The sequence below is a fragment of the Faecalicatena orotica genome (assembly GCF_905197545.1).
GTDB classification, from domain to species: Bacteria; Bacillota; Clostridia; order Lachnospirales; family Lachnospiraceae; genus Faecalicatena_A; species Faecalicatena_A orotica.
Map to the genome: position 1 here is coordinate 115343 of NZ_CAJJZH010000009.1, position 57671 is coordinate 173013.

General features: G+C 46.1%; 54 protein-coding genes (2 of these 54 running past the window's edge). 50 read left to right on the forward strand and 4 right to left on the reverse strand.

What is annotated here, in order from left to right; all coding sequences use genetic code 11:
• The 9 genes from ABIN22_RS18190 to ABIN22_RS18230 all read left to right on the forward strand — a co-directional run.
• Window positions 1-4016: the 3' portion of a non-ribosomal peptide synthetase gene (locus ABIN22_RS18190; protein ID WP_346910354.1), read on the forward strand. 3358 nt of this gene lie to the left of the window's left edge; only the last 4016 of its 7374 coding nucleotides appear in the window; the start codon falls outside the window, past its left edge; it ends in the stop codon at window positions 4014-4016.
• Complete coding sequence (locus tag ABIN22_RS18195; protein WP_118618604.1) at window positions 4013-5830, forward strand: ATP-binding protein; 1818 nt, start codon at window positions 4013-4015, stop codon at window positions 5828-5830. The genes ABIN22_RS18190 and ABIN22_RS18195 overlap by 4 nt, the downstream gene beginning before the upstream one ends.
• 5 nt (window positions 5831-5835) lie before the next feature.
• Window positions 5836-7416, forward strand: a complete 1581-nt coding sequence (locus ABIN22_RS18200) for an HD domain-containing phosphohydrolase (RefSeq protein WP_346910356.1) — start codon at window positions 5836-5838, stop codon at window positions 7414-7416.
• Window positions 7394-9025, forward strand: a complete 1632-nt coding sequence (locus ABIN22_RS18205) for an AMP-binding protein (protein WP_346910358.1) — start codon at window positions 7394-7396, stop codon at window positions 9023-9025. The genes ABIN22_RS18200 and ABIN22_RS18205 overlap by 23 nt, the downstream gene beginning before the upstream one ends.
• Window positions 9022-9267 carry an acyl carrier protein gene (locus ABIN22_RS18210; RefSeq protein ID WP_243099235.1) on the forward strand — a complete coding sequence of 82 codons (246 nt, stop codon included), beginning with the start codon at window positions 9022-9024 and terminating at the stop codon, window positions 9265-9267. Before ABIN22_RS18205 ends, ABIN22_RS18210 begins: the two co-directional genes overlap by 4 nt.
• Before the next feature lie 108 nt (window positions 9268-9375).
• Window positions 9376-9876, forward strand: coding sequence for an acetolactate synthase small subunit (gene ilvN, locus ABIN22_RS18215; protein ID WP_109729232.1), 501 nt, complete (start codon window positions 9376-9378; stop codon window positions 9874-9876).
• A gap of 157 nt (window positions 9877-10033) precedes the next feature.
• Window positions 10034-11053 (forward strand): ketol-acid reductoisomerase, encoded by a 1020-nt coding sequence (gene ilvC, locus ABIN22_RS18220; RefSeq protein WP_109729233.1) that lies wholly within the window; start codon window positions 10034-10036, stop codon window positions 11051-11053.
• A gap of 94 nt (window positions 11054-11147) precedes the next feature.
• On the forward strand, window positions 11148-12521 hold the full coding sequence (locus ABIN22_RS18225) for an MATE family efflux transporter (RefSeq protein ID WP_346910361.1): 1374 nt from the start codon (window positions 11148-11150) through the stop codon (window positions 12519-12521).
• 87 nt (window positions 12522-12608) lie between these two features.
• Entirely contained in the window at window positions 12609-13250 is a 642-nt protein-coding gene (locus tag ABIN22_RS18230) for a type I phosphoribosyltransferase (RefSeq protein ID WP_109729234.1), read from the forward strand.
• Window positions 13251-13313: 63 nt separating this feature from the next.
• Here ABIN22_RS18230 and rpsT read toward each other — a convergent pair whose 3' ends face one another.
• A complete protein-coding gene (rpsT, locus tag ABIN22_RS18235; protein WP_148481948.1) occupies window positions 13314-13577 on the reverse strand; it encodes a 30S ribosomal protein S20 in 264 nt (87 codons plus the stop codon).
• Window positions 13578-13774: 197 nt separating this feature from the next.
• Here rpsT and gpr point away from each other — a divergent pair, with 197 nt between their 5' ends.
• The 5 genes from gpr to ABIN22_RS18260 all read left to right on the forward strand — a co-directional run bounded on the left by gpr (window position 13775) and on the right by ABIN22_RS18260 (window position 21041).
• The gene (gpr, locus tag ABIN22_RS18240) at window positions 13775-14755 is read left to right on the forward strand and encodes a GPR endopeptidase (protein ID WP_109729818.1); all 981 of its coding nucleotides are present in this window, start codon (window positions 13775-13777) and stop codon (window positions 14753-14755) included.
• 93 nt (window positions 14756-14848) lie between these two features.
• Entirely contained in the window at window positions 14849-16030 is a 1182-nt protein-coding gene (locus ABIN22_RS18245) for a stage II sporulation protein P (protein WP_118618610.1), read from the forward strand.
• Window positions 16031-16125: 95 nt separating this feature from the next.
• The gene (locus ABIN22_RS18250) at window positions 16126-18048 is read left to right on the forward strand and encodes a DNA gyrase/topoisomerase IV subunit B (RefSeq protein WP_346910364.1); all 1923 of its coding nucleotides are present in this window, start codon (window positions 16126-16128) and stop codon (window positions 18046-18048) included.
• 36 nt (window positions 18049-18084) lie between these two features.
• Window positions 18085-20328 (forward strand): DNA gyrase/topoisomerase IV subunit A, encoded by a 2244-nt coding sequence (locus tag ABIN22_RS18255; RefSeq protein WP_109729238.1) that lies wholly within the window; start codon window positions 18085-18087, stop codon window positions 20326-20328.
• A 329-nt stretch (window positions 20329-20657) separates the two neighbouring features.
• Window positions 20658-21041 (forward strand): hypothetical protein, encoded by a 384-nt coding sequence (locus ABIN22_RS18260; RefSeq protein WP_346910366.1) that lies wholly within the window; start codon window positions 20658-20660, stop codon window positions 21039-21041.
• 84 nt (window positions 21042-21125) lie between these two features.
• Here ABIN22_RS18260 and ABIN22_RS18265 read toward each other — a convergent pair whose 3' ends face one another.
• Window positions 21126-21659 carry a PadR family transcriptional regulator gene (locus ABIN22_RS18265; RefSeq protein ID WP_118618612.1) on the reverse strand — a complete coding sequence of 178 codons (534 nt, stop codon included), beginning with the start codon at window positions 21657-21659 and terminating at the stop codon, window positions 21126-21128.
• A gap of 119 nt (window positions 21660-21778) precedes the next feature.
• Between ABIN22_RS18265 and ABIN22_RS18270 the strand changes: the two genes are divergently transcribed.
• The 13 genes from ABIN22_RS18270 to ABIN22_RS18330 all read left to right on the forward strand — a co-directional run bounded on the left by ABIN22_RS18270 (window position 21779) and on the right by ABIN22_RS18330 (window position 36136).
• Window positions 21779-23149: an MATE family efflux transporter gene (locus ABIN22_RS18270; RefSeq protein WP_346910368.1), complete on the forward strand. Its 1371-nt coding sequence runs from the start codon at window positions 21779-21781 to the stop codon at window positions 23147-23149.
• A 214-nt stretch (window positions 23150-23363) separates the two neighbouring features.
• Window positions 23364-23831, forward strand: coding sequence for a ribosome maturation factor RimP (rimP, locus tag ABIN22_RS18275; protein ID WP_109729241.1), 468 nt, complete (start codon window positions 23364-23366; stop codon window positions 23829-23831).
• Between the two features lie 17 nt (window positions 23832-23848).
• Complete coding sequence (gene nusA / locus ABIN22_RS18280; protein WP_109729242.1) at window positions 23849-25060, forward strand: transcription termination factor NusA; 1212 nt, start codon at window positions 23849-23851, stop codon at window positions 25058-25060.
• Window positions 25061-25104: 44 nt separating this feature from the next.
• The gene (rnpM, locus tag ABIN22_RS18285) at window positions 25105-25359 is read left to right on the forward strand and encodes an RNase P modulator RnpM (protein ID WP_109729819.1); all 255 of its coding nucleotides are present in this window, start codon (window positions 25105-25107) and stop codon (window positions 25357-25359) included.
• On the forward strand, window positions 25340-25669 hold the full coding sequence (locus tag ABIN22_RS18290) for a L7Ae/L30e/S12e/Gadd45 family ribosomal protein (protein WP_347559293.1): 330 nt from the start codon (window positions 25340-25342) through the stop codon (window positions 25667-25669). The genes rnpM and ABIN22_RS18290 overlap by 20 nt, the downstream gene beginning before the upstream one ends.
• Window positions 25670-25683: 14 nt before the next feature.
• Window positions 25684-28494 (forward strand): translation initiation factor IF-2, encoded by a 2811-nt coding sequence (gene infB, locus ABIN22_RS18295; protein ID WP_346910371.1) that lies wholly within the window; start codon window positions 25684-25686, stop codon window positions 28492-28494.
• Between the two features lie 38 nt (window positions 28495-28532).
• The gene (gene rbfA, locus ABIN22_RS18300) at window positions 28533-28904 is read left to right on the forward strand and encodes a 30S ribosome-binding factor RbfA (RefSeq protein WP_109729244.1); all 372 of its coding nucleotides are present in this window, start codon (window positions 28533-28535) and stop codon (window positions 28902-28904) included.
• A gap of 1 nt (window position 28905) precedes the next feature.
• Window positions 28906-29868, forward strand: a complete 963-nt coding sequence (locus tag ABIN22_RS18305; protein WP_109729245.1) for a DHH family phosphoesterase — start codon at window positions 28906-28908, stop codon at window positions 29866-29868.
• 14 nt (window positions 29869-29882) lie between these two features.
• Entirely contained in the window at window positions 29883-30827 is a 945-nt protein-coding gene (gene truB / locus ABIN22_RS18310; RefSeq protein ID WP_346910374.1) for a tRNA pseudouridine(55) synthase TruB, read from the forward strand.
• A 2-nt stretch (window positions 30828-30829) separates the two neighbouring features.
• A complete protein-coding gene (locus tag ABIN22_RS18315) occupies window positions 30830-31738 on the forward strand; it encodes a bifunctional riboflavin kinase/FAD synthetase (protein WP_346910439.1) in 909 nt (302 codons plus the stop codon).
• Between the two features lie 23 nt (window positions 31739-31761).
• Entirely contained in the window at window positions 31762-33420 is a 1659-nt protein-coding gene (locus tag ABIN22_RS18320) for a Na/Pi cotransporter family protein (protein ID WP_109729248.1), read from the forward strand.
• A gap of 148 nt (window positions 33421-33568) precedes the next feature.
• The gene (gene rpsO, locus ABIN22_RS18325) at window positions 33569-33835 is read left to right on the forward strand and encodes a 30S ribosomal protein S15 (protein WP_047774844.1); all 267 of its coding nucleotides are present in this window, start codon (window positions 33569-33571) and stop codon (window positions 33833-33835) included.
• A gap of 213 nt (window positions 33836-34048) precedes the next feature.
• Complete coding sequence (locus ABIN22_RS18330) at window positions 34049-36136, forward strand: polyribonucleotide nucleotidyltransferase (RefSeq protein ID WP_118618622.1); 2088 nt, start codon at window positions 34049-34051, stop codon at window positions 36134-36136.
• 71 nt (window positions 36137-36207) lie between these two features.
• Here the strand turns inward: ABIN22_RS18330 and ABIN22_RS18335 are convergent, their stop codons facing one another.
• Window positions 36208-36546, reverse strand: coding sequence for a helix-turn-helix domain-containing protein (locus tag ABIN22_RS18335; protein WP_109729250.1), 339 nt, complete (start codon window positions 36544-36546; stop codon window positions 36208-36210).
• A 140-nt stretch (window positions 36547-36686) separates the two neighbouring features.
• Here ABIN22_RS18335 and ABIN22_RS18340 point away from each other — a divergent pair, with 140 nt between their 5' ends.
• Window positions 36687-37577, forward strand: a complete 891-nt coding sequence (locus tag ABIN22_RS18340) for a hypothetical protein (RefSeq protein WP_346910377.1) — start codon at window positions 36687-36689, stop codon at window positions 37575-37577.
• Here the strand turns inward: ABIN22_RS18340 and ABIN22_RS18345 are convergent.
• Window positions 37574-37711 (reverse strand): hypothetical protein, encoded by a 138-nt coding sequence (locus tag ABIN22_RS18345; RefSeq protein WP_181368530.1) that lies wholly within the window; start codon window positions 37709-37711, stop codon window positions 37574-37576. The genes ABIN22_RS18340 and ABIN22_RS18345 overlap by 4 nt on opposite strands.
• 125 nt (window positions 37712-37836) lie before the next feature.
• Between ABIN22_RS18345 and spoIIIAA the strand changes: the two genes are divergently transcribed.
• From spoIIIAA to glgA, 22 genes are all read left to right on the forward strand, one after another.
• Window positions 37837-38781, forward strand: coding sequence for a stage III sporulation protein AA (gene spoIIIAA, locus ABIN22_RS18350; protein ID WP_109729252.1), 945 nt, complete (start codon window positions 37837-37839; stop codon window positions 38779-38781).
• Window positions 38766-39284 carry a stage III sporulation protein AB gene (locus tag ABIN22_RS18355; protein ID WP_346910379.1) on the forward strand — a complete coding sequence of 173 codons (519 nt, stop codon included), beginning with the start codon at window positions 38766-38768 and terminating at the stop codon, window positions 39282-39284. Before spoIIIAA ends, ABIN22_RS18355 begins: the two co-directional genes overlap by 16 nt.
• Before the next feature lie 19 nt (window positions 39285-39303).
• Window positions 39304-39498 (forward strand): stage III sporulation protein AC, encoded by a 195-nt coding sequence (gene spoIIIAC, locus ABIN22_RS18360; protein ID WP_109729254.1) that lies wholly within the window; start codon window positions 39304-39306, stop codon window positions 39496-39498.
• A gap of 60 nt (window positions 39499-39558) precedes the next feature.
• Entirely contained in the window at window positions 39559-39945 is a 387-nt protein-coding gene (locus ABIN22_RS18365) for a SpoIIIAC/SpoIIIAD family protein (RefSeq protein WP_109729255.1), read from the forward strand.
• The gene (locus ABIN22_RS18370; protein ID WP_346910382.1) at window positions 39942-41147 is read left to right on the forward strand and encodes a stage III sporulation protein AE; all 1206 of its coding nucleotides are present in this window, start codon (window positions 39942-39944) and stop codon (window positions 41145-41147) included. The genes ABIN22_RS18365 and ABIN22_RS18370 overlap by 4 nt, the downstream gene beginning before the upstream one ends.
• A 12-nt stretch (window positions 41148-41159) precedes the next feature.
• Complete coding sequence (locus ABIN22_RS18375; protein ID WP_346910384.1) at window positions 41160-41525, forward strand: stage III sporulation protein AF; 366 nt, start codon at window positions 41160-41162, stop codon at window positions 41523-41525.
• A complete protein-coding gene (locus tag ABIN22_RS18380) occupies window positions 41515-42123 on the forward strand; it encodes a SpoIIIAG-related protein (protein ID WP_346910386.1) in 609 nt (202 codons plus the stop codon). Before ABIN22_RS18375 ends, ABIN22_RS18380 begins: the two co-directional genes overlap by 11 nt.
• 14 nt (window positions 42124-42137) lie before the next feature.
• Complete coding sequence (locus tag ABIN22_RS18385; protein WP_109729257.1) at window positions 42138-42758, forward strand: SpoIIIAH-like family protein; 621 nt, start codon at window positions 42138-42140, stop codon at window positions 42756-42758.
• A gap of 202 nt (window positions 42759-42960) precedes the next feature.
• Entirely contained in the window at window positions 42961-44553 is a 1593-nt protein-coding gene (locus ABIN22_RS18390) for a peptide chain release factor 3 (protein WP_109729258.1), read from the forward strand.
• Window positions 44554-44636: 83 nt separating this feature from the next.
• Window positions 44637-45020 (forward strand): Asp23/Gls24 family envelope stress response protein, encoded by a 384-nt coding sequence (locus ABIN22_RS18395; protein WP_109729259.1) that lies wholly within the window; start codon window positions 44637-44639, stop codon window positions 45018-45020.
• 943 nt (window positions 45021-45963) lie between these two features.
• Window positions 45964-46395 carry a transcription antitermination factor NusB gene (gene nusB / locus ABIN22_RS18400; protein ID WP_109729261.1) on the forward strand — a complete coding sequence of 144 codons (432 nt, stop codon included), beginning with the start codon at window positions 45964-45966 and terminating at the stop codon, window positions 46393-46395.
• Complete coding sequence (gene xseA / locus ABIN22_RS18405) at window positions 46388-47602, forward strand: exodeoxyribonuclease VII large subunit (RefSeq protein ID WP_109729262.1); 1215 nt, start codon at window positions 46388-46390, stop codon at window positions 47600-47602. The genes nusB and xseA overlap by 8 nt, the downstream gene beginning before the upstream one ends.
• Window positions 47592-47837 (forward strand): exodeoxyribonuclease VII small subunit, encoded by a 246-nt coding sequence (gene xseB, locus ABIN22_RS18410; protein WP_346910389.1) that lies wholly within the window; start codon window positions 47592-47594, stop codon window positions 47835-47837. Before xseA ends, xseB begins: the two co-directional genes overlap by 11 nt.
• A complete protein-coding gene (locus ABIN22_RS18415) occupies window positions 47827-48717 on the forward strand; it encodes a polyprenyl synthetase family protein (protein WP_109729264.1) in 891 nt (296 codons plus the stop codon). The genes xseB and ABIN22_RS18415 overlap by 11 nt, the downstream gene beginning before the upstream one ends.
• A gap of 66 nt (window positions 48718-48783) precedes the next feature.
• Entirely contained in the window at window positions 48784-50658 is a 1875-nt protein-coding gene (gene dxs, locus ABIN22_RS18420; RefSeq protein WP_109729265.1) for a 1-deoxy-D-xylulose-5-phosphate synthase, read from the forward strand.
• A 2-nt stretch (window positions 50659-50660) separates the two neighbouring features.
• Window positions 50661-51464: a TlyA family RNA methyltransferase gene (locus ABIN22_RS18425; protein WP_109729266.1), complete on the forward strand. Its 804-nt coding sequence runs from the start codon at window positions 50661-50663 to the stop codon at window positions 51462-51464.
• 10 nt (window positions 51465-51474) lie between these two features.
• Window positions 51475-52308, forward strand: coding sequence for an NAD(+)/NADH kinase (locus ABIN22_RS18430; protein ID WP_109729267.1), 834 nt, complete (start codon window positions 51475-51477; stop codon window positions 52306-52308).
• Between the two features lie 4 nt (window positions 52309-52312).
• Window positions 52313-52771, forward strand: a complete 459-nt coding sequence (gene argR / locus ABIN22_RS18435) for an arginine repressor (protein ID WP_109729268.1) — start codon at window positions 52313-52315, stop codon at window positions 52769-52771.
• Window positions 52772-52780: 9 nt separating this feature from the next.
• On the forward strand, window positions 52781-54457 hold the full coding sequence (gene recN, locus ABIN22_RS18440; RefSeq protein WP_346910392.1) for a DNA repair protein RecN: 1677 nt from the start codon (window positions 52781-52783) through the stop codon (window positions 54455-54457).
• 141 nt (window positions 54458-54598) lie between these two features.
• The gene (spoIVB, locus tag ABIN22_RS18445; RefSeq protein WP_109729270.1) at window positions 54599-55681 is read left to right on the forward strand and encodes a SpoIVB peptidase; all 1083 of its coding nucleotides are present in this window, start codon (window positions 54599-54601) and stop codon (window positions 55679-55681) included.
• Between the two features lie 92 nt (window positions 55682-55773).
• Complete coding sequence (spo0A, locus tag ABIN22_RS18450; RefSeq protein ID WP_109729271.1) at window positions 55774-56562, forward strand: sporulation transcription factor Spo0A; 789 nt, start codon at window positions 55774-55776, stop codon at window positions 56560-56562.
• Window positions 56563-56646: 84 nt separating this feature from the next.
• On the forward strand, window positions 56647-57671 hold the 5' portion of the coding sequence (gene glgA / locus ABIN22_RS18455; protein WP_109729272.1) for a glycogen synthase GlgA. Its footprint extends 424 nt past the window's final position; 1025 of the gene's 1449 nt are visible here — the first part of the coding sequence; its start codon is at window positions 56647-56649; the stop codon falls past the right edge of the window.

Here is a 57671-nt window from a genome sequence, read left to right on the forward strand (position 1 = left end):
AAAGCGGACAGGTGACGGCCAGAGTGCTCCCCCAGAGTGACTTCCGGATGGAATGGATGGAAGCGGCCGGATTTGAAGAGGCCATGCATCATTTTGTGCGCCCGTTTGACCTGGAGAAGGGACCTTTGTTCCGGGCGGCAATGGTTAAGCTCCCGGAAAATGAGCCGGGGCTTCTTCTGGATATGCATCACATTATCTCTGACGGAATCAGCATGCAGATTCTGCTTCACAGGCTCGACCTGTACTACCGGGGCGGCGAAGTAAAAGTACCGGAACTTACATATGCCGATTATGCATGGTGGGTGAAGGAAAATTCCGGTCAGGGGAGGGATTCCGGCAGGAAATTCTGGATGGAACAGATGAGGAACTCCCTGCCGGAGAAAACACTTCCCCTTGACCGGCCAAGACCGCCAGTGTTTGACGGAAAGGGGGCGGAGCACTGCTTTGTTCTTCCGGAAGCCTTAAGCGGCAGCATAAAAGAATTCTGCGAGGAGCATGAGGTGACACCGTTCATTCTTCTTTTGTCAGTTTACGGCCTTCTGGTCAGCCGGTATTCAGGATCAGAAAAGGTAGTGGCCGGAACCCCTGTTTCCGGGCGGCATGAACAGAACATGGGGGAAATGACAGGTGTTTTTGTACATACACTTCCTGTGTTCATCCATGCGGACCCGGAGCTGACTTTTGAAACGTATCTGCATAATGTCCGTCATACAGTGTCCGGAATGCTGGATCATCAGGAAATTTCGCTGGAAGAGCTGACCGGGCTTTCCGGTGCAGAGAGATCAAGAGATAGAAATACACTGTTTGACATTCTGTTTACCATGACTCCTTTGCAGAAGGAGGATGTTACTATTGGGGGTGCAGACCTTATTTACATGCCTTATGATACACATGCAGTCAAGATGGACCTGAATCTGGAAGTGACTTACATGAAGGGCGGGTACCGTTTCCGTTTCGAGTATGCGAAGAGTCTGTTCGACGAGGTAACCATTGCTTTTTATGGAAGATGCTGTGTGCAGGGACTCAAAGAGGTGCTGAAACATCCTGAAAAGAGGCTGGGCGTCATAGAGATGCTGGATGCGGCGGACAGAATCCGCCTTCTGGAGCAGCCGAGGAGAATCCGCACGCCCTATGATGCGGCACCCGTGGACTGCCTGTTGGACGAAACAGCCGCAGCCAACCCGGATAGAATAGCGGTACAGTGGGGCGATGGGCAGTTTGACACGTTCGGAACATTAAAGGAAAAAAGCGATCTACTTGCCACTGTTTTGGAAAACAAAGGGATTACAGCAGGGGACAAGGTCGCCTTCCTGACGAAACGGACGGGGCTGATGCCAGTCCTTATGTTCGGCATTTTGAAAGCCGGGGCAGCCTATGTGCCGGTAGACCCGGCTTTTCCGAAAGAGCGGATCAGGTACATGCTTGAGCAGGCGGGGGTCCGGATGGCCGTTTACGGGCAGGAGGAACTCGTTCTGGATGGGATGCCCTGTGAGGCACTGGTCTGGGATGAGGAGGAGCTGCTCCGTTTAAAGGGAGATTCAGTGTTTCACAGGAAGCACCAGTCATCCGATGCGGCAAATGTGATCTTTACATCCGGTACAACAGGAAAGCCGAAGGGGGTTGTCATGCTTCACAAGGCGCTGTCGAATCTGTCAGCGCATCTGGAACCACTGCTTGGTACGTGGGATGAAAAAATCCTCTGTGCATCCAACTGTGTATTTGACGTGTTTACAACAGAAACAATTCTGGCGCTGGGGAAGGGGTATCCGGTCAGTATTGCGGATGAAGAAGAAATGCTGCTCCCGTGGAAGATGGCAGAGCGGATCAGGAGGGACCGGGTAACGATCCTCCAGCTGACTCCGTCCAGACTGCAGATGTGTCTGGGTGATGAAAGCTTTTGTGCGAGCCTGAGCGGCATACACAGGATTATCCTTCTCGGTGAGCCGTGGGGGATGGAGCTTAAAAGGAGGCTGAAGGACCTCACAGATGCCAGAATCTTCAATATCTACGGCCCGACGGAAACGTCTGTCCATAACTGCCAGGGAGATATTACGGATGAGGACAGCATCCATATAGGAAAGCCTATCGGAAACTGCCGCTACTACCTGCTGGATGAAAAAGGAAAGCCGCTGCCGCCGACTGCGGTGGGGGAAATATATATAGCCGGGGAATGCCTGTCAGCCGGTTATATTGGCCAGCCGGAACTGACAGAGGAGGTATTTGTGCCGGACTGTTACTCAAAAGAAGAGAAGATGTACCGCACCGGAGATCTCGGCAGACTCAGGGCGGATGGAAACTGGCAGTGTCTGGGGCGTGTTGACACACAACTGAAGCTGAATGGACACAGAATTGAACCCCTGGAAATTGCAGAAGTTATGCAGCAGTCAGGGATGGTGAAAGAGGCTGCAGTTGTTCCCGTGCTAAGGGACGGGATTCCAGAGTATTTAAGAGGTGCTGCGGTAGCGGCCCCCGGTTATCAGGAAGGGGCACTCAGAGAATTTCTGTTAGAAAGACTCCCAGATTATATGATTCCTTCTGAAATCCTGACATTTACAGAAATGCCGAGAACGGCAAGCGGTAAAATGGATTTGAAGAAACTTGCACTGCCGGATATAAAATCTGCTGCAGAAGCAGGAGAAAGAGAAATGAGTGAAATCACTGCATTGTGGCGGGAAGTGCTCGGAAAAGACCCCGACCCGGAAGTTTCTTTTTTTGAGCAGGGAGGAACATCTCTTATGGCTATCCTGATTCTGAACAGGTATCATCAGAAACAGTACGATTTCAGCATCAATGATTTTTATCATTATCCGACACTTGATGCTCAGGAAAAGCTTTTATCTGGCAAAAAGCGGGATGGGGAGCAGAAAACGGCACAGGAGCAGACAGTGACGCCGGAAATCCCACGTAAATCAGCGGGGGTGGATGAATGTATCTGTTCACTGGGAGCCATACTCCTGACCGGTGCATCCGGATATCTGGGAAGTTATATTCTAAAAAAACTGCTGGAGTATGGTGGTGAGAAAGTATACTGCCTGGTCAGAGGGAACGGGGAACGGTTGAAAGAGGTTCTGGATACATATTTTGATTCCGGTTTTTATGAGAAGTACGCGGGGCGCATTGAAATTGCCACTGGTGACATAACAAAGGAAGGGTTCGGGCTGCCACAGGATATCTATGACAAAATGGTACAGGAAGTGACACGCGTATTCCACTGTGCGGCGGATGTCAGGCACTATGCGCCGCCGGAGGAGCTGAACCGTACAAATATAGAGGGGACCGCGGAGGTACTGCATTTTGTGAAAAAGGCAGGTGCGGCAATGATGCACATGTCGACTGTCAGTGTGGCCGGAAACAGGCTTCGGGAGGAACCGGGCCGGACATATGCCTTTCATGAAGAAGATCTGGATGCCGGGCAGAACTGGCAGGATAATCCTTATGTCAAGAGCAAACTCCTTGCAGAAAAGCTGGTAGATGATGCCGTGAAAGAAGGAGCGCATGCAAGAATATTCAGGATCGGAAGGCTGGCGGCTAATTCTTATAATGGAAAATTCCAGAAGAACCCACAGTCAAATGCATATTACCGGCTGATCAAAGGCATTCTGGAACTGGGAATGATGCCGGAGGCCCTCTATCATCAGCCGATCGAGCTGACACCTGTCAATCAGGCCGCGGAGGCCGTGGTCAGATTAAGTGGTTCAACAGGCGGAACATACCACATATACTGCCCGTACGAGACTGAGATCGGACCGCTTGCCAAAGCCTGTGCACCAATAGAGCGAGTGTCTGCCGATGACTTTGAGCATATGCTTGAGAAACGTATGACAGAGTCTGATTCACCATATATACAGGCACTGGCACAGGTGTGGTATGAAGGAAAAACAGACGGGAGTATGGTGCAGCTTCGTCAGGACAAGACACTAAAAAAATTGGCGGAACTGGATTTCTGGTGGCAGAAACCAGATATTGATAAACAAAAGATGTGTTTTTTACAGGAAGGAAGTGAGGGAAAGGTATGACAATTGTCGGCCACATATTGGATGTATCTGCTGCGGTTCTTGCATTTTTTATAGTCAGCTGCTTTTTGAAGGGCAGACTCAGTGCAGTGCAGAAATTGTACCTGTCTTCGGCGGCCTTCCTGCTCGTCTGGCTGGTGGCGATCATCGGTATGGAGCATACGAAAAAGGTGGGCATCTGGCAGGTGCTGGATGCCATTACATGTGCATGTTCTGCACTGCTTATTATGACAATACTGATGATCTCGCTTATTTTTACAAAAAATCTTGTGAAAGTACCGCGGAATTACTGGCTGCTGTATCTGCTGCCGGCCCTGTCATCCCTGATTGTATTTACAAATCCGCTGCACCACCTGTTCTATCGCAGGTTTTCCATCTATGCCTCTGAGGTGCGTTTTGGACCTCTGTTTATTATTTCAGGGCTGCAGTATTATATTTATTCCCTGTTTGTCCTTATAATCATGATACGTTTCGGTTTAAAAAGCCGTGTGAGGAGGGTGTGGGGGCAGGTTGGCCTGTTTATCGGCGGGCTTCTGGTTCCGCTTTTCACCAACTTGCTGGCAACACTGAAGGTGGTGAATCTGCCAATATCGGCAACACCGCTTGCCTTTCTGGTCACGATTATATGCCACGGGATCGCGGTCTATTATTTTAATTTCCTTAATATCAAGCCGGCGGCGCTGGAAAATATGGTGGACAATATTTCGGAAGGATATGCAATCCTGTCTGCGGACAGCTGCATCATTTACAGCAATACGGCTTTTGAGGAGATATTCGGGGATAAGTACCATATGAGGATTAACAGCTACCTGAACAGGATTGTGGAAGAACTGGAGGACCGGAAAAAGGATGTCATCTATAATCTGCTCAATTTTTTTGATGTATGTAAGCAGTCGGTTAATATTATATCTTATGAGCAGGCCATCCTCTGTGAGGAAGGAAAATTTTATTATTCTGTAGAACTAACCCCGATTCTGGTCAAACACAGGCTGGCAGGGGTACTGGCCATGTTCAGGGACGTGACAAAATTAAAGGAAGAGATGCGCAGGAAACAGCAGAACCTGAGCCGGGCAATGGAGCGGGAACGGCTGATCTCCCTCGGCCAGATGATCGGAAGTATTTCACATAACCTGAAGACTCCTATTATGGCCGTGTCTGGTGATGTGGCGCTTCTGGAAGATCTGGTAAGAGAATATAAGGATAGTATCGGAGATCAGGATGTGACCGTAGAGGACCATAAGGAGATTGCGGATGAAATGTCCGGCTGGCTTCAAAGAATCAAAGAATGCTGTGCTTATATGTCCGATATTATTACTACGGTAAAAGGAATGGCAGCAAATCTGAGCACGTCTTCGGAAGGTGAATTTACCATTGACGAGCTGATAAAGAGAGTCCAGATGTTTTTAAAGGGAAAACTGGGAAAGAACGGCTGCCGGCTCATCGTTTCGAACGAGCTGCCCGAGGGGAATGTAATACACGGGGATATCAATAATATGGTCCAGGTAATTAATAACCTGATTGATAATGCCTGTGATGCGATGGAAGGAAGAGGCGGGGAAATAAAGCTGAGAGCCTTTCGGACAGAACACAGCATCTGTATGATGGTAAGGGACCAGGGGTGCGGTATTCCGAATGATGTGAAGGAGAAACTTTTCCGATCCATGTATACGACAAAAGGAACGAAGGGTACGGGACTGGGACTGTACAGCTCGGCGGAAATCATCCGGGCAAGATTTGGAGGAAAAATATGGGTTGAGGACAATGAGGACGGCGGGGCAAGCTTTTTTGTCGAGCTTCCTGATGAGGAGAGAGGATAGGAAACATGCGTAAGAATAGAGCTGGAAAAGAAAAAAATGGATTTAAAATGTTTATTCTTGATGATGACAGGAATATCCTGGAGGCTTTGGGGGCTAATTTCCGGACAAAGGGCTATGAGGTGGTGACACAGGAGAACCCACTGGAAGCGCTGAGGCAGATGGAAGAAGAGCATTATGATATTCTAATTCTGGATTTTATTATGACACCGGTCTGTGGGGACGAAGTGGTGGCGAGGCTCAGGAAATTCGATCAGAGAATCTATGTGATCATGCTGACGGGCCACAAGGAACTGGCACCGCCCCTTAATACGATCCGGGAGTTGGAAATTCAGGGATATTGTGAAAAAAGCAGCAGGTATGACCAGTTGGAACTGCTTGTGGAAAGCTGTGTAAAATGTATCCGCCATATTAATACCATTTACCGCTACCAGGATGGATTGTCCAGCATTCTGACAGCAATCCCGCATCTGCACCAGATGCTCCCGGTGGATGAACTGTGCAGACAGGTCCTGACTGAATTAAAGGAACTGACAAGATCTCAGGACTGCTTTGTATGGGTGAAACCGGACAGCATACTGACTGATATTGATACAGCTGAGCTGCCTGCGGATATTTACCGGGGGGCCGGAAAATATGAGATGTCTTTTTTCGAATTTGAAAGAGAAAATTATCCTGAAGTGGTGGGGGTAATCAGACAGAGTCTGAATGAACGCAGAATTATTTTTCAGGATGAAAAACATGTACTGCTGGTACCGCTTCTTGGAAAAAATGAGATGATACTTGGTGTGCTCGGGGCGGAGATGGAAGAACGTCCTGATATCACGATGGAGGCTCTGCTTTCGGTTTATGCGGAACAGGTTACAACTGCGCTTCACAATGCACTGTTGAAAATCCTGCTGAACGCAAATAATGTCAGACTTTCGAGCATGAATAAAAGACTGCGGGACAGTTTTATGCAGACAGTAGAGGCGCTGCGTCTTCTGGTGGATGCGAAGGATCTGTATACGAGGGGGCATTCCGACAGAGTATCATTTTACGGGGTGGAACTTGCAAAGAAAGTATCTGACGACAAAGTGTTTATTAACAGAGTCCGTATCGCCGGGCTTTTGCATGATGTCGGGAAGATTGGAGTATCTGATGCTATTTTAAGCAAACCGGACCGGCTGACGGAAAACGAATTTGCGGAAATAAAGAAGCATCCGGGAATCGGGGCAAATATTCTGGCCTGCATGGACATGTTTAATGCAATCGGTGATATCGTTTGTGCCCACCACGAGCGTTTCGACGGGACCGGTTATCCGAAAAAGCGGATGGGGGAAGGAATTCCGAAGGAGGCAAGGATCATATCGATTGCAGATGCCTTTGATGCAATGATGTCAGACAGGCATTACAGAAAGAGGCTTTCTTTTGATCAGGCGGTGGTACAGCTCAGGACAGGGAAAGGCAGTCAGTTTGACCCATGCCTTGTGGATGCATTTTTAGAAGTGTTGGAAGATTACGATACGATATGTGGGGAACTGCAGTGGACTTATGAAGAAAATAACAAAGGGAGATATGCGGATTATGGAACAGAAGACATTATATAGAGATGTAAAAGTATATGAAACCCTTCCGGAATGTCTGTTGGAGGTAAAGGACCTCTATACAGAAAAGAAAGCTATTACTATGTTCGGAAGAGACCGGGAAGAGCTGAGTGTTACATACGGGGAATTCGTTAAAGACGTGCAGGGCGCCGCATATATGATGGCACAGAGAAAAATGGCCGGAAAGCATATCGGGATTGTAGGGGAAAACTCCTATGAATGGATCGTTGCATTCTGTGCTGCCGGCTGCATCGGTTCCGTTGGAGTTCCGATTGATGTTGAGCAGCCGGAGAATGAAATTGTAAATCTGGCTGATTTTGCAGACGCTTCCTTTGTTATTGCCCAGAAGGAGTTCCTGCCGGCATTCGATGGCTGGAAGAATGGATTCGCCATTCCGATGGAGAGTGATTTCGTGCAGATGATCCGGGAAGGGCGTGATGCTGTATCGGCGGCAGGAATCCGGGATTTTAGCTTTGGGAAAAAGGTGGAGAAAGAGACGCCGCTTGCGATCGTCTACACATCGGGTACGACGAGTGTGTCCAAAGCGGTAGTCTTAAGCCATTACAACATGATGTATGATGCCTGCTGCTGTCAGGCTTCCGTAAAGCTGGAAGACCGGATGTTCAACCCGCTCCCGCTTTACCATACCTATTCGCTGGGCTGTGGCATACTGAACATACTTGCCCACGGCCAGAATATCTGTATCAACGGCAATCTGAAGACTTTGTTCCGCGATATTAAGTTATATAGCCCGGAAATTATCATGGCAGTGCCGCTTGTTCTGGAAAACCTCTTAAAAGAGATACACCGTGTGCAGGAAAAACTGGGGATCCGGGAACAGACAGAACAGGCCGTGGAAAGGTTCCGTAAGAGTGTATTTCTGAAAAAACCGGTCCTTGTAAACGGGATGAAAGAAATCATGGGGGATTCTCTCAAAACAATCTGTTGCGGAGGCGCGCATTTGAACGAAAAGATAGCGGAGGAATACACAGCCTATGGCATCGACCTGCTTCAGGGATACGGGATTACAGAGTGCAGTCCGCTGATCAGCAATAGTATACGCGGACAAAACAGAATCAACTCTGTAGGACTTCTGCTTCCGGGAATCGAAATGAAGATTGCAGACGGGGAGATTCTTGTGAAAGGCCCCTGCGTGTTTAAAGAATACTATAAAAATCCCGGAATTACGGAGGAGAGTTTTACGGACGGCTGGTTCCATACCGGAGATATCGGCTATCTGGACAGGAAAGGATTCCTGTTCATCTGCGGAAGAAAAAAGAATCTGATCGTGTTTAACAACGGAAAAAAAGTCGTGCCTGAGGAACTGGAAGCCTATATCCACCAGATTCCTCTTGTAAAGGAAGTCATGGTATATGGAGAAAGTACGGGAAATGCGCCGGACGAAGTGAGACTGTCCGCACTGATCTGTGTAGATATGAGTAAAACGGATGAGACGGACAACTACAAAATTTTGGAAAATATTCAGGAGGAGATTACAAGACTGAACAGCAGACTGCCTGTCTACAAAAGGATCCAGTCTGTGAAACTCTCAGAGTCAGAGTTTCAGAAAACGTCTATGCAGAAAATCCAGAGAAGGAAGGTGAGCCTATGACAGAGGAGGAAATGCTGCACATCGTAGAAGAAATTGTAGATGAGGTGACAGGCGTACAGCACCTGACGATGGATACAGAGTTTGTGAAGGACCTGGCGCTGAATTCAATGGATGTAGCAAACCTTGTATGTGCATTTGAAGAAAAATTTCAGGCGGAGATACCGATGAAGGATGTCCGCAACCTTATGGTAGTGAGAGATGTTATTCAGTATATGAAGAAATGGGAAGCAGATAAAAAATAAGAAATTCTGAAAAGCTCTTGACAAAGAAAATGGAACTTGATATGATTAAAAAACAGAACGCACTCTGTTTTTGCATTTCTGAAGTTGTTTAAGAAAGTAGGGAAGCATATGAGAAGACAGGTTTATTCATTGCTGGTTGATAACAATCCAGGTGTACTGAGCCGGATTGCGGGTCTTTTCAGCAGAAGAGGCTACAGCATTGACAGTATCACTGCAGGCATGACTGCAGATCCAAGATTTACAAGAATCACTGTAGTGGCAAGCGGAGATGAGCTGATCCTTTCCCAGATTGAGAAGCAGGTCCGCAAGCTGGAGGATGTCATTGAAATCAAAGTCCTCAAAGACGGGGAATCCGTTTACCGGGAGCTGATTATGGTGAAGATCCGTGCCAACGCTGCACAGCGTCCGGAAGTAATCTCTATCGCAGATATCTTCAGGGCCAAGATTGTAGATGTCGAGAAGGAGTCCATGATCATCGAACTGACAGGGAACCAGTCCAAGCTGGAAGCATTTTTGAATCTTCTGGACGGATATGAGATTCTGGAACTGGCAAGAACAGGAATCACCGGTCTGGCGAGAGGCATCAAGGACGTCACATTCATCGACTGAGTATGGCCGGTACCGTGGAAAAGTGCAGGTAAGACTACCGGAAGCTAGAGGCAGAGCGCCTTTAACTCATAAATCTATTGGGCAGGGGATGTTCAATACAAAGTAATGTATCATCAGACAAAAGCTCTGATGAAAAAGAATTAGGAGGAAGATTAAAATGGCAGCAAAAATTTATTATCAGGAAGATTGTAACCTTTCCATGTTAGAAGGCAAGACAATCGCAGTTATTGGTTACGGAAGCCAGGGACACGCACATGCTTTGAACTTAAAAGAATCAGGATGCAGCGTTATCATCGGTCTTTATGAGGGCAGCAAGTCATGGAAGAAAGCAGAAGAACAGGGATTCGAGGTATTTACGGCAGCAGAGGCTGCTAAGAAAGCAGATATCATCATGATTCTGATCAACGATGAGAAACAGGCTGCAATGTACAAAAAAGACATTGAGCCAAATCTGGAAGAAGGCAATATGCTGATGTTCGCACACGGCTTTGCAATCCACTTCGGACAGATCGTACCGCCTCCGTATGTAGACGTTACTATGATCGCGCCTAAGGGACCGGGACACACTGTAAGAAGTGAGTACCAGGCAGGAAAGGGTGTTCCTTGTCTTGTAGCTGTACAGCAGGATGCATCAGGAAAGGCTCTTGATAAGGCACTGGCATATGCACTCGGAATCGGTGGGGCAAGAGCAGGTGTATTAGAGACAACATTCAGAACAGAGACAGAGACAGACCTTTTCGGAGAGCAGGCAGTTCTTTGCGGTGGTGTATGTGCACTGATGCAGGCAGGATTCGAGACTCTGGTAGAAGCAGGATATGATCCGAGAAATGCTTACTTTGAATGTATCCATGAGATGAAGCTGATTGTTGACCTGATCTATCAGTCAGGATTCTCAGGAATGAGATATTCTATCTCTAACACAGCTGAGTATGGTGATTACATAACAGGACCTAAGATCATTACAGACGAGACTAAGAAGAACATGAAGAAGATCTTAAGCGACATTCAGGACGGTACATTTGCAAAAGACTTCCTGCTTGATATGTCAGAAGCAGGCGGCCAGGCTCACTTCAGAGCGATGAGAAAGCTTGCAGCTGAGCATCCGGCGGAGAAAGTCGGCGAGGAAGTAAGAAAGCTTTACAGCTGGAGTGATGAAGATAAGCTGATCAATAACTAATCTTTTCAGGAATGACGGGAGATTAGAAAAATACGTGGAACCCCGGCGCCTTATGACAGGCGCTGGGGTTTCCTTGCATGAAAGAGTGGTTTATGTGACAGAAAAAAATGATTTCAGCCAGGGCAGTATTGCCGGTAATATTTTGGGGCTCGCACTCCCTATGACGCTGGCACAGCTGATTAATGTACTCTACAGCATTGTAGACAGAATCTACATTGGTCATATCCCCCATACATCCGCAGAGGCTCTGACAGGCATCGGGCTGACTCTCCCGATTATTACGGTCATCACGGCTTTTGCAAATTTGTTCGGCATGGGCGGGGCACCTCTGTGCTCCATTGCAAGAGGCGCCCATGAGGAAAAGAAGGCAAAGAAAGTCATGGGAAATTCTTTTTCCATGCTGCTTCTTACGGGTGTAGTACTGATGTTTCTCTGCCTTGTATTCAAGAAGCCGCTTCTCTACCTGTTCGGGGCAAGTAATGTGACCTTCCCGTATGCGGATTCTTATATCACAATCTATCTGTTCGGAACGATATTTGTCATGATCAGTCTGGGCATGAATAATTTTATCAATGCACAGGGATTCGGCAGGATGGGGATGCTGACGGTCATTCTCGGAGCTGTAACGAATATCATTCTGGACCCGCTTTTGATCTTTGTTTTTCATATGGGGGTCAGGGGAGCTGCAATTGCAACGGTTATTTCGCAGGGACTCTCTGCCGTCTGGGTTCTGAAATTCCTGACAGGGGAAAAGGCGATACTGACACTGGACCGCAGTTCTATGCGGCTGAGTAAGTCTCTTGTGAAAGAAATAACCGCACTGGGAACTTCTGGTTTCGTAATGTCCGTGACGAACGGCGCCGTCCAGATTGTCTGCAATGCGACCCTGTCCCGGTACGGGGGAGACTTATATGTGGGGATTATGACGGTCATCAATTCTGTGAGGGAGATCATCACTATGCCTGTGACTGGCCTGACATCCGGTGCACAGCCGGTGATTAGTTACAATTACGGGGCAGGCTGTTATGACAGAGTAAAAAAGGCGATCAAATTCATGTCAGGGAGCTGTATCATATTTACCTGCCTGATGTGGGCTGTCCTTTTCTTTGCACCGTCATTCTTTCTGGGCCTGTTTACAAGTGAACCGGAACTGATTCAGGCTGGTGTGCCTGCAATGAGGATCTATTTCTGCGGTATCTTTATGATGGCGCTGCAGTTTTCCGGACAGTCGACCTATGTGGCACTGAATCGTGCCAGGCAGGCTGTTTTCTTTTCTCTGTTTAGAAAAGTGATTATAGTCATCCCTTTGACGCTCTTATTTCCAATGATCAATGGGATGGGGACCGCAGGCGTATTCTGGGCTGAGCCGGTATCGAATGCGATCGGGGGGACTGCCAGCTTTGTCACGATGCTGATTACAGTCTGGCCGGCGCTGAAAGATGTGAAGGACCCGAAAAAAATAATTTAACTGCACTTTTCTTCCTGTATATGGTAAAATAAGATTAGTAAGATTTGAGGAAAAGCTTTTTGTTTTTACCAGAAGGGAGATGGCAGTATGGATGAAAGATTAATGAATCTTCGCTCAACGAAGAACCCCAAGGCCCGTATTAAGATTATGAGCGGCCACTTTGCAACCAGACACTCACATGTGAATACTTATATTGACATGTCTACTGTTAAAACACGCCACAATAATGCCCGGGAGACTGCAAGGACTCTGGCCTCGGAGTATCTGATGAATACGATGGTGGATACAATAGTCTGCCTGAAGAATACCGAGGTGATCGGTACTTTCATGGCAGAGGCTCTAGCTGACAGTACGAATGCGTCTATGAGCGGGGGGAATAATATTTCCGTGGTAACTCCGGAATTCGATTCTTCCGGCCAGATTCTGTTCAGGGATAACAATCAGAGGATGATCCAGGGAAAGCAGGTGCTGATACTCACAGATTCGATGGCGACAGGCGCACTGGCTTATCAGGCGATCGAATCGGTTCTCTATTATGGCGGCGTTGTCTGTGGAATCTGCTGTGTGTTCAGTGCGATTTCCAAGGTAGCCGGGATGGAAGTGAAGACGATCTTTACAAGCTCAGACCTGCCGAATTACCAGGTATATGCCCCCAATGAATGTCCGATGTGCAAGGCAGGGCAGAAGATCGAAGGACTCATTAACAGTTTCGGATATGCGAAACTATAAAGATTGACATAAAAAAAGCATCCACCTGACGGGAGTGGGTGCTTTGTTCTATTATTTCAAAAATTAAGCAATCTCGTTTACAGCTTTTGATAAACGGGAGATTTTTCTTGAAACGGTATTTTTATGATAAACACCTTTGCTTCCAGCTTTAGAAATCTCTTTAATGGCAGCCTGTAATGCTGTCTTTGCTGTTGCAGCGTCCTTCTGTGCTACTGCAGCCTCTACTTTCTTTACGGCAGTCTTAACTCTGGACTTGATTGCTTTGTTTCTTGCAGCTTTTGTTTCGTTAACTAAAATTCTCTTTTTAGCAGATTTAATGTTAGCCAATCTGTACACCTCCAAATATGTGAAATTTTCAAATAGTGATTTTCATGATCCCGTAAGAATCGGACACGGACGTTCTTAGCGGAACATACTCATTCATTTTATGATAAGGAACAAAGGTTGTCAATACATATTTCCTAAATTATTGTAAAAACTAGCAATAAATGAAAATGAGGTAAAGGAAAAGCGAGGATTTGAAGATGTTGGAAAAGTATAGTGTAAGAACAGACCTTGCTCTGGAAGAAAAGGAGCGGTTTGAGTCAGACAACGTGGAAGTGCAGGGAGTTGTTCTTGAAGAGGAGTACGATGAGGAACGGGAGATCCGGATTTCCAGAGTACGCATTGAGACGGAGAAGGGGGCCAAGGTCATGGGCAAGCCGGTGGGCACCTATCTGACGGTGGAGGCTCCGAACATGGCTGTGCCGGATGAAGGGTATCACAGAGAGATTTCTGAGGAGCTGGCGGGTTATATTCAGGAACTCATTGAAAAGCTGGGCCTGATGGATAAAGAAGACCTGTCGGTTCTGATTGTCGGGCTCGGCAACCGTCAGGTGACGCCGGATGCTTTGGGCCCGCATGTCGTAGATAACCTCTGTGTGACAAGGCATATTGTGAAGGAATATGGAAAATATGCGATGGGGATGGAGCATGCGAATCTGGTGAGTGCCATAGTACCCGGTGTTATGGGGCAGACTGGTATGGAGACGGTGGAAATCGTGAAGGGGGTTGTGGATGAAACGGATCCGGACCTGGTGATTGCGATTGATGCGCTGGCAGCCAGAAACAGCCGGAGACTGAACCGGACAATTCAGATTGCCGATACGGGGATACATCCCGGGTCCGGTGTGGGAAACCACAGGAATGGGCTGACAAAGGAGTCGCTGGGGGTCCCTGTTATCGGAATCGGTGTGCCTACGGTTGTGGATGCCGCAACCATTGTAAATGATACGATGGAAAATCTGATTAACGCTCTTGAAACATCCGAGATGCTTAAAGGTGTAGGGGACGTTCTGCGTACTTATAATGCTGCGGAGAAGTATGAACTTGTAAAAGAACTGATATCCCCGCACCTGAATGGTATGTTTGTAACGCCGAAAGATGTGGATGAGATGGTGAAACAGATCAGCTATACAATATCAGAGGGGCTTAATCTGCTGTTTAACAATGCCGGGCAGGCATAATAAGCATTGGAAGGTCATATATATGGAGAAGGGCATTTCCCCCTTCTCTGTAAGGCGGCCTTTGCCCGGATTCCTCTGGAAAGAAGGCGGTATATGAAACAAACAGCAGTTCTCCGCATTGTTCTGGCTGCTTTTGGCGTGCTGGCTTGTCTCAGTATGTTTTACATATGCAGTAAAAACAGGATGAATGAGTTCAAATATGAAAGCCAGAAAATGGTTTTGAAATATACAGAAGAGATGTACATGCCGGGTCTGGCATATCTGAAAAAGGAGCCGGGGCCAACGGCGGCGGAATGGATAAAAGAGAGGGCACTTTCATGGATTCCCCTTGTGAAATATGTGGAGCAGAAAAAGCCCTATGAATCTGCGATGGAGGATGAGGAAACGATAGCAAAGATTCTGAAAAGCCAGGCAGATGATGAAAATATGGTAGATGAGAATGGAAAGCTGATAGGGGATGATACACTGGCAAAGCAGGAACCTTCTGTGGAGCAGGGACAGTCGCCTATTGATATGTCGATTGAGAAACTGAGGGATTTTGACTATCTGCTCAGTAATTTTTATACCGTGGACAGTTCGACTATGATTGGTCCTGACCAGCTGAATGTTGATGATCTGCTTAGCAGGAGTATGAAAATAGACAAGAGTACGGGCGGTCCCAAGGTGCTGATTTTCCATACACATTCCCAGGAAGAATTTGCCGATTCAACTCCCGGTGATCCAAGTACGAGCATTGTAGGGGTCGGAGATTATTTATGCCAGCTTTTGAATGAAAAAGGGATAGAGACTATACATGATACCGGTGTTTATGATATCATCAACGGACAGCTCGACAGGAGTAATGCATACGAAAATGCAGAGGCATCGGTCCGTCCGCTTATTGAAGCGAACCCTACACTGGAAGTGGCGATAGACCTGCACAGGGATGGTGTGGCGGAGGGTACACACCTTGTTACCGAGGTAAACGGGAAACCGACCGCCAAGATCATGTATTTTAACGGATTAAGCCGGACGAGAACGAATGGAGATATTTCTTATCTTTACAATCCGTATATTCAGGATAATCTGGCGTTTTCACTTCAGATGGAACTGGCTTCCGAGAGTCTGCATCCCGGTTTTGCCAGGCATATCTACCTTAGAGGCTACAGGTACAACCTGCATTTGCTGCCTAAATCACTTCTGATCGAGGCGGGGGCACAGACAAATACAGTGGAAGAGATGAAAAACGCGATGGAAGTCCTTGCGGATACACTGCAGCATGTATTGACAGAATAATGTTCCGTGATGGTCCCGGGGGAGTTTGATAATTCGATTCTTGAATGCCCTAACATTTTGTGCTAATATGAGATGAATGAAAAAGGAGAGGGACTATGGGAAATAAAAATACATATGATGCAGACAGTATTTCTGTATTGGAGGGACTCGAAGCAGTCAGGAAAAGACCTGGTATGTATATAGGAAGTGTTTCGACAAAAGGTCTGAATCATTTGATTTATGAAATCGTGGACAATGCTGTGGATGAACATCTGGCAGGGCATTGTTCCCAGATTCATGTGACACTGGAGAAGGACGGCTCGGCAACCATTGAGGACAATGGCCGGGGCGTCCCTGTCGGCATGCACAAAAAGGGTGTATCAGCAGAGCGTATCGTTTATACTACCCTTCATGCGGGTGGGAAGTTCGACGATTCCGCTTATAAGACAAGCGGCGGACTCCACGGCGTAGGTTCATCTGTCGTCAATGCACTTTCCGCTTATATGGACGTACAGGTTTTCAGGGACGGGGAAATCCATCATGACCGGTTTGAGCGCGGTATACCGGTGATCGAACTGGAGGATGGTTTACTCCCTGTGATAGGCAGGACGAGAAAGACCGGGACCAAGGTGAATTTTCTCCCGGACGATACGATCTTTGAAAAGACCAGATTCCGCTCGGAGAAAGTGAAGAGCCGCCTTCATGAGACAGCATATCTGAATCCGGAGCTTACGATTACATTTGACGATAAGAGGGCGGAGACACAGGAGCATATTGTATACCATGAGCCGGATGGCATCATCGGGTTTATCAAGGATCTGAACCAGAAAAAGGAGACGATCCATGAACCGATTTATTATAAAGGAACTTCCGAGGGCATTGAAGTTGAGGTGGCGCTTCAGTATGTCAATGAATTTCATGAGAATGTGCTGGGATTCTGCAATAATATTTACAATGCAGAAGGGGGAACCCATCTGACCGGTTTTAAGACAACCTTTACAACGGTGATGAACCAGTATGCGAAAGAACTCGGAATCCTGAAAGAAAAGGATCCAAATTTTACGGGGGCGGACATCAGAAACGGTATGACGGCGATTGTATCGATCAAGCACCCGGACCCGCGGTTTGAGGGGCAGACAAAGACGAAGCTGGACAACCCTGATGCAGCAAAGGCAGCCGGCAAAGTGACCGGTGATGAGATTGTACTGTATTTTGACCGGAATCTGGATACACTGAAAAAGGTGCTGTCCTGTGCGGAAAAGGCGGCCAAGATCAGAAAGACAGAAGAAAAGGCAAAGACGAATCTTCTGACAAAACAGAAGTATTCTTTTGACAGTAATGGAAAACTGGCTAACTGTGAGAGCAGGGATGCGAAAAAATGTGAAATCTTCATCGTCGAAGGAGATTCTGCCGGAGGTTCAGCGAAGACGGCCAGAAACCGTATGTTTCAGGCAATCCTCCCGATCCGCGGGAAGATCCTGAACGTGGAAAAGGCGAGTATTGATAAGGTACTTGCAAATGCGGAGATCAAGACGATGATCAATGCGTTTGGATGTGGATTTTCCGAGGGGTACGGTAACGATTTTGATATCAGTAAACTCCGCTATGATAAAATTATCATTATGGCCGATGCCGATGTGGACGGCGCTCACATTTCCACACTGCTCCTTACACTTTTTTACCGCTTTATGCCGGAGCTGATCTATGAGGGTCATGTCTATATTGCCATGCCGCCTCTTTTTAAGGTCATGCCTAAAAAGGGGGAGGAAGAGTATCTGTACGATGACAAGGCTCTGGAAAAATACAGGAAAACACATGAAGGCCCGTTTACACTCCAGAGATATAAAGGTCTTGGTGAGATGGATGCGGACCAGCTCTGGGAGACGACACTGGACCCGGAGACACGGCTTTTGAGGCTCGTAGAGATCGAGGATGCACGCATGGCATCGAGTGTAACTGAGATGCTGATGGGGACAGAGGTGCCGCCGAGGCGTAGTTTTATATATGAAAATGCTGCAGATGCAGAGTTAGATATCTAAAAGCAGGGGCGTATTTGAGAAACAGGAGAAAAAAGAATGAGTAGTGAATCACAGATTATCAGAACCGAATATTCAGAGGTTATGAAGAAATCTTATATAGATTATGCCATGAGTGTTATTATCGCAAGAGCACTGCCTGATGTAAGGGATGGCTTAAAGCCGGTACAGCGCAGGACTCTGTATGATATGTACGAGCTTGGCATCCGTTATGACAGGCCTTACAGAAAGTGTGCCCGTATAGTCGGGGATACGATGGGTAAATACCATCCCCACGGTGACAGCTCCATCTACGAATCGCTTGTAGTCATGGCTCAGGAATTTAAAAAAGGAATGATCCTCGTAGACGGACATGGTAACTTTGGCTCCATTGAGGGGGATGGAGCTGCTGCCATGCGTTACACAGAGGCAAGGCTCACAAAATTCACGCAGGAAGCATATCTGGCAGATCTGGATAAAAATATCATTGACTTTGGCCCGAACTTTGATGAGACGGAAAAAGAACCGATTGTCCTGCCTGTCCGCGTGCCGAACCTGCTGATCAATGGCGCAGAGGGGATTGCCGTGGGCATGGCGACCAGTATCCCTACGCATAACCTGTGTGAAGTAATCGACGCTGTGAAGGCATATATGAAGAACGACCAGATCAGTACAAAACAGCTGATGAAATATATCAAAGGGCCGGATTTCCCGACCGGGGGCATTGTAGTCAACAAGGACGACCTGCTGAATATTTATGAAACCGGGCAGGGAAAGATCAAGCTGCGCGGCAAGGTGGAAGTAGAGGAGCTAAAAGGCGGCAAGAAGCAGCTTGTCATTACGGAAATACCATATACGATGATTGGAAGCGGTATCGGGAAGTTCCTCAACGATGTCTGCAATTTGGTAGAAACCAAAAAGACGAATGATATCGTCGATATTTCCAACCAGTCATCTAAAGAAGGAATCCGAATTGTCATAGAATTGAAAAAAGGTGCTGATGTAGAGAATCTGAAAAATATGCTCTACAAGAAAACAAGGCTGGAAGACACCTTTGGTGTGAATATGCTCGCAGTTGCGGATAACCGGCCGGAAACACTGGGGCTAAAGGCTATCATTGAACATCATGTGGACTTCCAGTTTGAGCTGATGACCAGAAAGTACACGACACTGCTTGCGAAGGAACAGGAAAAGCGGGAGGTACAGGAAGGGCTGATCAAGGCATGTGACGTCATCGACCTGATTATCGAAATCCTGAGGGGAAGTAAATCTGTAAAAGACGCCCGGGCATGTCTTGTGAATGGTGTGACTGACAACATCACTTTTAAGTCAAGGATTTCAAAAAAAATGGCATCCCTCCTCAGATTTACAGAACGTCAGGCGACAGCTATCCTGGAGATGCGTCTGTATAAACTGATCGGGCTGGAAATTGAGGCTCTCCAGAAAGAACACGACGAGACAGTGAAGAATATTGCCCGCTATGAAGATATCCTGAATAATTATGACTCTATGGCGGACCTGATCATCGGAGAATTGGAGTCTTACAAGAAAGAATATGGAAGAAAGCGCCGCACTGCGATTGAGAATGCGGAAGAAGCCGTTTTTGAAGAGAAGAAGATCGAAGAACAGGAAGTTGTTTTTCTGATGGATCGTTTCGGCTATGCCAAGACGATTGACGTGGCTGCATATGAGAGAAATAAAGAGGCTGCAGACAGTGAAAATAAATATGTTGTCCACTGTATGAATACCGGAAAAATCTGTATCTTTACAGATTCAGGAAGAATGCATCAGGTAAAGATGCTGGATCTGCCATATGGAAAGTTCCGTGATAAAGGAACACCGATAGATAATGTAAGCAACTACTCCAGCAGCGAGGAACAGATCATCATGGTCTGTGATGCGGAGCAGATGCGCTTTGCAAAGCTTCTGTTTGCAACAAAACAGGGAATGATTAAGAAAGTGGAAGGAACAGAGTTCCAGGTGGCAAAGCGGACGATTGCTGCAACAAAACTGCAGGAAGAAGACACCCTGATCAGTGTAAACGTTGTAACAGAGAACCAGAATGTGGTACTCCAGACAAAAGGCGGATATTTCCTGAGATTTCCGGTGGAAGAGATTCCGGAAAAGAAAAAGGGCGCAGTGGGAGTTAGAGGAATTAAGCTCCAGAAGAACGATGAACTGGAGAACATCTACTTATTTGAAGAAGGAACGGAATCGAAGGTAACATACGGAGAAAAAGAAGTAACCCTGAACCGTTTAAGACAAGGGCGCAGAGACACTCTGGGGACGAAAACACGTAATTAGCCGGAAGTTTTAGAACAGGTTTAAAATAGGCTGGGTGTGTTTATAAGAAAATATAAGGAGGAGCATGAAACAGTTGTAATCCGGCTGTTTTATGCTCCTTTTTATGTGCGCCTGACGGTATTATCCATCAGCTTCCTGCTGAAATTAAGTTGTAACTGATTGCGCAGATAGTCTGACCATATTATAATATATACATTGACAGGGATGGCTGCCCAAAGAGAAGGATAGGGTAATCCAGGATATAGGGCAAAAAATCAGGCTATGAAGCATGGCGGGGAGAGAAATGCAGTGTTTCAAAAGCAGGAACTATTAAGAAAGGGAGAGGTTTTATGGCAGAAAAAGAATTATTAAATGCATTATCGGAGATGATGGACTCTAAATTCGAGGCACTAAAGAGAGATGTTGTGCTGAATATGGCAACGAAAGACGATATTCGGAACATGGCGACGAAGGACGACATAGCGAATATGGCAACGAAAGAAGATATTCGGAATATGGTGACGAAGGACGACATAGCAGATTTGGTTACAAAGGAAGATTTAAGGTACGCGGAAAATGTTATTTTATCAGAAGTAGACCGTGTTCAGGAAAAATCCAACATGCATTATCATGAGTTAAAAGAGGATATTTGTCAGCTCAGGAGGGAAGTCAGGTCAATGAATGTAGAAGGTTTAAGATATAGAGTGGAACGATTGGAAGCAATTGTCTTATAAAGAATATGCCTGCATGTATGAAATGAAATCCCAGATAGAACAGCGTATCCATTCACGGAAAAAAGTGTGAATGGATACGTGATGTCAAGAGATATGCAAGTCTTGTTTCAGTGAAGTAATCCAGGTTTCGATTGCCTGTGTAAGTATAAACTGTTGTTTCAGGACCGCCATACCCGTTTCAGGTATTTCTGGAAGCTTTTCTTTTATGCTGATGTTTTCTTTCAGATATGTCTTCAAGGTTTTTACCTGAGTCTCTATTTCTGTTAAGCATGACTTTTGACTTTCAGGTGAAAGGCTGGTTAGATTTACTATTACGGCGTTAAAGTCTAAAAATATATGAATGGGTTTGGAGGCTATTTCCAACATAAGCCTTTCAAATTCATTTGCCCCGCTGTCTGTCAGGGTATAGACTGTCTTTTCAGCCATTTTCCCTTCTTTTACTATGCTGCCTTTGATATATCCTTTTTCTTCAAGCTGGATTACTTTTTTATAAATGGACGGTGTGCTGATCTTTACCCACTTCGATATATTTCGGTATTCCACTAATTTCTGAATATCATAAGCGCTTAAAGCATCTTTTTTTATCATTCCCAATACGATTAGGTCTATTGTTGCCATAAGGTTCTCCTTTTTTCTTGACAAGTACTATAAATTATAGTAGTATATGCCGTACGGCCGAATACTATAAAATATAGTACTATATTCTATTTTCCATGTCAAGAGAAGGAGAAGTAAATATGAGTGAATGTAATAAAAAAACGGAACTGCTGGGATGTGCACCGATACCAAGAGCACTTCTGGCATTGGGTCTTCCTACGATGATAGGTATGATGGTAAATGCCTTATATAACCTTGCAGATGCCTACTTTGTCGGAGGGCTGGGCACAAGCCAGACAGGGGCGATTACTGTTGCATTTCCGATCGGGCAGGTAGTGGTCGGCTTAGGGCTGCTGTTCGGTAATGGGGCAGCGTCCTATATATCCAGACTGCTGGGACTTGGCGATAAGGAAATGGCAGACTGGGTGGCAAGTACAGCTCTGTACAGCAGTATTGCTGTCGGAGCGGTTATAATTTTGGTGACAGTTATGTTTCTGAATCCAATTTTAAGACTTTTAGGTGCAACAGAGAGCATACTGCCATATGCCGTAACTTATACGAGTATCTATATTATTTCGTCTATATTCAATGTTTTTAACGTTACAATGAATAATATTGTGACAAGCGAAGGCGCTGCAAAAACGACAATGTGTGCATTACTTGCAGGAGCACTGCTGAATATAATTCTAGATCCGGTTTTTATCTATGCATTCCATTTAGGCATTGCGGGTGCAGCAGTGGCGACGGCAATCTCGCAGATTATATCCTCACTGGTATATATCTTTTATATACATAGTAAAAAAAGCAATTTCAGTTTCAGCTTAAGAAAATGCTGTTTTTCAAGGCAGATTATGTCTGAGATATTTAAAATCGGAATTCCGACATTGGTTTTCCAGCTATTGACGAGTCTTTCGATCGCGCTGATCAGCATGCAGGCGAAAAGATATGAATATGGCGATTCTGTGATTGCCGGTATGGGGGATGTAACAAGGATCATTTCTATGGGAAGCCTGATGGTGTTCGGGTTTATCAAAGGGTTCCAGCCAATTGCGGGTTATAATTACGGGGCAGGGAAGTACAAAAGGCTGCAGGAGGCAATTAAAACAATGATTCTTTGGTCAACAGCTTTTTGCATATTTTATGGAATCATGGCGGCGGTTTTTTCAGGTAAAATAATGGAACAATTTACGAAAAATGATATAGAGATGATCCGTGTAGGACGAAAAGCATTGACAGCAAACGGAATATCGTTTATATTTTTCGGATTTTATACTGTATATTCTTCGCTTTTCCTCGCGCTGGGAAAAGCGAGGGAAGGTTTCATTCTGGGAGCCTTAAGGCAGGGAATCTGTTTTGTACCGGTTATCTTGTTCCTTCCCCTTGTTTGGAGAATAGGCGGGATTTTGTATGCCCAGCCAATCGCGGATGTGATGTCCGCAGTTGTCGCCGTATTCATGGCGGTATATCTACATAAAGAATTAAAAACGTTTCAGTGTGCAGTTGAAGTATGACAGCAGTGATTCAGCAGATGCAATTGTCTGTATAATTGAGAATTACCTCTTGCAATTACTGGAAAAAGGTGCTATACTTGACAACAGTTACATAGGAACCCGGCAGAAGAGTGAACGAAAGTTCACTCTTCTTTGTTGCTAAGGGCAATGCCAGCCGGTCAGCTTAATATAACGATTATAATAGTATAGTAAATGCAGAGAAAAGGAGTATAGCGTGTCAAGAAGAGAACAGTATGAACAGCAGACAGAAGAACTTTTAGAGCCGATTGTGAAGGATCTGGAGTTTGAACTGGTAGATGTGGAATATGTGAAGGAGGCTGGTACCTGGTATTTGCGGGCTTATATTGATAAGCCGGGCGGGATTACAGTGGATGACTGTGAGATAGTAAGCAGGAAATTCTCGGATATTCTGGATGAAAAGGATTATATTGAAGATACTTATATCTTTGAGGTGAGTTCTCCGGGACTTGGGAGACCGTTGAAAAAAGAGAAGGACTTCAAAAGAAGCCTGGGAGAAGAAGTTGAGATCCGGACATACCGGGCAATCGACCGCCAGAAAGAATTCGTAGGAATATTGAAGGATTATGACAAGAACACTGTAACGATAGAATACGAGGATGAGTCTATTCAGACATTCGATAAAAGTGAGATTGCGCTTATTCGCTTAGCTTTGGATTTTTAATTTAGGAGGAAATAATAATGAATACAGAATTATTGGAAGCATTGAATATTCTTGAGCAGGAAAAGAACATCAGTAAAGAAACAATGATGGATGCGATCGAGAATTCACTTATCAGCGCATGCAAGAATCATTTCGGAACATCAGATAATATTAAGGTAATCATGGATCATGAGACATGTGATTACGCGGTTTATGCAGAGAAGGAAGTCGTTGAGGAAGTATTTGATCCTGCGATTGAGATTAGTCTGGAGGATGCAGAGAAGCTGGACAGCGCACTTCAGATCGGCGATGTTGCACAGATACCGATCGAATCAAAGTCTTTTGGGCGTATCGCAACGCAGAATGCAAAGAACCTGATCCTTCAGAAGATCAGGGAAGAAGAACGTAAAGTCGTATATGACCAGTATTTTGAAAAAGAGAAAGATATTGTAACAGGTATTGTCCAGCGCTATGTGGGAAGAAATATCAGTATTAACCTTGGAAGAGCGGATGCAATGCTGACAGAGAACGAACAGGTAAAGGGTGAGGTCTTCAAACCGACAGAACGTATCAAATTATATGTTGTGGAAGTAAAGAATACGCCGAAGGGACCAAAGATCCTCGTATCCCGTACACATCCGGAACTTGTGAAGCGTCTGTTCGAGGCAGAAGTTGCCGAGGTAAAGGACGGAACTGTAGAAATCAAGAGTATAGCCCGTGAAGCAGGCTCCCGTACTAAGATGGCAGTATGGTCCAATGATGAGAATGTTGATCCAGTAGGTGCCTGTGTAGGAATGAACGGGTCCAGAGTTAATGCAGTTGTGAATGAACTGCGCGGGGAGAAGATCGACATCATCAACTGGAGTGACAATCCGGCGCTTTTGATTGAAAATGCACTCAGCCCGGCAAAAGTCATTTCTGTTATGGCAGATCCTGATGAGAAGGCAGCGAGTGTCATTGTACCTGATTACCAGTTGTCACTGGCAATCGGTAAAGAAGGTCAGAATGCAAGGCTTGCAGCCCGTTTGACAGGGTACAAGATTGATATCAAGAGCGAAACTCAGGCGATCGAGTCCGGTGAACTTCCTGAAGACTATATGGAGCAGATGGCAATGATGGAAGATGGCTATTCGGATGGTTTTGAGAACGGTTATGAAGAAGCGTATCCACAGGATAGCGAAGAGATTTACGAGGCGCCGGAGGATGAAAATATAGAAGAGATAGAATTCATCGAGACAGATGGTGAATAATAACCATATGAGAGGTGTAATTATTGAGTAATAAAAAAATACCGATGCGTAAATGCGTTGGCTGCGGCGAGATGAAGCCGAAAAAGGAAATGCTGCGCATCCTGCGTACAACAGAAGAGGAATTTGTATTAGATGCAACTGGAAAAAAGAACGGGCGGGGCGCTTATCTGTGCTGTTCGCTGGATTGTTTCCAGAAGGCAGTGAAGAACAAAGGGCTGGAACGTTCTTTCAAGCAGGCCATTCCGGCGGATGTATACGAGCGTCTGGAAAAGGAGATGAATGAGATTGATACAAAATAAAGTCTTATCTCTGGTCGGGCTTGCCACGAAAGCAGGAAAGACAGTGAGCGGGGAATTCATGACGGAGAAAGAAGTAAAGTCAGGGAGAGCCGCGCTGGTGATCGTTGCAGACGATGCATCAGATAATACAAAAAAGAAGTTTCGGGATATGTGTGAATTTTATAAGGTTCCAATTTATTTTTACGTAGATAAAGATACCTTAGGGCATGCAATGGGAAAAGAATTCCGTGCATCTCTGGCGATATTGGACAAAGGATTTGCAAAGGGAATTCAAAAACATTTAGAAACGAAAGACAATACAATTGCATAGAGGAGGTAGTTAGTATGACAAAAATGAGAGTACATGAACTGGCTAAAGAGCTGGGGATGGAAAATAAAGAACTGATGGATGTGTTAGTGAAAAAGAACGTAGAGGTGAAGAGCCATATGAGTTCTTTATCTGACGATGTGGTTGACGAGTTAAGAAAAGGCGGGAAAAAGGTGAGTACTCCTGCGGCAAAAGCGCCGGAAGCAGATAAGCCGGGAGAAGAAACAGCGCCGAAAAAGAAGAATATTGTTCAGGTTTTCCGCCCGCAGAACTCCAAGAGCGGAGGACGCATGTCAGGCGGGACAAAAGGCCAGCGCCCACAGGGAACCGCAGGCCAGCGCCCACAAGGGGCAACAGGCCAGCGTCCGGCAGGAAATGTGGGGGGACACCGTCCACAGGGAACAGCACAGGGGCAGACAGTGGGAGGCCCTGCAGGTCAGCGCCCGGTAAATGCAGCTCCGGCTCAGAGCCAGACAGCGGGTGCTTCAAACCAGCGCCCACAGGGAACCGCAGGAACACAGGATACAGCCAGACAGCCAGTATCATCTCAGGAAACGAGACAGAACCAGCCTTCCGGACAGAGACCATATAATTCTCAGAATCAGAGGACAGGGGATGGTTCCCAGAGATACAATAATAACCGCGGCGGACAGGACCGTTATGCAGGAAATGACCAGCGTCAGGGAAGCGGGAACTATCAGGGAAACGGCCAGCGTACAGGCGGCTATCAGGGAAATAACGGCCAGCGTACCGGAGGCAGCTATCAGGGTAATGGCCAGCGTACCGGAGGCTATCAAGGAAATAACGGCCAGCGTCAGGGCGGTTATGCAGGCAATAATGCATCACGTCCGGGGGAACGCCGTGATAACAGAAGAGATGACAGAGATGCGATTCCAACACCATTGGTAGAGCAGCAGAAGGCATCCAGAAACAAGGCAAAAGATAAAGAAAAAGACTATAAGAAAAAAGAATATAAAGACGGCGATTTCGACAACAAGAAAAAAGGCAAGAAAACCAAACCGGCTGAAGTTCAGAAGCCACAGCCAAAACAGGTTGAAAAGAAGGAAGAAGTGATCAAACAGATCGTTATTCCAGAAGTCCTTACAATCAAGGAGCTAGCTGACAAGATGAAACTTGTACCTTCTGCGATTGTGAAAAAGCTATTCCTTCAGGGCAAAATCGTTACTGTGAATCAGGAGATTGATTACGAGACAGCAGAAGAAATCGCAATGGAATTTGAAGTACTCTGCGAGAAAGAACCGGTTATAGATGTCATCGAAGAACTTCTGAAAGAGGAAGATGAAGATGAAACCAAAATGGTAAAACGTCCTCCGGTAGTCTGCGTTATGGGTCATGTTGACCACGGTAAGACTTCCCTTCTGGATGCAATCCGCCACACAAATGTCATTGACCGTGAGGCCGGCGGCATCACACAGCACATCGGTGCTTATGTTGTAGAAGCAAACGGGGAAAAAGTCACATTCCTGGATACTCCGGGACATGAGGCGTTTACTGCAATGCGTATGCGCGGGGCCAGTTCAACAGATATCGCAATCCTTGTTGTAGCAGCAGACGACGGGGTTATGCCTCAGACTGTAGAAGCGATCAACCATGCAAAAGCAGCAGGGATTGAGATCATTGTTGCAATTAATAAGATTGATAAGCCAAGTGCTAATATTGACAGAGTAAAACAGGAACTGGCGGAATACGAACTGATTCCTGAGGACTGGGGCGGAAGCACAATCTTTGTACCGGTTTCAGCACACACAAAAGAAGGTATCAAAGATCTTCTGGAAATGATTCTTCTGACAGCAGAGGTGATGGAACTAAAAGCAAATCCGGACCGTGCGGCAAGAGGTCTTGTGATCGAGGCCGAACTGGATAAAGGAAAAGGTTCTGTTGCAACAGTGCTCGTACAGAAAGGTACGCTTCACGTAGGTGATGCCATTGCGGCAGGCTCAGCCCACGGTAAGGTAAGAGCCATGATGGATGACAAGGGACGCAGAGTAAAGGAAGCAGGACCTTCACAGCCGGTAGAGATCCTCGGACTGAACGATGTGCCGAATGCAGGAGAAGTTTTCGTCGGATGCGATACAGAGAAAGAAGCAAGAAGCTTTGCGGAGACATTTATTTCACAGAATAAAGTAAAACTGCTTGACGATACAAAAGCCAAGATGTCTCTGGATGATCTGTTTACCCAGATCAAGGAAGGAAACTTAAAGGAACTGAACATTGTTGTAAAAGCAGACGTGCAGGGATCTGTAGAAGCCCTGAAGCAGAGCCTCCTGAAGCTTTCCAATGAGGAAGTAGTCATTAAGATCATTCATGCCGGTGTTGGGGCGATCAATGAATCAGACGTCATCCTCGCTTCTGCATCCAATGCAATCATCATCGGATTCAATGTACGTCCGGATGCTACCGCGAAAGAAATTGCCGACCATGAAGGCGTTGACCTGAGACTTTACAGAGTCATCTATAATGCAATTGAGGATGTTGAGGCAGCCATGAAGGGTATGCTTGATCCGATCTTCGAAGAAAAGGTACTCGGACACGCGGAAGTGCGCCAGACATTCAAAGCCTCCGGCGTCGGAACAATTGCAGGTTCCTATGTTCAGGACGGTACTTTTGAAAGAAACTGTTCCGTACGCCTGACACGTGACGGTGTCGTAATGTTTGACGGCCCTCTTGCATCATTGAAGCGTTTCAAGGATGATGTAAAGGAAGTAAGGGCAGGATATGAATGTGGTTTCGTATTTGAGAATTTCAATGACATCAAAGAGGGTGACCTTGTAGAAGCCTACAAGATGGTAGAAATAGAAAGAAAATAAGACCGTAGTTTTTACAGCGGTTATGTGAAGGAGCATTTATGAGAAAAAACAGTATCAAGAATACAAGAATCAATACAGAAGTGCAGCGTGAATTAAGCAACATCCTGCGCGGAGGAATCAAGGACCCACGTGTGGCCCCTATGACCTCTGTCGTGGCTGTAGAGGTGGCTCCTGACCTGAAAACCTGTAAAGCATATATCAGTGTGCTGGGCGACAAAAAGGCACAGGAGGATACGATCAAAGGTCTCCAGAGCGCGGAAGGCTTTATCAGACGCGAACTGGCAAGGACAATTAATATGAGAAACACTCCGGAGATTAAATTCATTATGGATCAGTCTATCGAATACGGAGTAAATATGAGCAAAAAAATTGACGAATTGACCAGAGATTTGAAAGACGGGGATGAATAAAATGAGTATACAGTTATCTGATATACTGAAAGATAAGCAGACTATAGCGCTGGGCGGGCATATCCGCCCGGACGGGGACTGTGTCGGTTCCTGTATGGGCCTGTATATGTATTTAAAGGAGCAGTATCCAAATCTGGAGACAGATGTCTATCTGGAAGAAGTGCCGAAAGCCTATCAGATGATTGAGAAGACAGATGAGGTGAAACACCAGATACCGGCAGATAAACAGTATGACCTGTTTATCTGTCTGGACTGCGGTGATGAAAAACGACTCGGATTTTCTGCACCCTTATTCAGCAGGGCAAAGCAGACACTGTGCATCGACCATCATGTAAGCAATGAGGCATTTGCAGATGAGAATTACATTGTGCCGGATGCAAGCTCTACATCAGAACTTGTCTTCCGTATGATTGACAGTGCGAAAATCAGCCGTCCTGTGGCAGAAGCCCTCTATATGGGGATTGCACACGATACAGGGGTATTCCAGTATTCATGCACCTCTCCGGAAACAATGGAGGCTGCAGCGGAGCTGATGAGAAAAGGTATTGACGGCAATGATATTATAGACAGGACATATTATGAAAAAACTTACGTACAGATCCAGATTCTCGGAAGGGCGCTGCTTGAAAGTATTTTGATTCTGGATAAACAGTGTATTGTTTCTGTTGTAGACAAAAAAGAATTGGAGTTCTACGGGGCAGATTCCAGTGATCTGGAAGGCATTGTAAGCCAGCTTCGCCAGACAAAAGGTGTGGAAGTGGCAATGTTTATGTATGAATTAGAAAGCAGCCAGTTTAAAGTCAGCCTGCGTTCAAAAGGAAAAGTAGATGTCAGCGTGATCGCCAAGTATTTTGGCGGAGGCGGCCATGCAAGGGCGGCCGGATTCAGTATGCACGGGTCCAGCCATGATGTTATAAATAATGTGAGCCGGCAGATTGCACTTCAGCTGGATGCAGATAATTAGCGGGAAGAACAGACATGATAAACGGAGTCATTAATGTATATAAAGAGAAAGGGTTTACATCACACGATGTAGTTGCCAAACTCAGAGGGATCCTCGGACAGAAGAAGATCGGGCATACAGGTACTCTTGACCCGGATGCCGAGGGGGTTCTCCCGGTTTGTCTGGGTAAAGCAACGAAATTGTGTGATATGCTCACAGATAAAGACAAGATCTATGAGACTGTACTTCTGCTCGGCAAAACAACGGACACGCAGGATATTACTGGCAAAGTCCTTGAGGAAACGGATACAGGCATGCTGGCTGCCGGAAAAATTGAAGATTGTATAAAAAGATACATCGGTGAATACGAACAGATTCCACCGATGTATTCTGCGCTGAAAGTAAACGGGAAAAAGCTGTACGAGCTTGCCAGAGAAGGCAAAGAAATAGAGCGTAAGCCCAGGCGTGTACAGATTCATGACATCCGGATCCAAAAGACAGAGATACCACGTGTATGGATGGAAGTGTCCTGCTCGAAAGGAACTTATATCAGAACGTTATGCCATGATATCGGACAGGATCTGGGAACAGGGGCGTGCATGGAGTCGCTGCTGCGTACAAAGGTGAGCCGTTTCGAATTAAAAGACAGTCTTAAACTGGCACAGATAGAGGAAATGAAAAAAGGCGGCTGCCTCATGGAAGCTGTGACCCCGGTGGATCAAATGTTTTCTGAATTAGGGGCACTGACTGTTCTGGAGGAGCATGCAGCACTTGCTTACAACGGTAATCCAGTTCCGGAGCATTTTCTGGAGAACCCGGGTTCCGGCATTCTGGAAGGGACTGACGGGAGGAAAGATACCCGGAGATTCAGGATGTACGATGAGGCAGGGCGGTTTATAGGAATTTACAGCTTTTGCCAGAACAGCAAAGAATACAGGCTGGAAAAAATGTTTTTGGATCAGGAAGAATTGCGGGGATAGACATGCAGTATTACACAGATATTAATTCTTATCAGGGAGACAAAAAGACAGCTGTTACGCTGGGAAAATTTGACAGCCTTCACAGAGGGCATCAGAAACTGATAAGCAAAGTACGGGAATTAGCGCTGGAAGAACACATCAAGAGCATCGTGTTTTCCTTTGACATGCAGCGTAAATCACTGCTTACAAACGAAGAACGAAAAAGACACCTGGAACAGCAGGTGGACTGTATGATACAGTGTCCTTTTACAAAAGAAATCAGGGAGATGGAAGCGGAAGCCTTTATTGAAAATATACTGGTCAAAACGCTCCATGCATCCTGTATCGTGGTTGGGACAGACTTTCATTTCGGGCACGGAAAACGCGGCGATATACATATGCTGGCCCAATATGCCGGTGTATACCATTACCGTCTGGTCGTGCTTGAAAAGGAAATGTATGAAGGCAGGGAAATTAGCAGCACATTTGTAAAAGAGTCTCTGGAAGCAGGAGAGGTAGAACGTGCCAATGAACTTCTGGGGTATTCCTATCATATGTCAGGTATTGTGGAGCATGGGCGCCGGCTGGGGAGAACGCTTGGTTTTCCGACAATGAATGTGGCTCCCGCAGAAAGGAAGATTATGCCGCGTTTTGGTGTGTATGCCTGCAGGGTACAGATTGACGGGGAATGGTACTGCGGGATCGGGAATGTTGGAATCAAGCCAACGGTTACCGAGACACACAGGCTTCTTACAGAAGTGTTTGTTTTCGGCTATAAGGGGGATGCTTATGGCAAGGTGATAACCGTGGAATTCTGTGCATTTGAGCGTCCGGAAACAAGATTTGCATCAGTGGGTGAACTGAAAGCACAGGTAGATCAGGACATTGCGTTTGGAAGGGCATTTTTTCAGAAGAAATGCGTGGAAGTATAGAGAAAGAGATTAGGTAGATACAAATGAGTATAACAACTATTTTTCTGCTGTTAGGCGGGCTCGGATTATTCTTATTTGGAATGAAGATGATGAGCGACGGACTGGAGCGGGTGGCCGGTGCGCGTATGCGTTCCATATTGGAATTTTTTACAAAGAACAGATTTGTAGGTATGCTGGTCGGTATCTTATTCACGGCCGTGGTGCAGTCATCGAGCGCGACTACAGTTATGGTTGTAAGCTTTGTAAACTCAGGGCTTATGAACCTGTATCAGGCAGCCGGGGTTATTCTGGGTGCCAACATCGGTACTACCGTGACAGGACAGCTGATTGCATTTAATCTGTCAGATATTGCTCCACTGTTCGTCATTATCGGTGTCGTTATGTTTATGTTCAGCAAAAAGCAGAATGTGAAGAAAATAGGCGGAGTGATCCTCGGATTTGGTATTCTTTTCATGGGTCTGAGTACGATGAGTGACGCAATGTCCACACTCCGTGAGTCGCCGCATATGGTATCACTTCTAAAGTCACTGACGAATCCGCTTGCCGCAATTTTAGTCGGTTTTGGAATTACGGCTGTTCTGCAGAGTTCATCGGCCACGGTCGGAATCATCATATTAATGGCATCACAGGGGCTTTTGGATTTTAACATTTGCTTTTTCCTGATTCTGGGATGTAATATGGGATCCTGTGTGTCAGCCCTGCTTGCAAGCCTTGGAGGAAAGAAGGATGCAAAAAGAGCGGCGTGGATCCACTTTCTGTTTAATATCATAGGATCTGTGGCCATTTTTGCAGTTTTGATGTTTGCGCTGAATCCGATTGCAGATGCAATCATGAGAGTGTCCGGCGGGAATGCAGGAAGAGCAGTGGCAAATGCACATACATTGATTAAGATATGCGAAGTAGTCCTTTTGTTCCCGTTTATGAACTGGGTCGTAAAAGCGACGTATGTATTTATACCGGGGAGTGACCCGTCACCTGAAGATGCTTATGAGCTGAAGTATATCGGAAAAAGTACAATCATTACACCGACGACGGCCGTGATTGCGGTAATTCATGAGCTGGAGCATATGGGGGACCTGGCAATCGAAAACCTGAAGCGGGGGATGGATGCACTGTGTACAATGAACAGTGACCTGATAACGGAAGTTTACCGGCAGGAAGGCTACATTGATTACCTGAATAAAGAAATTACCAACTATCTGGTACGCATCAACGAGATGGATATCCCGCTGAAGGACGCAGAGCTGGTCGGGGGACTGTTCCATGTGGTGAACGATATCGAAAGAATCGGGGATCATGCAGAAAATTTTGCGGATTCTGCAAAGGTGCGTATCGAAAAGAACCTTGATTTCAGCGAAAAGGGTGTCAAACAACTGCAGGATATGATGGATCTGGTAGAAAAAACACTGGAGTATTCTTTTGATATGTTTGCGAACCGGAGCCAGGAACATATGGCAGAAGTGATTGCACTGGAAGACGAAGTCGATGACCGTGAGAAGAAGCTCCAGAAAGCCCATGTAAAGCGTCTGACAAAAGGAAAATGCACTCCGGAAGCGGGAATGATCTTCTCTGATACAATATCTGGTCTCGAGCGAGTGGCAGACCATGCCACTAACATCGCGTTCGCCATTCTGGAACCGCAGGACGTGGATGTAGATGAAGGGGAAGAAGAGGAAGAGTAGAGGAAGTATGAAAAATACTGCTTTACATCCCGGCACTCTTATGCTATACTATCCAAGTATGAATTCAGCCGGTGTTCGGTAATCGGATCACTCCGACCATTGCTTAATGCCTGGCGGTTTATAAAAGAATAAAAAGGAGGAAATGAACATGATCGCAAAGGACAAAAAACAGGCAATCATCGCAGAGTATGGAAGAAGTGAGGGAGACACAGGTTCTCCGGAAGTACAGATCGCTATTCTGACAGCAAGAATCAACGAACTGACAGACCACTTCAAAGCAAACCCGAAGGATCACCATTCAAGAAGAGGTCTTCTGAAAATGGTAGGACAGAGACGTGGACTGCTTGCATATCTGAAGAAAACAGATATCGAAAGATACCGTACTTTGATCGAAAGACTTGGATTAAGAAAATAATTCAGAACATAAAAGGACTCCGGCGGCATAATTACTGCCAACGGGGTTCTTTTTTCTTGATTATGGTATGGCCCTGTGCTATAATATTAAAGATTGTGGGCAGGTAACAAGTACCCGAGACCACTGAAAAGGATATTAGTACAATAATGTGTTTTTCAGTAGTTTCGGAGTCTCCTGTCCCGAAGTATGTATTATATATAAAAGGAGAACAATATGTTTAAGAAGTTTGAAATGGAGCTTGCAGGCAGAACACTGCGCGTAGACGTGGACAGAGTGGCTAAGCAGGCAAATGGTGCTGTATTGATGCATTACGGCGACACAACAGTACTTTGTACGGCAACAGCATCTGAAAAACCGAGAGAAGGAATCGATTTCTTCCCTCTGAGTGTAGAATATAATGAAAGATTATATTCCGTAGGCAAGATTCCGGGCGGATTCAATAAAAGAGAAGGAAAAGCTTCTGAGAATGCCGTTCTGACATGCCGTGTCATCGACAGGCCTATGAGACCTTTATTCCCGAAGGATTACAGAAACGATGTAACGCTGGAGAATCTGGTTATGTCAGTTGACCAGGACTGCAGCCCGGAACTGACAGCTATGTTAGGTGCGGCGATTGCAACCTGTATCTCAGATATTCCTTTTGACGGACCGATTTCTACAACACAGGTAGGTCTTGTGGACGGAGAATTTGTATTCAATCCGACAGCAGCCCAGAAAGAGATATCCGATCTTGCCCTGACAGTTGCATCTACAAAGGAAAAGGTTATCATGATCGAGGCCGGAGCTAACGAAGTACCGGAAGCACAGATGATTGATGCAATCTTTGCAGCTCATGAACTGAACCAGAAAGTGATTGCTTTCGTAGAAACAATCGTTGCAGAATGCGGAAAGCCGAAGCATTCTTATGAGAGCTGTGCCGTACCGGAAGAATTATTCGCGGCAATCAAAGAGATTGTACCTCCGTCAGAGATGGAAGTGGCAGTTTTCACAGATGACAAGCAGACAAGAGAAGAGAATATTCGCGTCATCACTTCAAAATTAGAAGAAGCATTTGCTGAAAATGAGGAATGGCTCGCTGTCCTCGGAGAGGCTGTTTACCAGTACCAGAAGAAGACTGTAAGAAAGATGATCTTAAAGGACCACAAGCGTCCGGACGGACGTGCAATCGATCAGATCCGCGCCCTGTCAGCTGAGACAGACCTGATCCCGAGAGTGCACGGTTCTGCAATGTTTACGCGTGGCCAGACACAGATATGCACAATTACAACTCTGGCGCCGTTATCTGATTCACAGAGAATCGATGGTCTGGATGAGGCAGAGACATCAAAGAGATATATGCACCACTATAATTTCCCGTCTTACTCTGTTGGAGAGACAAGACCATCCAGAGGACCGGGACGCCGTGAGATCGGACATGGTGCGCTGGCAGAGAGGGCTCTGATTCCGGTTCTTCCGGATGAAGCAGAATTCCCGTATGCTATCCGTACAGTTTCAGAGACATTTGAATCCAACGGTTCTACATCACAGGCAAGTATCTGTGCATCCAGTATGTCACTGATGGCGGCAGGTGTGCCGATTAAAGCGGCAGTAGCAGGTATATCAGCAGGGCTGGTAACAGGAGATACTGATGATGATTACCTTGTTCTTACAGATATTCAGGGACTGGAAGACTTCTTCGGAGATATGGATTTCAAAGTAGCGGGTACTCATAAGGGTATTACAGCGATCCAGATGGATATCAAGATCCACGGACTGACAAGACCGATTATTGAAGAAGCAATCGCTAACACGAAGAAGGCAAGGACCTATATCCTGGATGAAGTCATGAATAAGACGATTGCAGAGCCTAGGGCAGAAGTCGGACAGTATGCACCGAAGATCATGCAGATGCAGATCGACCCACAGAAGATCGGTGATGTCGTAGGACAGCGCGGAAAGACAATTAATGCAATCATCGAACAGACAGGCGTGAAGATTGATATTACAGATGACGGTGCCGTATCCATCTGCGGAACAGATAAAGCAAGTATGGACGAGGCTGCTAAAATCGTAGCCACAATTACAACAGATTTTGAAGCAGGGCAGATCTTCGAAGGAAAAGTCATCAGCATCAAAGAATTTGGGGCATTTTTAGAATTTGCACCGGGTAAAGAAGGAATGGTACACATTTCCAAGATTTCCAAACAGAGAATCAATAAAGTGGAAGATGTACTCAAACTGGGTGATGTCGTAAAAGTCGTATGCTTAGGCAAGGACAAAATGGGACGCTTCAGTTTCAGTATGAGAGATGTGGCAGAATAGAGAAAAACACAAAAAAGGAGTACAGAAACGGCATGATTCGTGCAGTTCTGTACTCCTTTTTTGCGTAGTGGTTACTTATGTTCGGCTTTTGCAATGGTCTTTATAAACGTCTTCAACAGTTCTTCCGCAAGCGGGAGATATTCAGCATCAATATTGTTGATCATTTCTTTTAAATTTGAAGTGTCACTGTCTGCTGTTTTACCGAGTACGATATAATCGCAGGAAACACCGAGTGAGCTGCACAGCTTCTGAAGAGTAGTAAATGACATTCCCTTTTTTCCGCTTTCAATATCTGCAAGGAATTGAGGCGATATTTCAATCATTTCTGCGAACTGCTCTCTGGTGAGATGCATATATTCCCGCTGGCTTCTTATTCTTTTCCCAATGCCTACATTTATGTTTTTTTTCATGATTATTTTACCTCATATATCCTAATAGATTTATTTTAAACATAACCAATAGTTTAAAAAATAATCTAATGGATGTTGACAAATTACATCTATTAGATTAAAATTGCCTTGACCAAAGAGAAATTATGGAGAAAAGCAGAATGACTAAAGAGAAAATACCTGCAGGCAGCTATCCTGCAGGTTATATAAAAGAGCTGTACGAATTGGAAATATCAGTGTTAGAACAGAATAAAATACTGGATTGTATCACTTATCATCTGACAAATGATACGCCTGATCTGAAAAAAGAGGCAGGCCGGGAAGCTGTTAAAAAGAAAAGTCTGTCGGAGACATTCCGGGCAGCATTTTTCCTGTGTGTTCCATGCATTTTAATCATTCTGATCATATCGGCAGTGACGGCGCTGTTCAATAGTGTCAGTAAAGAATTGTTGAAAAATGTTGAGGCGGGGCTGGCCGGTTCCATATCTACATACTATAAGATTACGGTTGTGCTCTGTATAATTGTTTGTGTTTTTGTCTGCTATATGAGAATTATGCAGGACAGGGATGATGCAGAAAAGAATAGAGTTATCCTGATCCAGAATCATTTTCAGGATTATAAAGCGAGTCTCCAGTTCCAATACAATATTGGCCGTCAGAATTTAATACGGACTAATCAAATACTGGAGGCACGGTATAATACCCTGGATATAGCCCATCGGTACCGTGGGCTGGTTCCAATAGCTTCTATTTATCAATATCTGTCAGATGGGAGATGCCTTAATCTGGAAGAAGCGTGTGACCTGTACGAAAGTGAATCAGAGCAGGGCCTCGTTGCCCGGGATATAGATAACCTGGAGGAAAGGCAGGGCCGGACCGGGGAAAACCAGAGCATGCTGTACAATGCAGTCAAAGAGGCAGATCATACATATACAAAAATAAGGGCAGATATCCAAAGACTTGCGGATGAGGCTCATATCATTCCGCCGGAATCCGAACTGAGAAAGTACAATGCAGTAATATCAGCCCAGCTGTCAGCAGAAAACATCTAATAACCGCCATATTCCAGCCCAGCCAGAAGCGTGCCCCCAGGCACAATCAGGAGTCCCTCCCTGAAAATGGAAACTTTTGATTCAAATTCCAGCAAAGAAGGGGTGCATTCTGGCACCGGGGCATTTTTAATCATAAATCTGAGTAAGCCTCCGCAGTCTGGCGGAGTCTTACTCAGTTCTTAAATTAATCAAATAAATCCCTCAATTACTACTCATATTTTATAGATCCCCTCATATATTGTTTAAAGAGGTGGACAAGATGAATGAAAATAGCAGAAAACAGCAGGTGCTTCAGGTACTTGCGCGTCCGGTCCGTTCAGTTGTTGAGAATGAGGCTCTGGATTTTAAAAAGGTACAGGAAATCCGGCTTCGGATTGGGAAGCCTCTGATGGTCATTTATAACAATGAGGAGCGGATACTGCCAAATGGGCAGCCGGAAGGACACGTTGTTACGAGAGATGAGATAAGGGAGACACTGGAATATACCAGTCATTACTCACTCTATGCCTATGAACATGAGATGAGACAGGGATTCATTACTATTGAAGGAGGGCATCGTGTGGGAGTGATGGGAAAAGCAGTACTGGAAGGAGACCACGTGAAGAATCTCCAGTATATTTCTTCCGTGAATATCAGGATGTCACACGAGGTCCTGGGGTGTGCGGACAAGATTCTGCCATACATTACGAAGAATGCACAGGTGTGTCATACGCTTGTTATTTCGCCGCCGAGGTGCGGGAAGACGACCCTGATACGGGACCTGATAAGGCAGATTTCAGATGGAAATACCTATGTAAAAGGGTGTACGGTCGGTGTGGTTGATGAAAGGTCTGAGATCGGCGGCTGCTATCTGGGAGTAGCCCAGAACGAGCTGGGGATGCGCACCGATGTGCTGGACTGTTGTCCGAAGGCGGAGGGGATGATTATGCTGATCCGTTCTATGGCGCCGCAGGTGATTGCGGTGGATGAAATCGGTTCGGCGGAGGATATCCATGCGATCGAGTATGCAATGCAGTGCGGATGCAAGATGATTGCGAGTGTACATGGACTTACGATGGATGAGGCACATGATAAGCCTGTACTTGGCAGGCTGATAAAAGAGCGCAGGTTTGAACGCTATATAGTACTGGGAAATGAAAAACGGCCTGGAGAGGTGAAGGCAATCTATGATGAACGGGGGAGCCTGCTATGCAGAGATTTATAGGGAGCCTGCTTATTATAGCGGCGACTACGGGGGCAGGGATTGCCTACGGGACGGAATTACAGCGGTATCTGGAGAAACTGCTGTATATCCGGCATATTGTGTACATGCTAAAGGGTGAAATTGAGTATTCCAATGCGCCGCTGGGAGAAGTGTTCGGACGAGTTGCCGTGAGAACGAAGGATCCTTACCGAAAGTGGCTTAGGGCTATGGAAAAGCAGGTTGAGTACCGTGAAGAAGATGAATTTTCAAAGATATGGAACCGTTCCATTGACAGATATTTGAAGGAACTGTATCTGAAAAGTGTCCATTCCATCCAATTGAAAGAACTTGGAACCTTTTTGGGACAACTGGACCCGGATACATCCAGCAGGACAATGCAGCTTTATCTGAACCGTCTGGAACTGGAAATTGAAAAAGTGAGAGAAGGGATGGCAGCAAAGAAAAGGATCAGCAACTGTCTTGGTGTGATGGGGGGCATCTTTCTGGTTGTCATACTGATATAACTACAAGTGGGAGGAGTCCATGACCATAAATCTGATATTTAAAATCGCAGCAGTCGGAATATTGGTTTCGATTCTGAGCCAGGTGCTGAAACACAGTGGAAGAGACGAGCAGGCATTTCTTACAAGTTTTGCGGGACTGATCCTTGTACTGTCCTGGGTGCTGCCTTATATCTATGACCTGTTTATATCTATCAAACAGTTATTTTCCCTGTGACACACAGGAATACGGACAGCATAACGAAGCAATAAAAAAAGCAGGGAGGGGAGTACGTCTATGAGTATGATTCAAATCGGGGCAATCGGTGTCATTGGGGCGCTTTTATCTATTCAGTTTAAGAGCGGCAAATCAGAATACGGCGTTTATATGAGTGTGGCAATCAGTATTCTGATCTTTGTCTGTATTGTAGACAAGCTGGAGCTGTTTGTCAGGACGGTATCCCAGATAAGCCAGTATATCAAGATTGATACAAGCTACATCGCCACGATGCTGAAAATGATCGGAATCACATACATAGCCGAGTTTTCCTCCAGTGTCTGCAAAGATGCCGGATACCAGACGATTGCAGTCCAGATCGAAATCTTCAGCAAACTCACGATTCTTGCCCTCGGGATGCCGGTACTGCTCGCCCTTCTGGAGACGATCAGGGAGTTTCTGGCATGAAACATAAAAGAAAGATAATAAAATGGAAATATATATTATGTCTTGTTTTTCTGGCCGCCATCATAATGGGGCCGGGACCGTTGACTGTATATGCGGCGGAAACGGATACGAAAGGGGAAGGTCAAGCGGTAGATTACGATGAAGTCGAGAGTGAAACCGAGAGCAGACTGTTCTCTGAGTTTGATTTTACGGAAATCGATGACAGCCTTAAGAAAATCTTTCCGGATGAAAAAATGAGTTTTCAGGAACTGGTCTCTTCCTTAATCGACGGGGGAGGGCAAGATGCCGGAAAACTGGTCCTTGAGTTCATAAAGGACCAGCTGGGGTATGAATTTAGGTATAACAGGCAGAATCTGGCGTATATGCTGCTGATTGCAGTCATAGCTGCAGTCTTTACGAATTTTTCCAATGCATTTCAGAATAAACAGGTGTCCGAAATCAGTTTTTATGTCCTATACATGCTGCTGATTACGATGTGCCTGAATGCATTCAGGATTGCAATGGCCGGGATCGAAGGGCATCTGGAGATCCTGCTGGACTTTATGCGCGTGCTGTGTCCAAGCTATTTTCTTGCTGTGGCGATTGCCTCCGGAAGCAGCAGTTCCCTAATTTTTTACAACATTGTACTTTTCCTGATCTATATTGTAGAGGTACTGATTCTGAAATTCCTGCTTCCGATTGTCAACATTTATATTATGGTACAGGTGATGAACTATCTGGCTGGAGAGGAATACTTGTCTCAATTCGCGGAATTGTTAAAAAAGCTGGTCGCCTGGATCCTTAAGACACTTGTAACCTGTGTAATCGGAATCAATCTGATCCAGGGCATGCTGGCCCCGGCAATCGACGCCCTTAAGAGGAGTGCATTGACAAAGGCGGCGGAGGCGATTCCGGGGATTGGCAATGCGATCGGCGGTGTGACGGATGTGGTACTGGGGACTGCCGTGCTGATTAAGAATGGAATCGGCATGGCGGGGGCGGCCATTCTGATCGCGGTCTGTGCAGTCCCTATTCTGCAGATGGCAGTGATGACACTGATGTATAAGCTGGCGGCCGCTCTGGTCCAGCCTGTTTCGGATAAACGGATTACCGGGTGCATCAGCAGCGTGAGCGAGGGGTATGAGCTTCTGGTAAAGGTTGTATTTTCAACAGGGGTCCTATTCCTGCTTACCATTGCGGTCGTGACAGCAACGACAACCTGACGGGGGATGGAGATGTTTGAGTTTTTATATGAATGGATACAGAATCTGGCATTTTATCTGGTCATTATTACGGCAGTGCTCCAGATTCTTCCGGGAAAGAACTATAAGAGATATATCCAGTTTTTTTCCGGCATGGTAATGATTCTGCTTATGCTTACACCGGTTCTGAAGCTGACAGGTAAGGAAGACACCTTCTACAGCCTGTATCACAGCAAGGAATATGAGATGGAAAAAGAGGAAATTGAGAGGCAGAAAGATTATTTAAAGGATCTGGACATTCTGGATTTTCTCCCTGAAGAATATCAGGAAGGGACTGACCATGAGGAGGAAGAGTCTCAAAATAAGGTAGAAGTGGAGGATATACAGGTTGGACGATAAGTGGAAAGCCCTGCTGGGTAAGCTTAAAGATAAAAAAATGCTCCCTAAAAAAAATCAGCTGCTGATTCTCCTGCTCGTTGGAATCCTCCTTGTGGTGATTGCGATTCCAACTCCGGATAAGAAGAAAAATGCAGGGGACAGTGATTCAGCCGCGTCTGTGGGCACGGCGGATAATGGCTACCCGGATACAAGTGAGGAATATGAGGAATATCTGGAAAACAGAGTTGCCAGGGCGCTGGAATATGTCGAGGGGGTCGGAAAGACAGAGGTGATGATTACCTTAAAATCTTCCGGACAGAAAATCATAGAGAAGGACCAGCAGCAGAGCAGCCAGAAGACCGATGAGGAGGACAGCTCGGGAGGCACAAGGACCGTGCAGGACAATTCGAGTGATAAAACAAGCATCTATGAGCAGGGGGCGGACGGTTCGCAGTCGCCTTATGTGAGTAAGGAAATGACACCGGAAATAGCCGGTGTCATTGTAATCGCGGACGGGGGAGATAATGCAGTCGTAGTACAGAATATTACTGAAGCAATACAGGCATTATTCGGTGTAGAGGCGCATAAAATAAAAATAATGAAAAGGACTGATACATAAAAGGAGGATTCCAAGTGAAGCGTTTATTTAAGAAAAATCAGATCATCATTACTACTTTGGCAGTTATGATTGCCATTGCCGGATACCTGAATTATTCAGGGCGGCTGTTCGGAGAAACGGAGAAAAGTACTACTGAAGCAAATGCAGAGCTGGCAAACAAGGAGCTCTTGGACATCTCGGAAGAAGATGTTGAGACAGGGACAGGGGACATTGCAAGCAATGATTCCGAGGTGGAAGGAACACCGGGGGCAGCGGTGCTGACTAACGGCGGAACAGATACGACAGTAGCGCAGGCTAAAGTGGCCAGAGAACAGGTCCGTGCCCAGAATAAAGAAACTCTTCAGGCAATTATCGACAATACAAATATCAGTGATGAGGAGAAACAGGATGCAGTTGCACAGATGGTCAAGATGACAGAGCTTTCTGAGCAGGAAGTGGCAATCGAAACACTGATGGCTTCCAAAGGATTTTCAGATGCAGTGGTAAGCCTGACGGCTGATTCTGCCGATATCGTCGTAGACAGTGCAGAACTGACAGATGCGAACCGCGCCCAGATCGAGGATATTGTGACAAGGAAGACAGAAATTTCACCGGAAAATATAGTAATTACTCCTATCCATGAAAGCGGGGAATAGGAAGGCTACATAAATACTGGAAATATTTTGCACAATTCATCTATAAAAAGAATCAAACGTGTAAAAAATTCTGGAAATTGGGCAGAATATTTCCAGCAAACAATTGCGGCGTCCCTGTTATTGTGTTAAAATTATTCGTATCTGTCCAGAACAGTTACGATGATTCATCATGTTCAGCAGCAGAATAGGAGATTTGAAAGATATGTCAGAGATTACGAATGAAATAAAGAAAAGAAGAACATTTGCGATAATATCCCACCCGGATGCCGGAAAGACTACTCTTACGGAGAAGTTCCTGCTTTATGGCGGCGCCATCAACCAGGCGGGGTCCGTGAAAGGAAAAGCGACTGCAAAGCATGCAGTATCAGACTGGATGGAGATTGAGAAGGAAAGAGGTATTTCCGTCACATCATCCGTGCTGCAGTTTAATTATGGCGGCTTCTGTATTAACATCCTGGATACACCGGGGCATCAGGATTTCTCGGAGGACACGTACCGCACGCTGATGGCGGCGGATTCGGCCGTGATGGTGATAGATGCATCAAAGGGTGTTGAGGCACAGACGAGGAAGCTGTTTAAGGTTTGTGTTATGAGGCACATCCCGATTTTTACGTTTATCAATAAGATGGACAGGGAGGCGAGGGATACTTTCGAGCTTTTAGATGAGATCGAGAAGGAACTGGGAATTGCAACCTGCCCGATTAACTGGCCGATTGGTTCAGGAAAGGCTTTTAAAGGGGTATTTGACAGGGAGCAGAAGGAAGTAGAACTCTTTTCCGATACAAATAAAGGCACCACAACAGGTGAAGTGCGCAAGATTGATGTCAATAACCCGGAGCTTGACTGGATACTGGGTACAGAGGCGAAGATCGCTCTGGAGGACGAGATTGAACTGCTGGATGGCGCTTCAGCGGAATTTGATCAGGAGATGGTTAATAAGGGAGAACTTTCCCCCGTATTCTTCGGATCTGCATTGACAAACTTTGGAGTTGAGACATTTCTGGAGCACTTCCTGAAAATGACAACCTCACCGCTTCCCAGGATGTCGGATCACGGTGAGATTGATCCCATGAAAGAAGAGGATTTTTCTGCATTTGTATTTAAGATTCAGGCGAATATGAATAAGGCACACAGAGACAGAATCGCATTTATGAGAATCTGTTCCGGTGCGTTTGAAGCAGGGATGTCCGTCTATCATATACAAGGCGGGAAAGAAGTGCGCCTGTCCCAGCCCCAGCAGATGATGGCAAGCGAGAGAAAGATCATCGAAAATGCATACGGCGGCGACATCATCGGTATTTTTGATCCCGGTATTTTTTCTATCGGGGATACACTTACAACATCGAAAGAACGGTTTGCATACGAAGGAATCCCAACCTTTGCACCGGAACACTTCGCAAGGGTGCGGCAGATGGATACTATGAAACGGAAGCAGTTCGTAAAAGGAATCAACCAGATCGCACAGGAAGGTGCGATTCAGATATTTCAGGAATACAACACCGGTATGGAGGAGATCATTGTCGGTGTAGTAGGCGTTCTGCAGTTCGACGTACTGAAATACCGCCTGAAGAACGAATACAATGTTGAAATCCGTCTGGAAAACCTTCCGTATGAATATATCAGATGGATTGAAAATGAAGAGATCAACATGGATAAACTGGTAGGAACCTCAGACATGAAGAAGATCAAGGACTTAAAAGACCGTCCGCTTTTGTTGTTTGCACACGAGTGGAGCATTCGCATGACACTGGACCGCAACAAGGACTTAAGGCTTTCTGAATTCGGACGTTCCTGATATTTCCCTTTGCAAACATAGGGATATTTGTTATAATGTAAAAAGGATGAAAAAAGATTCAAACCGACAGGAGGTTTTTACAAATGGCAAAGGATGAAAGAAATACCTATTCAATACAGAACGACTCCAGCTTAGGAGAAGTTAAGATTGCAGACGAAGTAGTTGCAATCATAGCAGCACTGGCCGCTACAGAAGTAGAGGGTGTTGCATCAATGGCAGGGAATATCACAAACGAGCTGATCAGCAAGCTCGGCATGAAGAACCTTTCCAAAGGCGTAAAGGTGGACGTGCTTGAGGGCGTAGTGACCGTATCACTGGCACTGAACCTGAAATATAACTACAGTATCATGGAGATCTCTTCCAAGGTACAGGAAAAAGTAAAAAATGCTGTCGAGAACATGACAGGACTCGAGGTAGCAGACGTCAACATCAAAGTAGCAGGCGTCGAGATGGAGAATCAGGAGTAGAGAAGCATAAGTAAGTACGGATGGTAGAGGGTCGCTTTGTGAGGGGGCGGGCGGTGAGCCGTGCCGGATGGGCCTGTACCGTTGCAGAGTGCATGTCGTTTGCTAACGGATTCTAAGAACAAAAAAGTGGAAAACAGAGGTACGGCTGACACATCACGGGAAAATTGATATTTTCCCGCTCCGGGTCAGCCAGAAACGTGATTCGGAATCACGTTTCTCCCTCTGTTTTCCGCTTTTTTATTCTAAGAATCCGTAAGCCGCACTTTAAGCACTCTGCAACGGCACAGGCCCATCCAGCCCAGCTCACCACCCGCCCCCTCACAAAGCTGGGCTTCTTCCGGCCGTATGCATGGCGCTTCCTGCGGAAGCTGATGCGGGGAGCGCAGCGGATTGTTTGTCGTTGGATGAAACGGAATTGGGGATTGAAGGCTTGGATTTAAATTCTTTCAAGTCCGGCGAATCCGTACGCTTTTACGGCAATGAGCCCCGCAGGGGGTGTGGTTTTTGCACTTGGATGAACCGAGCTTGACGGGAGGGGGAACGAGGGGCGGGGAAAAGGGACAGGGGTGAGGGTGGATTTGCATAAATGAGACTTAGCAGGACTTAATAAAAATAAGCTGGATCAGCGGAATGAAATTTGTTTTCCGAAACAAATTTCAACAAGGGCTAAGCTTTGTTTGCATCAGGCAAACAGAGCGCATCCCTTGGATTTCCGCTGATCCGGCTTATTTTTATTTAGACCTGCTTAGTTGAATGATCTGCAATCCACACCCACCCCTGTCCCTTTTCCCCGCCCCTCGTTCCCCCTTCTGGCAAGCGGCCCTTTAACCATACTGCCAGATAACACATTTTTAAATTGCAATGGGTGGGGATTGTGTTGTATAATGATTAGGTCGCAATACATCCTTTATTTTCTAACGGATGTAAATGGAAAGGAGACACTATGGTAAGAAGAGAACTTCGGGAACATATTTTTAAGATGCTGTTCCAGATTGAATTTAATGAGATGAGTGATATGCCGGAGCACCTGGAGCTTTATTTTGAAAATCTGCTGAGTGCTTCAGATGATGATAAAGAATACATAAAGACAAAGTTCGAAGCAATTGTGTCCAGAGTGGAAGAAATTGACAAGATTTTGAATGAGAAGACGACCGGGTGGAAGACTATAAGGATGAGCAAGGTTGATCTTACGATTCTGCGTCTTGCAGTTTATGAGATGAAGTGGGATGATGATGTGCCGACAGGGGTTGCGATCAACGAGGCTGTGGAACTGGCGAAGAGATTCAGCGGCGAAGAAGGGCCTGCATTTGTGAATGGCGTACTTGCAAAGCTGACAGATGAAAGGTCAGAGAAGGATAAACAGAAAGATGCGTAATGTCTATACAGTAAGGCAGGTTAACACATATATTAAGAATATGTTCACCCAGGACTTTATGCTGAACAGGATATATATCAAGGGTGAGGTGTCTAATTGTAAATATCATACGTCAGGGCATATATATTTTTCGTTAAAGGATGAGTCCGGCACGATAGCCTGCGTAATGTTCGCGGGTTCGCGGTCAGGGCTTTCTTTTCGTATGCAGGAGGGCCAGCAGGTGGTTGTGCTGGGATCTGTCAGTGTATATGAGAGGGACGGAAAGTACCAGCTCTATGCAAAAGAAATCATACTTGACGGCGCGGGGCTCCTTTATGAGAAGTTTGAGGCACTGAAAAAGGAACTGGAAGAGATGGGCATGTTTGCAAAGGACTATAAGCAGCCTATTCCCCAATATGTAAAGACAGTCGGGATTGTGACGGCGCCTACGGGTGCTGCCGTGCGTGATATTATTAATATTGCATCCCGCAGGAACCCTTATGTGCAGCTGATTCTGTACCCTGCGCTTGTGCAGGGGGAGGGGGCGGTACAGAGTATTGTCCGCGGAATCAGGACACTGGAGGAAAGAGGAGTGGATGTCATGATCGTCGGCCGCGGTGGCGGTTCAATCGAAGACCTCTGGGCTTTTAACGAAGAGGCGGTTGCAAGGGCGATATTTGACTGCCGTGTACCGGTGATTTCTGCGGTCGGACATGAGACCGATACAACGATCGCCGATTATGTTGCTGATTTACGTGCACCGACGCCTTCGGCCGCTGCGGAGCTGGCTGTTTATGAATATCTCGGGACTGCCGGTGTGATGCGGGAATACGAGGCGCGCATGAGGCGCAGTATGATGCAGCGGATTACGAGGGAGAGAAGCCGTGCAGGACAGGCTGCACTGAAGTTAAAACTGGCACACCCGAGGCAGAAGCTGCTTCAGCAGAGACAACGTGCGGCAGATACGGAGCAGAGACTGCGGTTTTTGATGGAAGACTGTCTTAGGAAGAAGCGGCACCGGTTTGCACTCTATGTAGAACAGATGAAAGGTTTATCGCCCCTTGCAAAGCTGAACCAGGGGTATTCCTATGTGGAAGGGAATGCCGGTGAAAATATAAAGTCTGTGCATCAGACAAAACAGGGGGATCTAGTAAGAATTTATATGACGGACGGAAGTATCCGTGCAGAGGTAAAAGAGATTGCGGAGGTGACAGAAGATGGCAGGTAAGACGGCCGCTAAGGCGAAAGAAGCAGAACAGGAGAAGAAACTTTCTCTGGAGGAATTATTCGAAAGTCTGGACGGGGTTGTTGCCAGACTGGAAGGGGAGGATGTATCTCTGGAAGAATCATTCCAGCTTTATCAGAAGGGGATGGAGATGCTAAAAGAGTGCAACGAAACAATCGATACTGTAGAGAAAAAGGTTCAGATACTGGATGAGGATGGAGAGACTCATGAATTTTAAAGAAGCATACCAGAAAAAAGTAGAAGAAATTGAACGTATACTGAGAAAATACCTCCCTGAGAAGGAAGGCTTCCAGAAAGTGATTATGGAAGCAATGGAATACAGCCTGATGGCGGGCGGCAAGAGACTCAGGCCCATGCTGATGCAGGAGACTTACAGGCTGTTCGGCGGGAATGATGTTGTAATTGAACCGTTCATGGCGGCGATAGAGATGATCCATACTTACTCCCTTGTTCATGATGATCTGCCGGCGATGGATAATGATGACTACCGCCGCGGAAGAAAGACGACCCATGTTGTGTACGGGGAGGACATGGGTATTCTGGCCGGTGACGCACTACTGAATTACGCGTTTGAGACTGCTGCGAAGGCCTTTGACCTGTCTGCCAAGGACAGTCTGAGGATTGGGCGGGCCATTCAGATTCTGGCCGGTAAAGCAGGAATCTACGGGATGATAGGCGGCCAGGTGGTAGATGTAAAGTCTGCCGGAACAACTGTTTCCGGAGAAGTACTGGATTTCATTTACCAATTAAAGACAGGGGCTTTGATGGAATCGTCCATGATGATCGGGGCGGTGCTTTCCGGTGCGGATGAGGCGCAGGTTAAAACAGTAGAAGAGATAGCAGGCAAGGTTGGACTGGCTTTCCAGATTCAGGATGATATCCTTGATGTCACCAGCACCGCCGAGGTGCTTGGTAAACCAATCCACAGTGACGAGAAGAACGAGAAGACTACTTACGTCACATGGAAGGGGCTTGAGGAGGCTAAAAAACTTGTGGAACAGATTTCACAAGAGGCAGTACTAAAGCTGGATGGCCTGAATCCAAAGGATGACTACCTAAAGGAACTGCTGGTGTCACTGATTAGCCGTGACAAATAAAAAAGTACCGTAAAGAGCAGGCAGACTGCTTTAGGGCTGAAACTAAGTAAGAGAGAGGGATTCCTTATGATACTGGAGAAAATTCAAAAGGAAAACGATATAAAAGAACTGGAGCCGGAAGAACTGGGGCCGCTGGCGGAAGAGATCAGGGAATTTCTAATCGAAAAAATTAGTAATACGGGGGGCCATCTGGCGTCGAACCTGGGCGTGGTGGAGCTTACTATGGCCCTGCATCTGGTATTCGACCTGCCTGACGACAAGCTGATCTGGGATGTGGGGCATCAGGCATATACCCATAAGCTTCTGACAGGCCGGAGGGCCGGGTTTGATGATCTTCGGAAGTATGGCGGCATGAGCGGGTTCCCAAAGCGCAAGGAAAGTGACTGTGATGCCTTTGATACGGGCCACAGTTCTACATCCATCTCGGCGGGACTCGGATATGTGGCTGCCAGAGACATTCTGGGAGAAGAACACCATGTCGTGTCCATCATTGGGGACGGTTCCATGACGGGTGGGATGGCTTATGAGGCATTGAATAATGCCGCACGCCTGAAAAGTAATTTTATCATCGTTCTCAATGACAACAATATGTCTATTTCTGAGAATGTGGGAGGCATGTCCAGATATCTGAACGGCCTGCGTACGGCAGAGGCATATGTCGGCTTGAAAAAAGGCGTGGAAGATACGCTTATGAAAATTCCCGTGCAGGGAGAGAAGATCGTGCACCAGATGAAAAAGACGAAGAGCGGATTAAAGCAGCTAATCGTCCCCGGTATGTTTTTCGAGGATATGGGGATCACGTATCTCGGTCCTGTGGACGGACATGACGTGAGAAAACTTTACAAAATCTTAAATGAGGCCAAGCGTGTTGACCATGCGGTCCTTGTCCATGTGCTGACAAAAAAGGGCAAAGGCTATGAACCAGCGGAGAAGAATCCTTCCAGATTCCACGGGACAGGTCCTTTCGTGATAGAAACGGGGGAGGCTAAGTCCTCCGGCGGAAAAGACAGCTATACGGATGTCTTTTCAAAGGTTTTGTGCGATATTGGCAGACATGATGAAAAGGTCACTGCAATCACTGCAGCAATGGCAGGGGGTACCGGGCTGGACCGTTTCCAGAAGTATTTCCCTGACCGGTTTTTTGATGTGGGGATCGCGGAGGAACATGCACTTACCTTTGCGGCGGGACTGGCGGCAGGCGGAATGAAACCGGTGGTTGCCCTGTACTCCTCGTTCCTGCAGAGGGCATATGACCAGACAATACACGATATCTGCCTGCAGAAGCTTCCCGTTGTGCTTGCCGTGGACCGTGCGGGCCTGGTGGGAAGTGACGGGGAGACCCATCAGGGACTGTTCGACCTTTCGTTTTTATCCACCATCCCGAATATGACGGTTATGTCTCCCAAGAACCGCTGGGAGATGGCGGATATGGTACGTTTTGCGGTTGACTTCGGTTATCCGGTTGCTCTGAGGTATCCTCGCGGGGAAGCGTACGAGGGGCTGAAAGAGTTCCGTGAAAAGCTGCAGTATGGCCGAAGTGAGATCTTGTATGAGGAAGAAGATATTGCAATCTTTTTTGTAGGGCATATGGCTTCTATCGCTGAGAAGGTGCGGATCCGGTTAAAAGATATCGGGTACAGCTGCAGTCTGGTCAATGCAAGGTTTGTCAAGCCGCTGGATCAGGATGTACTGGAACAGCTGGCTGCGGAACATGAGCTTTTCGTCACAATCGAGGAAAACGTCCTAACAGGCGGATATGGCGAACAGGTTCTGGAATATGTCTCAAGGGCGCGTCTGGGTGTGCATATGCTGAATATCGGGATACCCGATGATTATGTAGAGCACGGCAATGTAGATGTGCTGCGCAGGGAAGTCGGCCTGGACGAGGAGACCATCGTAAAACAGATTATTACAGAATACTTGACGATAAGGAAAGAATAGACATGAAGGAACGATTAGATGTTCTGCTGGTAAAACGAAACCTTGCAGAATCCAGAGAAAAAGCAAAGGCAATCATTATGTCCGGCAATGTATTCGTGGACGGGCAGAGAGAGGACAAGGCGGGTTCCTCCTTCCCGGAAGAAGTCCGGATCGAGGTGAAGGGGCATACGCTGCCCTATGTTAGCCGCGGCGGGCTGAAGCTGGAGAAGGCACTTGCGAATTTTGACGTTACAGTGGAAGGAAAGGTATGTACGGATGTGGGCTCCTCCACGGGCGGTTTTACAGACTGCATGCTTCAGAACGGTGCAGTGAAAGTATTTGCCATAGATGTGGGAAGAGGGCAGCTGGACTGGAAACTGCGGCAGGATGAGCGGGTGGTCTGTATGGAGAAGACGAATATCCGTTATGTGACACCTGAGGACATCGGCGAGCCGGTGGATTTTTCATCCATTGATGTCTCCTTTATCTCCCTGACAAAGGTACTGGAACCGATCCGCAATTATCTGACAGAGGATGGGGAAATCGTGGCGCTGATCAAACCTCAGTTCGAAGCAGGCCGTGAGAAGGTCGGAAAAAAGGGTGTCGTGAGGGAACGCAGTACGCACCATGAGGTCATAGAAAAAGTGGCGTCCTATGCAAATTCCATAGGATTTGAGATCTTAAATATCGACTTTTCACCTATCAAGGGACCCGAGGGAAACATCGAGTACCTGATTCATTTAAAAAAGTGTGCAGAAGGTGCACCTGAGATTGCAGTTGATCTTCAGTCTGTCGTGGACAGGGCGTTTGAAACACTGGCAAAGTAAGAGGTGGGGAATGGATAATTTTTATATGATAACGAATATGCTCAAGGACGGTGACCTCAAAATTACAAAAGAGATCATGGGCTATATCGAAAGGAATAACAGGAAGTGCATTTTATCGGAAAAGGATGAGGAAGGCCATATCATCCCCGGTACGGTGCCGAAGGGCATGGAGTGTGCACTTGTGCTTGGCGGTGACGGTACACTGATCCGCGCCGCACGGGAACTGGAAGGTCATAATATACCGCTGCTTGGAATTAATCTTGGGACGCTGGGGTATCTTACAGAAGTAGAGCTTAGAGATTATCAAAAAGCACTGGACCGGTTATTTACTACGGTACCGGATATTGAACAGCGTATGATGATGCATGGTACGGTAGAGGGACTCATAGATGATGTGGCGATGAACGATATCGTGGTGACGAGGGAAGGAAGTCTGCGTGTCGTGCATTTCAATGTCTATGTCAACGGGGAGATGCTGAACAGTTATCTGGCAGATGGTGTAATCATATCCACACCGACAGGGACTACAGGATATAACCTGTCGGCGGGCGGCCCGATTGTGGAACCGACTGCAAGCATGTTTGTGATTACACCAATCTGTTCACATGCGCTCAATACGAGCAGCATCGTTCTTTCCGCAGAGGATACGATAGAAGTGGAAATATGCGAAGGCCGTTACGGAAGGACAGAACATGCCAGCGTGACGTTTGACGGGGCAAGTACAATACCACTTGTGACAGGCGACAAGATTCTGATCAGGAAGGCACGTGAGACAACAAAGCTGATAAAACTGAGTAAAGAGAGTTTTATGAAGACTATGCGCAAGAAAATGAAAGGAAACTAGAACAATGAAGGTCAGTCGTCATGCAAAAATAATCGAATTAATTAGCCAGAATGATATTGAAACACAGGAGGAACTGGCGGAGCGTCTGAATAATGCGGGATTCAAAGTAACTCAGGCAACCGTTTCCAGAGACATCCGTGACCTGAAGCTTACCAAGGTATCAGTGGATGGCGGAAAGCAAAAATATGTAGTGCTGAGGCCCGAAGAAGACGGGATGAGTGAGAAGTATATCCGTGTATTGAAAGACGGGTATATTTCAATGGATATGGCACAGAATATTCTTGTAATTAAAACGGTCTCAGGCATGGCAATGGCAGTTGCAGCGGCAATCGACGCTATGAAATGGAAAGAAGTAGTGGGCTGTATCGCAGGGGATGACACGATTATGTGTGCGATTCGCAGTGTAGATGAGACAGTAGCTGTTATGGACAAGATTCGGAAGATTGTGTCAAAAGGGAATTAGGAAAAAAATATGTTACAATATCTGCATGTAAAAAACTTAGCATTGATTGATGAAATTGAAGTAGAATTCCGGCAGGGGTTAAATATCCTGACCGGAGAGACAGGAGCCGGGAAATCTATTATTTTGGGCTCTGTGAACCTTGCCCTCGGCGGCAGGTATAACGCAGATATGCTTCGCAGCGGCGCACAGTTCGGCCTTGTGGAGTTGATCTTTACCGCAGAGGATGAGTCTGTTGTAAAACAACTGGAGGCTCTGGATATTTTCCCGGAAGACGGGATGCTGGTGCTGTCCAGAAAACTAATGGAAGGACGTTCTGTAAGCAAGATTAACGGCGAGACGGTCAATATGAGTGTGCTGAAAGATGTAGCCAGTATTCTGATTGACATTCACGGGCAGCACGAGCACCAGGCGCTGTTACATAAAAAGAACCATCTGGCCCTTCTGGACGTTTACGCAAAGGACAAAATAGAGCCGATGAAGGCTTCTATTTCCAGAGCTTACAGGGAGTACCAGAAATGTAAAAAGGCAGTGGAAGAATCCGGTATGGATGAACAAAGCAGGCAGAAAGAAATTTCTCTGACAGAGTTTGAAGTGAGGGAGATTGAAGAAGCAGGCCTTCGGATGAATGAAGATGAGGAACTGGAATCACTCTATCAGCGTATGACAGAGAGCAGACGCTTTACGGAAGGCATCTCGGAGACTTACCAGTATACAAGTGAATCTGCCGCAGGGAACGCCAGTGACCTGCTAAGCCGTGCAATACGTGCATTCCAGGATGTCAGTGAGTGTGATGACAAGGGCGCTGCCCTGTATGAACAGCTTGTAGAGATTGACAGCCTTCTGAATGATTTTAACCGGGAACTTTCCGAATATGAAAAGAGCTTTGATTTTTCAGAGGAAGATTTTTACGAGACAGAGAACCGCCTGAACCTGATCAACCATTTAAAGGCAAAATATGGGAACAGTGTCAGTGAAATACAGGAATATTGCCAGATCAGGGAGGAAAGACTAAACGAACTGAAAGATTATGAAAATTATATTGCTGAATTGGAAGAGAACCTTAAAAAATGCGAAAAAGAATTGGAGAAGCATTCTGTTGCATTAAGTAAAGAGAGGCAAAAGGCATCCGTTTCTTTTGTGAAAGAAATTACGCAGGGGCTGAAAGACCTGAATTTTCTCGATGTGAAGTTTGAAATGCGGCTTAACCGTCTTGAAACCTATTCTTCCAATGGAGTGGACGATGGTGAATTTTACATCTCGACAAATCCGGGAGAAGACCTAAAACCGCTGGGAAATGTGGCATCCGGCGGTGAACTTTCCAGAATTATGCTTGCAATCAAGACGGTGCTTGCGGATAAAGAGGATACGCCGACCCTGATTTTTGATGAGATTGACACAGGAATAAGCGGGATAACGGCCGGTAAAGTCGCGGAGAAGATGCACGTGATCGGAAACAGCCGGCAGGTGATCTGTATCACACACCTTCCCCAGATTGCAGCAACGGCAGATGCCCATTATCTGATTCAGAAAGAAGCAAAGTCTAATATCACAAAAACAGAAATCTCCTGTCTTGGAGAACAGGAGTCTGTCGAGGAGCTTGCGAGACTCTTAGGCGGTGCAAAAGTTACCGGCAAGATTCTGGAGAGCGCCGCGGAGATGAAAGAAATGGCAAAGCGTGAAATATAATACCAGAGTGAAAACTGCTATGTGTACACATACTAAAACGGATACCAGAGATGGTATCCGTTTTTCTTTCTAATAAGGGAAACTCCATTTTAAAAAGTGCATGTCAGTTAATTGACAGAAGCACGGGAAGGGTGTGGATGCATGGATAAGCGCTGGCAGAATCGACTGCTTGTTTTATTTTCTGCTGTTTTTTTGTCTTCGGCGGCGGGATATTTTGGGTGGATGGCGGCTGATGCTGTGGAGCAGACTGAGGTCAGCACAGAAGCAATCAGCGAAGATACTGTGCTGGTTGGCGGAATGCCGGTTGGTATCTATATGGAGACAGACGGGGTGATGGTGCTGGATACAGACCATATCAAAGGAATAGACGGTGTGGATTATGAACCGGCAGGCCATCTGGTAAAATGCGGGGATTATATTACCGGATTTAACGGGAAAAAGATTGATAATAAGAAAGAATTGATGGAATCACTGAAAGAACTCGATGAGGATGAAGTCGTACTGCAGTTAAGAAGAGATGATGAGACGATTGATGTGAAGGTTAAGCCTGTAGAATGTGAACCGGATGAGTACAAGCTGGGAATCTGGGTGAGGGACAATGTACAGGGGCTGGGAACCGTAACGTTTTTGACAGGGAACAGTGAATTCGGTGCTCTGGGGCATGGGATCCATGACACAGATACGAATGTCCTGCTGTCAATTGCAGACGGAACCCTGTACAAGACGAGCATCCATTCCATAAAAAAGGGTGAAAATGGAATTCCGGGAAGCATGGAAGGCATCATTGTCTATAACGGCTACAACAAATTAGGCACTATTGAAAAAAATACAGACGAAGGAATATATGGAAAGGTTGACAAAATCGACGAACTGTTTACCGACCAGATTCCTGTACAGACTGCGGCCAAAGAAGAGGTGGAAGTGGGCGACGCGACAATACGTTGCTTTGTCGACAATGAGGTCAAGGAATATAACATTAAGGTGACAGATATCGACTATTCCGGACGGGAAGCCAACAAGGGACTAGTGATCCAGGTGACAGACCCCGGACTCCTTGAAAAGACGGGGGGAATCATACAGGGGATGAGCGGGAGCCCCATCCTCCAGAATGGGAAACTGATCGGTGCTGTGACCCATGTATTCGTGCAGGATTCCACAAAAGGTTACGGCATTTTTATCGAAAACATGCTGGAGAATGTTGCAAGTCATAGTTTGTCGAATTAGAGCAACAAATTACCCTTGATTCTGCAATCATTGACAGATATAATAATCGAGTGGCGTTTCTCAGTCCGGGTCCTTAAGAGGAGAGAGGGATTATGGAACATTTAAACGTGGCCATCGCTGATGATAATGAGAGAATTCTGGATTTACTGGAAGAAATTATCAACATGGACAAGGAACTGAATGTGGTGGGAAAGGCTAAAAACGGTGAGGAGATGTGTCAAATCATCAGAAATCAACAGCCAGACGTGGTTTTACTTGATCTGATTATGCCGAAAATGGACGGATTAACCGTTATGGAGCAGATTAATCAGGATAAAACTATGACAAAACGCCCTGATTTTATTGTCGTAACAGCGGTTGGACAGGAAAAAATTACAGAAGATGCTTTCAACAAAGGCGCAAATTACTACATCATGAAACCTTTTAATAACGAGATGTTGTTGAATCGTATAAAAACTGTAAGAAAAGTGTTCCGGAATCACGATAAGAAAAATGATGAAATTACTGGAAATACCAATATCAGAGAAGAAGACCTGGAAAACCGTGTCACTAACATGCTTCATGAGATTGGGATTCCTGCACATATCAAAGGGTACCATTATTTAAGAGATGCAATAATGATGGCTGTTGAAGATATGGATGTACTGAATGCTATTACAAAAGTACTATATCCGACAGTGGCAAAGAAATATCAGACAACATCCAGCCGTGTGGAGCGCGCAATCCGCCATGCAATTGAAGTGGCGTGGAACCGCGGGAAACTGGATACGCTGGATGAATTGTTTGGTTATACTGTCAGCACAGGAAAGGGGAAACCGACGAATTCTGAATTCATAGCTTTGATTGCGGATACGATCCAATTGGAGTATAAGCACAGATAATTCTTCCCTTTGCTCAGAAAATGAGGTATAATAGTCAGTAATAAGGCTTCGAAGAGAACTCAAGGAAAGTGGAGGGATGTATTTATGAAAAACATTTTATTTGCATCTTCAGAATGTGTACCTTTTATTAAAACAGGTGGATTGGCAGATGTTGTCGGCTCATTGCCAAAGTATTTCGACAAGAAGGAATATGATGTCAGGGTTGTTCTGCCAAAGTATACATGCATGAACCAGAAGTGGAAAGATATGCTGGAGTATGAAAGTCATTTTTATATGGACATCGCTGGAGTCGACCAGTATGTCGGAATCTTGAAGTGTGTATATGACAAGATCACCTTTTATTTTATTGACAATGAATTTTATTTTGGCGGTTTTGCACCGTATGACGGGGATCCTAAGTGGAATATTGAGAAGTTTGCATTTTTCTCAAAGGCAGTGCTTAGTATTCTTCCGGTGATCGGTTTCCGCCCGGATCTGATCCACTGTCATGACTGGCAGACAGGGCTGATTCCTGTTTATCTGGATAACTTCCGTTATCTTGGGGAGTATTACCGGGGGATCAAGTCTGTAATGACAATACATAACTTAAAATTTCAGGGAGTATGGGACACGAAGACTGTACGCCAGATCACCGGGCTGCCGGAATATTATTTCGCTCCGGATAAGATGGAAGCATACAAAGATGCGAATCTGCTCAAAGGCGGAATCGTATATGCAGATAAAGTAACGACCGTCAGCCAGACCTATGCGGAGGAGATTAAGACTCCGTTCTACGGGGAGGCACTTGACGGATTGATGAGGGCGAGAGCCAATGATTTATGCGGTATTGTGAACGGGCTGGATTATGAAGAGTATTGTCCGTTTTCAGATACCAGGATTGCGAGAAAGTTTACCGTAGAGACTTTCAGAAAGAACAAACCTTTTAATAAGGCGGCTCTTCAGGAAGAACTCGGGCTGGAGAAAGACAACAAAGTAATGTTGATCGGAATGGTATCCAGACTGACGGACCAGAAGGGGTTTGACCTGATAGACTATGTTATGGATGAACTTTGCCAGGATGCGGTTCAGATTGTCGTACTTGGCACAGGAGATGCAAAATACGAGAACAT

Bases quoted from the DNA above. Each gene is read 5' to 3' on its own strand.
- ABIN22_RS18195 (WP_118618604.1), top strand. From the start codon at position 4,013: ATGACAATTGTCGGCCACATATTGGATGTATCTGCTGCGGTTCTTGCA.
- ABIN22_RS18200 (WP_346910356.1), top strand. From the start codon at position 5,836: ATGCGTAAGAATAGAGCTGGAAAAGAAAAAAATGGATTTAAAATGTTT.
- ABIN22_RS18205 (WP_346910358.1), top strand. From the start codon at position 7,394: ATGGAACAGAAGACATTATATAGAGATGTAAAAGTATATGAAACCCTT.
- ABIN22_RS18210 (WP_243099235.1), top strand. From the start codon at position 9,022: ATGACAGAGGAGGAAATGCTGCACATCGTAGAAGAAATTGTAGATGAG.
- ilvN (WP_109729232.1), top strand. From the start codon at position 9,376: ATGAGAAGACAGGTTTATTCATTGCTGGTTGATAACAATCCAGGTGTA.
- ilvC (WP_109729233.1), top strand. From the start codon at position 10,034: ATGGCAGCAAAAATTTATTATCAGGAAGATTGTAACCTTTCCATGTTA.
- ABIN22_RS18230 (WP_109729234.1), top strand. From the start codon at position 12,609: ATGGATGAAAGATTAATGAATCTTCGCTCAACGAAGAACCCCAAGGCC.
- gpr (WP_109729818.1), top strand. From the start codon at position 13,775: ATGTTGGAAAAGTATAGTGTAAGAACAGACCTTGCTCTGGAAGAAAAG.
- ABIN22_RS18245 (WP_118618610.1), top strand. From the start codon at position 14,849: ATGAAACAAACAGCAGTTCTCCGCATTGTTCTGGCTGCTTTTGGCGTG.
- ABIN22_RS18250 (WP_346910364.1), top strand. From the start codon at position 16,126: ATGGGAAATAAAAATACATATGATGCAGACAGTATTTCTGTATTGGAG.
- ABIN22_RS18255 (WP_109729238.1), top strand. From the start codon at position 18,085: ATGAGTAGTGAATCACAGATTATCAGAACCGAATATTCAGAGGTTATG.
- ABIN22_RS18260 (WP_346910366.1), top strand. From the start codon at position 20,658: ATGGCAGAAAAAGAATTATTAAATGCATTATCGGAGATGATGGACTCT.
- ABIN22_RS18265 (WP_118618612.1), bottom strand. From the start codon at position 21,659: ATGGCAACAATAGACCTAATCGTATTGGGAATGATAAAAAAAGATGCT.
- ABIN22_RS18270 (WP_346910368.1), top strand. From the start codon at position 21,779: ATGAGTGAATGTAATAAAAAAACGGAACTGCTGGGATGTGCACCGATA.
- nusA (WP_109729242.1), top strand. From the start codon at position 23,849: ATGAATACAGAATTATTGGAAGCATTGAATATTCTTGAGCAGGAAAAG.
- rnpM (WP_109729819.1), top strand. From the start codon at position 25,105: ATGCGTAAATGCGTTGGCTGCGGCGAGATGAAGCCGAAAAAGGAAATG.
- ABIN22_RS18290 (WP_347559293.1), top strand. From the start codon at position 25,340: ATGAGATTGATACAAAATAAAGTCTTATCTCTGGTCGGGCTTGCCACG.
- infB (WP_346910371.1), top strand. From the start codon at position 25,684: ATGACAAAAATGAGAGTACATGAACTGGCTAAAGAGCTGGGGATGGAA.
- rbfA (WP_109729244.1), top strand. From the start codon at position 28,533: ATGAGAAAAAACAGTATCAAGAATACAAGAATCAATACAGAAGTGCAG.
- ABIN22_RS18305 (WP_109729245.1), top strand. From the start codon at position 28,906: ATGAGTATACAGTTATCTGATATACTGAAAGATAAGCAGACTATAGCG.
- truB (WP_346910374.1), top strand. From the start codon at position 29,883: ATGATAAACGGAGTCATTAATGTATATAAAGAGAAAGGGTTTACATCA.
- ABIN22_RS18315 (WP_346910439.1), top strand. From the start codon at position 30,830: ATGCAGTATTACACAGATATTAATTCTTATCAGGGAGACAAAAAGACA.
- ABIN22_RS18320 (WP_109729248.1), top strand. From the start codon at position 31,762: ATGAGTATAACAACTATTTTTCTGCTGTTAGGCGGGCTCGGATTATTC.
- rpsO (WP_047774844.1), top strand. From the start codon at position 33,569: ATGATCGCAAAGGACAAAAAACAGGCAATCATCGCAGAGTATGGAAGA.
- ABIN22_RS18330 (WP_118618622.1), top strand. From the start codon at position 34,049: ATGTTTAAGAAGTTTGAAATGGAGCTTGCAGGCAGAACACTGCGCGTA.
- ABIN22_RS18335 (WP_109729250.1), bottom strand. From the start codon at position 36,546: ATGAAAAAAAACATAAATGTAGGCATTGGGAAAAGAATAAGAAGCCAG.
- ABIN22_RS18340 (WP_346910377.1), top strand. From the start codon at position 36,687: ATGACTAAAGAGAAAATACCTGCAGGCAGCTATCCTGCAGGTTATATA.
- ABIN22_RS18345 (WP_181368530.1), bottom strand. From the start codon at position 37,711: ATGATTAAAAATGCCCCGGTGCCAGAATGCACCCCTTCTTTGCTGGAA.
- spoIIIAA (WP_109729252.1), top strand. From the start codon at position 37,837: ATGAATGAAAATAGCAGAAAACAGCAGGTGCTTCAGGTACTTGCGCGT.
- ABIN22_RS18355 (WP_346910379.1), top strand. From the start codon at position 38,766: ATGCAGAGATTTATAGGGAGCCTGCTTATTATAGCGGCGACTACGGGG.
- spoIIIAC (WP_109729254.1), top strand. From the start codon at position 39,304: ATGACCATAAATCTGATATTTAAAATCGCAGCAGTCGGAATATTGGTT.
- ABIN22_RS18365 (WP_109729255.1), top strand. From the start codon at position 39,559: ATGAGTATGATTCAAATCGGGGCAATCGGTGTCATTGGGGCGCTTTTA.
- ABIN22_RS18370 (WP_346910382.1), top strand. From the start codon at position 39,942: ATGAAACATAAAAGAAAGATAATAAAATGGAAATATATATTATGTCTT.
- ABIN22_RS18375 (WP_346910384.1), top strand. From the start codon at position 41,160: ATGTTTGAGTTTTTATATGAATGGATACAGAATCTGGCATTTTATCTG.
- ABIN22_RS18390 (WP_109729258.1), top strand. From the start codon at position 42,961: ATGTCAGAGATTACGAATGAAATAAAGAAAAGAAGAACATTTGCGATA.
- ABIN22_RS18395 (WP_109729259.1), top strand. From the start codon at position 44,637: ATGGCAAAGGATGAAAGAAATACCTATTCAATACAGAACGACTCCAGC.
- nusB (WP_109729261.1), top strand. From the start codon at position 45,964: ATGGTAAGAAGAGAACTTCGGGAACATATTTTTAAGATGCTGTTCCAG.
- xseA (WP_109729262.1), top strand. From the start codon at position 46,388: ATGCGTAATGTCTATACAGTAAGGCAGGTTAACACATATATTAAGAAT.
- xseB (WP_346910389.1), top strand. From the start codon at position 47,592: ATGGCAGGTAAGACGGCCGCTAAGGCGAAAGAAGCAGAACAGGAGAAG.
- ABIN22_RS18415 (WP_109729264.1), top strand. From the start codon at position 47,827: ATGAATTTTAAAGAAGCATACCAGAAAAAAGTAGAAGAAATTGAACGT.
- dxs (WP_109729265.1), top strand. From the start codon at position 48,784: ATGATACTGGAGAAAATTCAAAAGGAAAACGATATAAAAGAACTGGAG.
- ABIN22_RS18425 (WP_109729266.1), top strand. From the start codon at position 50,661: ATGAAGGAACGATTAGATGTTCTGCTGGTAAAACGAAACCTTGCAGAA.
- ABIN22_RS18430 (WP_109729267.1), top strand. From the start codon at position 51,475: ATGGATAATTTTTATATGATAACGAATATGCTCAAGGACGGTGACCTC.
- argR (WP_109729268.1), top strand. From the start codon at position 52,313: ATGAAGGTCAGTCGTCATGCAAAAATAATCGAATTAATTAGCCAGAAT.
- recN (WP_346910392.1), top strand. From the start codon at position 52,781: ATGTTACAATATCTGCATGTAAAAAACTTAGCATTGATTGATGAAATT.
- spoIVB (WP_109729270.1), top strand. From the start codon at position 54,599: ATGGATAAGCGCTGGCAGAATCGACTGCTTGTTTTATTTTCTGCTGTT.
- spo0A (WP_109729271.1), top strand. From the start codon at position 55,774: ATGGAACATTTAAACGTGGCCATCGCTGATGATAATGAGAGAATTCTG.